Annotated in this window: 56 protein-coding genes and 1 pseudogene (2 of these 57 running past the window's edge); 35 read left to right on the top strand and 22 right to left on the bottom strand. The window is 69.9% G+C overall.

What is annotated here, in order from left to right; all coding sequences use genetic code 11:
- The 4 genes in view from AB0C30_RS35525 to AB0C30_RS35510 are tightly spaced (at most 40 nt apart) and all read right to left on the bottom strand, a layout consistent with a single transcriptional unit that may run on beyond the window.
- Positions 1–281, bottom strand: the 5' end (the start) of a protein-coding gene (locus AB0C30_RS35525; RefSeq protein ID WP_357952527.1) for a glycoside hydrolase family 43 protein. 1,198 nt of this gene lie to the left of the window's left edge; only the first 281 of its 1,479 coding nucleotides appear in the window; the start codon lies at positions 279–281; its stop codon lies off the left edge, out of view.
- A gap of 40 nt (positions 282–321) precedes the next feature.
- A complete protein-coding gene (locus AB0C30_RS35520) occupies positions 322–1,881 on the bottom strand; it encodes a DUF3502 domain-containing protein (protein WP_357952526.1) in 1,560 nt (519 codons plus the stop codon).
- Positions 1,882–1,904: 23 nt separating this feature from the next.
- Positions 1,905–2,768, bottom strand: a complete 864-nt coding sequence (locus AB0C30_RS35515; RefSeq protein ID WP_357952525.1) for a carbohydrate ABC transporter permease — start codon at positions 2,766–2,768, stop codon at positions 1,905–1,907.
- Positions 2,765–3,673 (bottom strand): ABC transporter permease subunit, encoded by a 909-nt coding sequence (locus AB0C30_RS35510; protein ID WP_357952524.1) that lies wholly within the window; start codon positions 3,671–3,673, stop codon positions 2,765–2,767. The genes AB0C30_RS35515 and AB0C30_RS35510 overlap by 4 nt, the downstream gene beginning before the upstream one ends.
- Before the next feature lie 298 nt (positions 3,674–3,971).
- On the opposite strand from AB0C30_RS35510, the gene AB0C30_RS35505 reads away from it, so the two are divergent.
- Positions 3,972–4,958, top strand: coding sequence for a hydroxyacid dehydrogenase (locus AB0C30_RS35505; RefSeq protein ID WP_357952523.1), 987 nt, complete (start codon positions 3,972–3,974; stop codon positions 4,956–4,958).
- Positions 4,958–6,001 carry a LacI family DNA-binding transcriptional regulator gene (locus AB0C30_RS35500; RefSeq protein ID WP_357952522.1) on the top strand — a complete coding sequence of 348 codons (1,044 nt, stop codon included), beginning with the start codon at positions 4,958–4,960 and terminating at the stop codon, positions 5,999–6,001. Before AB0C30_RS35505 ends, AB0C30_RS35500 begins: the two co-directional genes overlap by 1 nt.
- 17 nt (positions 6,002–6,018) lie before the next feature.
- On the opposite strand, the gene AB0C30_RS35495 is transcribed toward AB0C30_RS35500, so the two are convergent.
- On the bottom strand, positions 6,019–6,588 hold the full coding sequence (locus AB0C30_RS35495) for a helix-turn-helix domain-containing protein (RefSeq protein ID WP_357952521.1): 570 nt from the start codon (positions 6,586–6,588) through the stop codon (positions 6,019–6,021).
- A 117-nt stretch (positions 6,589–6,705) separates the two neighbouring features.
- Here AB0C30_RS35495 and AB0C30_RS35490 point away from each other — a divergent pair, with 117 nt between their 5' ends.
- On the top strand, positions 6,706–9,018 hold the full coding sequence (locus AB0C30_RS35490; RefSeq protein ID WP_357952520.1) for a M20/M25/M40 family metallo-hydrolase: 2,313 nt from the start codon (positions 6,706–6,708) through the stop codon (positions 9,016–9,018).
- Here AB0C30_RS35490 and AB0C30_RS35485 read toward each other — a convergent pair.
- On the bottom strand, positions 9,006–9,413 hold the full coding sequence (locus AB0C30_RS35485; protein ID WP_357952519.1) for a VOC family protein: 408 nt from the start codon (positions 9,411–9,413) through the stop codon (positions 9,006–9,008). The genes AB0C30_RS35490 and AB0C30_RS35485 overlap by 13 nt on opposite strands.
- 94 nt (positions 9,414–9,507) lie before the next feature.
- Between AB0C30_RS35485 and AB0C30_RS35480 the strand changes: the two genes are divergently transcribed.
- Positions 9,508–10,533, top strand: a complete 1,026-nt coding sequence (locus AB0C30_RS35480) for a YafY family protein (protein ID WP_357952518.1) — start codon at positions 9,508–9,510, stop codon at positions 10,531–10,533.
- Positions 10,534–10,571: 38 nt separating this feature from the next.
- On the opposite strand, the gene AB0C30_RS35475 is transcribed toward AB0C30_RS35480, so the two are convergent.
- Entirely contained in the window at positions 10,572–11,201 is a 630-nt protein-coding gene (locus AB0C30_RS35475; RefSeq protein ID WP_357952517.1) for a methyltransferase domain-containing protein, read from the bottom strand.
- Positions 11,198–11,923, bottom strand: a complete 726-nt coding sequence (locus AB0C30_RS35470; protein ID WP_357952516.1) for a TIGR04282 family arsenosugar biosynthesis glycosyltransferase — start codon at positions 11,921–11,923, stop codon at positions 11,198–11,200. The genes AB0C30_RS35475 and AB0C30_RS35470 overlap by 4 nt, the downstream gene beginning before the upstream one ends.
- A 141-nt stretch (positions 11,924–12,064) precedes the next feature.
- Here AB0C30_RS35470 and AB0C30_RS35465 point away from each other — a divergent pair, with 141 nt between their 5' ends.
- Genes AB0C30_RS35465 through AB0C30_RS35455 form a run of 3 tightly spaced genes read left to right on the top strand, consistent with a single transcriptional unit; the run spans position 12,065 to position 14,888 of the window.
- Positions 12,065–13,372, top strand: coding sequence for a hypothetical protein (locus tag AB0C30_RS35465; RefSeq protein ID WP_357952515.1), 1,308 nt, complete (start codon positions 12,065–12,067; stop codon positions 13,370–13,372).
- Positions 13,369–14,484 (top strand): molybdopterin-dependent oxidoreductase, encoded by a 1,116-nt coding sequence (locus tag AB0C30_RS35460; protein ID WP_357952514.1) that lies wholly within the window; start codon positions 13,369–13,371, stop codon positions 14,482–14,484. Before AB0C30_RS35465 ends, AB0C30_RS35460 begins: the two co-directional genes overlap by 4 nt.
- Positions 14,481–14,888, top strand: a complete 408-nt coding sequence (locus AB0C30_RS35455; protein WP_357952513.1) for a hypothetical protein — start codon at positions 14,481–14,483, stop codon at positions 14,886–14,888. The genes AB0C30_RS35460 and AB0C30_RS35455 overlap by 4 nt, the downstream gene beginning before the upstream one ends.
- Here AB0C30_RS35455 and AB0C30_RS35450 read toward each other — a convergent pair.
- Together AB0C30_RS35450 and AB0C30_RS35445 are read right to left on the bottom strand one after the other, a co-directional pair.
- Positions 14,821–15,480, bottom strand: a complete 660-nt coding sequence (locus AB0C30_RS35450) for a glycosyltransferase family 2 protein (protein ID WP_357952512.1) — start codon at positions 15,478–15,480, stop codon at positions 14,821–14,823. The two genes, AB0C30_RS35455 and AB0C30_RS35450, sit on opposite strands and share 68 nt — an antisense overlap.
- 17 nt (positions 15,481–15,497) lie before the next feature.
- Positions 15,498–16,484: an NAD-dependent epimerase/dehydratase family protein gene (locus tag AB0C30_RS35445; protein ID WP_357952535.1), complete on the bottom strand. Its 987-nt coding sequence runs from the start codon at positions 16,482–16,484 to the stop codon at positions 15,498–15,500.
- Positions 16,485–16,725: 241 nt separating this feature from the next.
- On the opposite strand from AB0C30_RS35445, the pseudogene AB0C30_RS35440 reads away from it, so the two are divergent.
- The 6 genes and pseudogenes from AB0C30_RS35440 to AB0C30_RS35415 all read left to right on the top strand — a co-directional run.
- Positions 16,726–16,938 (top strand): annotated as a pseudogene (locus AB0C30_RS35440) (alcohol dehydrogenase catalytic domain-containing protein); the annotation flags it as partial.
- A gap of 260 nt (positions 16,939–17,198) precedes the next feature.
- On the top strand, positions 17,199–17,339 hold the full coding sequence (locus AB0C30_RS35435; RefSeq protein ID WP_357952536.1) for a hypothetical protein: 141 nt from the start codon (positions 17,199–17,201) through the stop codon (positions 17,337–17,339).
- Positions 17,340–17,465: 126 nt separating this feature from the next.
- A complete protein-coding gene (locus AB0C30_RS35430; protein ID WP_357952511.1) occupies positions 17,466–18,425 on the top strand; it encodes an AraC family transcriptional regulator in 960 nt (319 codons plus the stop codon).
- A gap of 243 nt (positions 18,426–18,668) precedes the next feature.
- Complete coding sequence (locus AB0C30_RS35425) at positions 18,669–21,815, top strand: BTAD domain-containing putative transcriptional regulator (RefSeq protein ID WP_357952510.1); 3,147 nt, start codon at positions 18,669–18,671, stop codon at positions 21,813–21,815.
- Positions 21,816–21,946: 131 nt separating this feature from the next.
- Positions 21,947–22,636 (top strand): type 1 glutamine amidotransferase domain-containing protein, encoded by a 690-nt coding sequence (locus tag AB0C30_RS35420; RefSeq protein WP_357952509.1) that lies wholly within the window; start codon positions 21,947–21,949, stop codon positions 22,634–22,636.
- Positions 22,637–22,674: 38 nt separating this feature from the next.
- Entirely contained in the window at positions 22,675–23,109 is a 435-nt protein-coding gene (locus AB0C30_RS35415) for a VOC family protein (RefSeq protein ID WP_357952508.1), read from the top strand.
- A 119-nt stretch (positions 23,110–23,228) separates the two neighbouring features.
- Here the strand turns inward: AB0C30_RS35415 and AB0C30_RS35410 are convergent, their stop codons facing one another.
- A complete protein-coding gene (locus tag AB0C30_RS35410) occupies positions 23,229–24,170 on the bottom strand; it encodes a LacI family DNA-binding transcriptional regulator (protein ID WP_357952507.1) in 942 nt (313 codons plus the stop codon).
- A 165-nt stretch (positions 24,171–24,335) separates the two neighbouring features.
- Between AB0C30_RS35410 and AB0C30_RS35405 the strand changes: the two genes are divergently transcribed.
- The 5 genes from AB0C30_RS35405 to AB0C30_RS35385 are packed head-to-tail and all read left to right on the top strand — an operon-like array spanning position 24,336 to position 29,022.
- The gene (locus AB0C30_RS35405) at positions 24,336–25,127 is read left to right on the top strand and encodes an ABC transporter permease (RefSeq protein WP_357640695.1); all 792 of its coding nucleotides are present in this window, start codon (positions 24,336–24,338) and stop codon (positions 25,125–25,127) included.
- Entirely contained in the window at positions 25,124–25,915 is a 792-nt protein-coding gene (locus AB0C30_RS35400) for an ABC transporter permease (protein WP_357952506.1), read from the top strand. Before AB0C30_RS35405 ends, AB0C30_RS35400 begins: the two co-directional genes overlap by 4 nt.
- Entirely contained in the window at positions 25,912–26,889 is a 978-nt protein-coding gene (locus AB0C30_RS35395) for an ABC transporter ATP-binding protein (RefSeq protein ID WP_357952505.1), read from the top strand. Before AB0C30_RS35400 ends, AB0C30_RS35395 begins: the two co-directional genes overlap by 4 nt.
- 13 nt (positions 26,890–26,902) lie before the next feature.
- On the top strand, positions 26,903–27,952 hold the full coding sequence (locus AB0C30_RS35390; RefSeq protein WP_357952504.1) for a polyamine ABC transporter substrate-binding protein: 1,050 nt from the start codon (positions 26,903–26,905) through the stop codon (positions 27,950–27,952).
- Positions 27,949–29,022, top strand: a complete 1,074-nt coding sequence (locus AB0C30_RS35385; protein ID WP_357952503.1) for a hypothetical protein — start codon at positions 27,949–27,951, stop codon at positions 29,020–29,022. Before AB0C30_RS35390 ends, AB0C30_RS35385 begins: the two co-directional genes overlap by 4 nt.
- A gap of 97 nt (positions 29,023–29,119) precedes the next feature.
- Here the strand turns inward: AB0C30_RS35385 and AB0C30_RS35380 are convergent, their stop codons facing one another.
- Complete coding sequence (locus tag AB0C30_RS35380) at positions 29,120–29,572, bottom strand: serine hydrolase (RefSeq protein ID WP_357952502.1); 453 nt, start codon at positions 29,570–29,572, stop codon at positions 29,120–29,122.
- 339 nt (positions 29,573–29,911) lie between these two features.
- Here AB0C30_RS35380 and AB0C30_RS35375 point away from each other — a divergent pair, with 339 nt between their 5' ends.
- Positions 29,912–31,825: a PIG-L family deacetylase gene (locus tag AB0C30_RS35375; protein WP_357952501.1), complete on the top strand. Its 1,914-nt coding sequence runs from the start codon at positions 29,912–29,914 to the stop codon at positions 31,823–31,825.
- Positions 31,826–31,914: 89 nt separating this feature from the next.
- On the opposite strand, the gene AB0C30_RS35370 is transcribed toward AB0C30_RS35375, so the two are convergent.
- Positions 31,915–33,465: a carbohydrate-binding protein gene (locus AB0C30_RS35370; protein ID WP_357952500.1), complete on the bottom strand. Its 1,551-nt coding sequence runs from the start codon at positions 33,463–33,465 to the stop codon at positions 31,915–31,917.
- A gap of 318 nt (positions 33,466–33,783) precedes the next feature.
- Here AB0C30_RS35370 and AB0C30_RS35365 point away from each other — a divergent pair, with 318 nt between their 5' ends.
- The 4 genes from AB0C30_RS35365 (at position 33,784) to AB0C30_RS35350 (ending at position 37,318) form a co-directional block, all read left to right on the top strand.
- Positions 33,784–34,263, top strand: coding sequence for a hypothetical protein (locus AB0C30_RS35365; RefSeq protein ID WP_357952499.1), 480 nt, complete (start codon positions 33,784–33,786; stop codon positions 34,261–34,263).
- Positions 34,264–34,397: 134 nt separating this feature from the next.
- Positions 34,398–35,234 (top strand): hypothetical protein, encoded by an 837-nt coding sequence (locus AB0C30_RS35360; RefSeq protein ID WP_357952498.1) that lies wholly within the window; start codon positions 34,398–34,400, stop codon positions 35,232–35,234.
- The gene (locus AB0C30_RS35355; RefSeq protein WP_357952497.1) at positions 35,231–36,469 is read left to right on the top strand and encodes a hypothetical protein; all 1,239 of its coding nucleotides are present in this window, start codon (positions 35,231–35,233) and stop codon (positions 36,467–36,469) included. Before AB0C30_RS35360 ends, AB0C30_RS35355 begins: the two co-directional genes overlap by 4 nt.
- Before the next feature lie 402 nt (positions 36,470–36,871).
- Positions 36,872–37,318, top strand: a complete 447-nt coding sequence (locus AB0C30_RS35350; RefSeq protein WP_357952496.1) for a hypothetical protein — start codon at positions 36,872–36,874, stop codon at positions 37,316–37,318.
- Positions 37,319–37,418: 100 nt separating this feature from the next.
- Here the strand turns inward: AB0C30_RS35350 and AB0C30_RS35345 are convergent, their stop codons facing one another.
- Entirely contained in the window at positions 37,419–38,105 is a 687-nt protein-coding gene (locus AB0C30_RS35345; protein ID WP_357952495.1) for an SDR family oxidoreductase, read from the bottom strand.
- A gap of 98 nt (positions 38,106–38,203) precedes the next feature.
- Between AB0C30_RS35345 and AB0C30_RS35340 the strand changes: the two genes are divergently transcribed.
- A complete protein-coding gene (locus AB0C30_RS35340) occupies positions 38,204–38,767 on the top strand; it encodes a TetR/AcrR family transcriptional regulator (protein WP_357952494.1) in 564 nt (187 codons plus the stop codon).
- A gap of 15 nt (positions 38,768–38,782) precedes the next feature.
- On the opposite strand, the gene AB0C30_RS35335 is transcribed toward AB0C30_RS35340, so the two are convergent.
- Genes AB0C30_RS35335 through AB0C30_RS35325 form a run of 3 tightly spaced genes read right to left on the bottom strand, consistent with a single transcriptional unit; the run spans position 38,783 to position 42,815 of the window.
- Complete coding sequence (locus AB0C30_RS35335; protein WP_357952493.1) at positions 38,783–40,021, bottom strand: FAD-dependent oxidoreductase; 1,239 nt, start codon at positions 40,019–40,021, stop codon at positions 38,783–38,785.
- Positions 40,018–41,397, bottom strand: a complete 1,380-nt coding sequence (locus AB0C30_RS35330) for an NAD(P)/FAD-dependent oxidoreductase (RefSeq protein ID WP_357952492.1) — start codon at positions 41,395–41,397, stop codon at positions 40,018–40,020. The genes AB0C30_RS35335 and AB0C30_RS35330 overlap by 4 nt, the downstream gene beginning before the upstream one ends.
- Positions 41,394–42,815 carry an FGGY family carbohydrate kinase gene (locus AB0C30_RS35325; protein ID WP_357952491.1) on the bottom strand — a complete coding sequence of 474 codons (1,422 nt, stop codon included), beginning with the start codon at positions 42,813–42,815 and terminating at the stop codon, positions 41,394–41,396. Before AB0C30_RS35325 ends, AB0C30_RS35330 begins: the two co-directional genes overlap by 4 nt.
- A 96-nt stretch (positions 42,816–42,911) precedes the next feature.
- Here AB0C30_RS35325 and AB0C30_RS35320 point away from each other — a divergent pair, with 96 nt between their 5' ends.
- Positions 42,912–43,655 (top strand): GntR family transcriptional regulator, encoded by a 744-nt coding sequence (locus AB0C30_RS35320; protein ID WP_357952490.1) that lies wholly within the window; start codon positions 42,912–42,914, stop codon positions 43,653–43,655.
- Positions 43,656–43,684: 29 nt separating this feature from the next.
- Here the strand turns inward: AB0C30_RS35320 and AB0C30_RS35315 are convergent, their stop codons facing one another.
- Positions 43,685–44,320, bottom strand: coding sequence for a TetR/AcrR family transcriptional regulator (locus AB0C30_RS35315; protein ID WP_357952489.1), 636 nt, complete (start codon positions 44,318–44,320; stop codon positions 43,685–43,687).
- 102 nt (positions 44,321–44,422) lie between these two features.
- Between AB0C30_RS35315 and AB0C30_RS35310 the strand changes: the two genes are divergently transcribed.
- Both AB0C30_RS35310 and AB0C30_RS35305 read left to right on the top strand, forming a co-directional pair.
- Entirely contained in the window at positions 44,423–44,818 is a 396-nt protein-coding gene (locus AB0C30_RS35310; RefSeq protein ID WP_357952488.1) for a hypothetical protein, read from the top strand.
- Between the two features lie 21 nt (positions 44,819–44,839).
- A complete protein-coding gene (locus tag AB0C30_RS35305) occupies positions 44,840–45,373 on the top strand; it encodes an SRPBCC family protein (protein ID WP_357952487.1) in 534 nt (177 codons plus the stop codon).
- 12 nt (positions 45,374–45,385) lie between these two features.
- Here AB0C30_RS35305 and AB0C30_RS35300 read toward each other — a convergent pair whose 3' ends face one another.
- The gene (locus tag AB0C30_RS35300) at positions 45,386–46,018 is read right to left on the bottom strand and encodes a TetR family transcriptional regulator (RefSeq protein ID WP_357952486.1); all 633 of its coding nucleotides are present in this window, start codon (positions 46,016–46,018) and stop codon (positions 45,386–45,388) included.
- Positions 46,019–46,085: 67 nt separating this feature from the next.
- Here AB0C30_RS35300 and AB0C30_RS35295 point away from each other — a divergent pair, with 67 nt between their 5' ends.
- The 8 genes from AB0C30_RS35295 to AB0C30_RS35260 all read left to right on the top strand — a co-directional run bounded on the left by AB0C30_RS35295 (position 46,086) and on the right by AB0C30_RS35260 (position 51,382).
- Complete coding sequence (locus AB0C30_RS35295) at positions 46,086–46,589, top strand: MFS transporter (RefSeq protein ID WP_357952485.1); 504 nt, start codon at positions 46,086–46,088, stop codon at positions 46,587–46,589.
- Positions 46,535–47,356 carry an MFS transporter gene (locus AB0C30_RS35290; protein WP_357952484.1) on the top strand — a complete coding sequence of 274 codons (822 nt, stop codon included), beginning with the start codon at positions 46,535–46,537 and terminating at the stop codon, positions 47,354–47,356. Before AB0C30_RS35295 ends, AB0C30_RS35290 begins: the two co-directional genes overlap by 55 nt.
- Positions 47,353–48,252: an NADP-dependent oxidoreductase gene (locus AB0C30_RS35285; RefSeq protein WP_357952483.1), complete on the top strand. Its 900-nt coding sequence runs from the start codon at positions 47,353–47,355 to the stop codon at positions 48,250–48,252. The genes AB0C30_RS35290 and AB0C30_RS35285 overlap by 4 nt, the downstream gene beginning before the upstream one ends.
- A 157-nt stretch (positions 48,253–48,409) precedes the next feature.
- On the top strand, positions 48,410–48,553 hold the full coding sequence (locus AB0C30_RS35280; RefSeq protein WP_357952482.1) for a hypothetical protein: 144 nt from the start codon (positions 48,410–48,412) through the stop codon (positions 48,551–48,553).
- Positions 48,550–48,771: a hypothetical protein gene (locus AB0C30_RS35275; protein WP_357952481.1), complete on the top strand. Its 222-nt coding sequence runs from the start codon at positions 48,550–48,552 to the stop codon at positions 48,769–48,771. Before AB0C30_RS35280 ends, AB0C30_RS35275 begins: the two co-directional genes overlap by 4 nt.
- 63 nt (positions 48,772–48,834) lie before the next feature.
- On the top strand, positions 48,835–49,440 hold the full coding sequence (locus AB0C30_RS35270; RefSeq protein WP_357952480.1) for a flavin reductase family protein: 606 nt from the start codon (positions 48,835–48,837) through the stop codon (positions 49,438–49,440).
- A 68-nt stretch (positions 49,441–49,508) separates the two neighbouring features.
- Entirely contained in the window at positions 49,509–49,829 is a 321-nt protein-coding gene (locus AB0C30_RS35265) for a plasmid stabilization protein (RefSeq protein ID WP_357952479.1), read from the top strand.
- An 86-nt stretch (positions 49,830–49,915) separates the two neighbouring features.
- Entirely contained in the window at positions 49,916–51,382 is a 1,467-nt protein-coding gene (locus AB0C30_RS35260; RefSeq protein WP_357952478.1) for a protein kinase, read from the top strand.
- Between the two features lies 1 nt (position 51,383).
- On the opposite strand, the gene AB0C30_RS35255 is transcribed toward AB0C30_RS35260, so the two are convergent.
- The 3 genes from AB0C30_RS35255 to AB0C30_RS35245 form a co-directional block, all read right to left on the bottom strand.
- Positions 51,384–52,175 (bottom strand): SAM-dependent methyltransferase, encoded by a 792-nt coding sequence (locus AB0C30_RS35255; RefSeq protein ID WP_357952534.1) that lies wholly within the window; start codon positions 52,173–52,175, stop codon positions 51,384–51,386.
- Between the two features lie 120 nt (positions 52,176–52,295).
- Positions 52,296–53,048, bottom strand: a complete 753-nt coding sequence (locus tag AB0C30_RS35250; RefSeq protein ID WP_357952477.1) for a peptidylprolyl isomerase — start codon at positions 53,046–53,048, stop codon at positions 52,296–52,298.
- A gap of 98 nt (positions 53,049–53,146) precedes the next feature.
- On the bottom strand, positions 53,147–55,366 hold the 3' portion of the coding sequence (locus tag AB0C30_RS35245; RefSeq protein ID WP_357952476.1) for a LuxR family transcriptional regulator. Its footprint extends 615 nt past the window's final position; only the last 2,220 of its 2,835 coding nucleotides appear in the window; its start codon lies off the right edge, out of view; it ends in the stop codon at positions 53,147–53,149.

Genomic DNA, 55,366 nt, shown 5'->3' with positions numbered 1-55,366 from the left:
GCGTAGTTGTCCATCACGCCGTAGACCAGGTGGAACAGCCCGTCGTGGTAGGTCAGGTCGGGCGCCCAGACGCCGCCGGAGTCCGGCACGCCGGACAGGTCGAGCCGCCCGCGCTCGGTCAGGATGCCGCCGAGCGGGCGCCAGTTCACCAGGTCGCGGGAGTGGTGGACGCGTACGCCGGGATACCACTCGAAGGTCGAGGTGGCCAGGTAGTAGTCCTCCCCCACCCGCACGATCGACGGGTCGGGGTGGAAGCCGGGTAGGACGGGATTGCGGATCAAGCTCATTCCTCCGAGAAAAGCACGAGTGCTACCTCGCTGTTCACTGACCCTTGAGATACGCTTCGGCCTGCTTGGCCATCTCCGCCTGGAGTTTGGCCAGGCCCACCCGGTCCAGCGCCTTCTTCAGCTTGTCCAGGCCCTGGTCGACGTCCACCGCGCCGATGAACAGCGGGTTGGCGAACTGCGTCATGGCGGCGGTGACCTGGGCGTTCTCCCGCTTCACCGGCTCAGGGTCGGGGACGAAGCTGGCGTACGGGTCGATGGTGAAATTGTCGATGTCCTGCGCCCAATCGAACCACTTCGCCTCGGACTCGGTCATCTCCTTGATCCGGCGCTCCAACTTGGCCCGCCAGGCGAGGGCGAAGCCGGGGAAGGTGTAGGTGGACACCTTCTCGTACTTGTCGTCGCCGACGGGCTTCCAGTCCTTGCCGGGGATGCCGTAGTTGAGCAGGTCGTGGTTCTCCTTGATCGACGCCCAGTCCTGCAGCTGCATGGCCTTCTCATTGCTCTGGCCCTTGGCGTTGAGCACGACGAAGTTGTCACTCTGGAAGGTCTGGTACGGCTTGGCGTTCGCACCGCCCTTGAGCGGCATCACGTTCGCGATCATCGCGCCGGGGACGTTCTTGGTCAGCTCGGGCAGGGCCGCGGAGGACAGGCCGTCGGTCATGGCCCAGGCGGTGGCGACGCGGCCGGCCTTGAACTGGGAGTCCAGCGCCTTCGAGTCGAGGGTGAGCGCGTTCTTGTTGAACAGCCCGTCCTGGTAGTACTTCCGGACCAGGCGCAGCGCGTCCATCATCCCCGGAGCCTCCCAGAACGGGATCGGGTGGGACGAGCCGGTCTGCTTGCCGTCGGCGGCCAGCACGAAGTTGAGCGACTCGCCGGTGAAGGAGGCGAGGCTCATGTTGGGGTTCTCCCACATGTACGGGTTGAGCCAGCCGACCGGGTTCCACGCCACCAGCAGCTTGGGCAGCCGGGAGTTCAGCCCGATCGGGGTGATGTCCTTGTTCTTCTGCTTGACGTCGTACCAGAACTTCTCCAGCCCCGCGAAATCCGTGATGTCGCTCATGCCGTACTTGTCGGCCAGGTCCTGGCGGATGCTGAAGTGGTGGAAACGAGCGACCGAGTTGATCTGCGGCAGGCCGTAGAGTTTGCCGCTCCACCGGTTCAACTCGATGATCTTCGGGTCGATCGTGGCGGTCAGGTTGGGGTACTTGCCGCCGGCCAGCAGGCTGCTCAGCTCGACGATCGAGCCGCTCGCCGCCAGCTGGGTCATGTTGAGCCAGCGCGCCTGCAGCGCGGTGTCGAACTTCTCCCCCGCGGTGAACTTCAGCAGCGCCTGCTGGCCGTAGCTGGTCCACGGGATGAACTGCGGTTTGATGGTGAAGCCCAGGTCGGCCTGGAGCTTCTTGTTGACCTCGGCCAGTACGGCGTCCCAGCCGGCCGGCACGTCGCCGGGCAGCAGGAGGCTCAACGCGAGCGCGCCGGCGGCCTGATTGTCGGCGGCCTTCGGCTGGGAGGAGCAGGCGGCGAGGAAGGCGGCTACGGACAGGCCGCCGCCGGCGGCCAGCAGGCCGCGCCGGGACATGGTGGGGTTGGACACGGTAACTCCAGAAGGTGGGGGGATCAGCCTTTGGTGGCGCCGAGGGTGATGCCCTTGACGAAGTAGCGCTGGGCGAAGGGGTAGGCGAGCAGGATCGGCCCGATGGCGACGGTGGTCAGGGCCAGCCGGAGCTGGTAGACGGGAGTGGCCGTCTCGGCCAGCTGCGGCAGCATCTGCGTGAAGGAGATGTTGGAGATGAGGTTCTGCAGCACCAGCGGGAGCGGGAACTTGTGCACGTCGTCGATGAACAGCAGCGCCATGAACCAGTCGTTCCAGTAGTGCACGGCGTAGAACAGGCCCACGACGGCCAGGATCGGCTTGGACAGCGGCAACGCGATCGTGAAGAACATGCGCAGCTCGCCCGCGCCGTCGATCTTGGCCGATTCGAAGATCGACTCCGGCAGCTGGCGGAAGGCGCTGACCTGGACGAAGACCAGGAAGGGCATGACCAGCAGCGGCAGGATGACCGAGAAGTAGCTGTTCTGCAGGTGCAGATACTGCGTGACCAGCAGGTACAAGGGGACGAGGCCGCCGGAGAACAGCATCGGCAGGTAGGAGAAGACGGTCAGCGGCCGGCTGATGCCGGGCACCCGGCGGGCGATCACCCAGCTCAGGCCCGAGGTCACCGCCAGAGACAACGCCGTGCCCACCACGGTGATGAAGACACTGGCGAGGTAGGCGTCCAGCACCGCGGGACCCGTGAAGATCATTTTGTAGGCGGTGAGATCGAAATCCGGGAAAAGGCTGTATCCGGTCGTGGCCAGCACGGACTCGCTGGTGAACGAGCCCGAGATGATCATCCAGAAGGGGATGGCGCAGGCCAGCACGGCCAGGCCGACGCCGACGATGCTGAAGACGGTGAACGGTTCCAGCTTTCTGCCGCTCATAGGATGCTGGTCTCCTTGGAGTACTTGCGCTGGATCAGCACCGCGATCACCACGAGGATGAAGCCGACGACCGACTGGAACAGGCCGATCGCGCCGGTGGTGCCGAAGTCGCCGAGCTGACGCAGGGCGCGGAAGACGTAGGTGTCGATGACGTCGGTGTTCTCGAACAGGGTGCCGTTGTCGCCGATGATCGCGTAGATGGTGCCGAAGTCGCCGTAGAAGATCCGGCCGACCCCCAGGACCAGCAGCACCGCGGCGGTGGGCTTGAGCAGCGGCAGGGTGATGCGCCAGGCCATCTGGGCCCGCGAGGCTCCATCGATCATCCCGGCCTCGTAGACCTCCTCGGGGATGCCGGTGATCGCGGCCAGGAAGATGACGCTGAGGTAGCCGCCGAGCTGCCAGACCTTCACCACGGTGAGGATCCACGGCCACGGTCCCGGCTCGTTGTACCAGTCCACCGTGGGCAGTCCGAGGCCGGTCATGGCGTCGTTGACCGCTCCTCCCCCGCCGGAGGCTCCAGCGAGCAGGACCTGCAGGATGATGCTGATCACGACCGGGGAGACGAAGTAGGGGAAGAAGACCACGGACTGGGAGGCCCGCTTGAAGAAGGTGCCGCGGATCTCGTTCAGCATGATCGCCAGGAGGATCCCGGCGGCGAGCGTCGCGCCCAGGAACAGCACGTTGAGGAAGAGCGTGTTGAACAGGATCCGTGCCGCGTCCCCGGATTCCAGGAAGTAGGCGAAGTTCGCCAGCCCGTTCCACGGGCTGCCGAAGATCCCCAGGTTGACGTCGAACTCCTTGAACGCCACCACCAGCCCGGCCATCGGCAGGTAGTTGAAGACCAGGAAGAAGACGACCGCCGGTAGCGCGAGCAGCCCGACCGACCAACCCGTCCGTCCCGTCACCTTGCCACGTGTACGGCGTTTGCGGGCGGCCGGCCCGGAAGGCGGACTCGTCTGAGACTCGTGCCTCGTCTGTAGCGTGCTCATCACCTAGGTCCCGTCTGAGGGGCAGCAGCTGACTCTCGAAGTTCGATAGAAACCGGTCGCTGCGAACGCTACGACTGAGGGACGTCTGCCTACAAGGTCGCGTTACGAATACGTTACATACGGGTGTATGTACTGCTGCGACGCCATCCGTTGACCGGAAGTGGCCGCGCCTCTAGCGTAGAAACCGATGTCTATCGAATGGAGGGCTTCCCCCGTGTCCCCACGCCCGAAGGCGCTGTTCGCCATGCGCGAGGAACACCTCGCACTGCTCTTCCCCGCGCCCTTGCTGCGGCGGCTGGACACGCTGGCCGACATCGACGTGACAATGGTCGCCGAGCGTTTCGACGATCCGCGGCTGGACCTGGCCGACACCGAGATCCTCATCACCGGCTGGGGCTGCCCGCCGGTGGACGAGGCGGTGCTGGCCGCCGCCCCCCACCTGCGGGCCGTGCTGCACGCCGCCGGCTCGGTGAAGGGCCTGGTCACCCCCGCGTGCTGGGAACGCGGCCTGCTGGTCTCCTCGGCGGCCGCGGCCAACGCCGTCCCGGTGGCGGAGTACACCGTCGGCACCATCCTGCTGGCCGGCAAGGGGGTCTTCGCCCTGAGCGAGCGCTACCGGCGCGAACGCGGCTTCACCCTGGCCAAGATCGAGCCCCTGGTCGGCAACAACGGCCGCAGGGTCGGCATCGTGGGCGCCTCGCAAATCGGACGCCGGGTGATCGAGCTGCTGGCGCCGTACGATCTAGACATGTGCCTGTACGACCCGTACACGCGGGTTCCCGGAGTGCGGCGAGCCTCCCTCGAGGAGCTGCTGCGCAGCAGCGACATCGTCAGCCTGCACGCGCCCGCCATCCCGGAGACCCGGCACATGCTGGATCGCACCCGGCTGGCGCTGATGCCGGACGGCGCGGTGCTGATCAACACCGCCCGTGGATCGCTGGTCGACACCGACGCGCTGGTCGCCGAGCTGAAGTCCGGGCGGCTGTCGGCGATCCTCGACGTCACCGAGCCCGAGCCGCTGCCGCCCGGCTCGCCGCTGTTCGACCTGCCCAACGCCTTTCTCACTCCACACATCGCCGGCTCGCACGGCAACGAGGTGGCCCGGATGGGGACCCTGGTCCTGGACGAGTTGGAACGCCTGACCGCGGGGCAGCCTCTGGCGCACCGAGTGACCGGTGACGACCTGGACCGGGTGGCTTGATGAATGTCGATCGTGCCACCGTCCGCGACGTGGCCGCCCGGGCCGGAGTCTCCCCCTCCACGGTGTCCCGGGTGATCAAGGGGGACTACCCGGTCGCCCAGTCCACCAAGACACGGGTGCTGCGGGCCATGCGAGAGCTGGACTACGTGCTCAACGTGCACGCCCGCGCCCTGTCCGGGGCCAGCACCAAGACGGTGGCGTTCGTGCTGGACGACGTCACCGGCCCGTCCTTCGCCTACGTCGCCAAGGGCGTGGAGCAGCAGGCCACCGCTGAGGGACGCCTGTGCATGGTGTGCGCCACGAACGGTGACCCCGCCCGGGAGCTGGCCGTGGTCGAGGCCATGCGCGAGCAGCGCGCCGACGCGGTCATCCTGGTCGGCGGCGGCGCGCTGGACGACGCCTACCGCGAACGCATGTCCCACTTCGCCCACGCCCTGGACAAGGCCGGCTCCCGGCTCGTGCTGTGCGGGCGGCCGCCGCTGGGCGACGACGTGCCCACCACCGTGGTCGAGTACGACAACGAGGGCGGCGCCTACGCCATGACCAGCCACCTGCTCTCCCAGGGACACCGGCACATCGCCCTGATCGGCGCCGACCACCCCGGCCAGGCGAGCACGACCAAGCTCGACCGGGTGCGCGGTTTCGTCCGGGCCCACGAGTCGTTCGGGGTGCCCTACGACCCGGACCTGATCGTCCCGGCAGGCTTCGACCGCGCCGACGGACAGGCCGCCGCCCGCCGGCTGATCACCCTCGGCGCCCGGTTCACCGCCGTCTTCGCCGCCACCGACATGGTCGCCATCGGCGTGCTCGCCGCACTGCGCGAGGCCGGACTACGCGTGCCCGAAGACGTGTCGCTGGCCGGTTACGACGACATTCCGTTCGCCGCCGACCTCTCCCCCGGCCTCACCACCGTACGCATCCCCACCGAAGAGCTGGGCAGGACCGCGGTCAGGCTCGCGCTCGACCGCCGGCAACCCCAGCACGTCGTCCTGGGCACCCACATCGTGGTCCGAGGCTCGGTCGGTCCCGCCACCCCGCGCTGACCGTACGAGGCCGGTCGTCAGGACGGCGGGTCCTCGGAGGCGGGCATCGTGAAGAATCTCAGGAACACCGGCCGCGCTCCCGGCGAGGCGTCCTCCTGCGCGCGGCCGAATCTGGACAGCAGTTCCATGTACGCCTCGAAGAACTCGTCGAGTTCTTCCCGGGTCAGGTGAGTGAGCCCGCGGGACGCCCTCGCCCATTCCCCGTACCGCTGGTGGTCTCGGAAGAAGCGCCGGGCGAGTTCCAGCTCCTGCTCGACCTTGAACTCGGTGATCTCGTCGAGGAGCTTCTGCGACTCCTCGTCCATCTCACCCGGCGGGGGCCACCTCAGGTCGGCGCTGATCTGGCGCCACCAGCGCTCCTTTCCGTTCGACCGCTCGGGGATCTCCTCGATGAACCCGTTGCGCTCAAGCTGGCGCAGGTGATAGCTGAGCGTCCCGGTGTTCTCACCGAGCGCCCGGCCGAGCGTGGTGGACGTGGCCGGGCCGTGGATGCCGAGATGCCGCAGGATCCGCTGTCGTAGCGGATGGCCGAGCGCCTTGTGCGCACCTGGATCACTGAGCTGCCGGATCGACGGTCTGTTCGCCACGCTGTGAGCCTACCGCCCCTCGCCTTCACATTGCAGAATTTTCGCTGCAGCATTTCTTCTGCAATACTCCGTCGCGGTGACCCCCGTTGCCATGACCGACGCGACAAGGAGTGACCGATGACATCAGTGGCCGCGGACGAGCAGGCGGACGAGCACGTATCGAGACGGCGTTCACTCGCTGCCGGACTTCTGGCCCTGGGCGTGCTCCTGCTGATCGCCGTCGGCGCGATCTGGGACACCACCCCCACCGCCGTGAGCCCGGCCACCGCGCCCGACCGGGAGTTCAGCGCGCAGCGGGCCTTCACCCAGGTCGAGCGCTTCGCCGTCAAACCCCACCCCGTCGGCACGGCCGAGCACACCCGGGTCCGCGACTACCTGGTCGGCGAGTTGCGGCGATTGGGCCTGCGGCCCGAAGTGCAGGAGGCGGTGGGCGTCTCACCCATCGACGAGCGGGGCGACCCCATCACCGCCGGGCGCGTCTTCAACATCGTCACCGTGATACCCGGGACGGCTCCCACGGGCCGGGTCTTCGTCACCGCTCACTACGACTCGGTCCCCGAGGGTCCGGGTGCCAACGACGACGGGGCCGGTACGGCGAGCGCGATCGAGACGGCCAGAGCGCTGGTCGCGGACGGTAAACGGCTGCGCAACGACGTCGTGTTCCTCATCACCGACGCCGAGGAGGCCGGGCTCCTGGGTTCGGAGGCGTTCGTCAAAGCACACCCGCTCGCACGGGGGCGGAGCGTGGTGCTCAACAACGAGGCGCGCGGGGCCAAAGGGCCGGTGCTGATGTTCCGGAGCACGGAGTCGAACTCCGGCCTGATCTCCATGTTCGGATCGGCGGCGCCCATGCCCGTGGCCGACTCCGTGTACGCCGAGCTCATGAAACTGCTCAACAACGACACCGACTTCACCGCCTTCAAACCCGGCGGGATGGCCGTGCTGGACTCCGCCTACGCCAACGCGGGGACCCTGTACCACAGCGTTCTCGACGACCCCGCGCACGTCGATCTGGCGGCACTGCAGCAGATGGGCGACAACACGCTGGCGCTCGTGCGCGCGTTCGGCGGCACCGACCTGGCCCGGCTGACCACCGGGAACGACCTGGTCTACTTCAACCTTCCGCCCGGCCTGCTGGTTCGCTATCCGACCTGGGCGGCCACGCTGCTGGGCGCTGTCGCCCCGCTGGCGGCACTGGCGCTGATTCTCCTGGCCCGCCGCCGGGGCGTGGTCACGTTGCGGCGCACGCTCCTCGGCACCGCGCTCGCGCTGATCCCGATCGTGCTCGGGGTGGGCGCCGGTGTCTTCTTCTGGGACCTGCTCAAGGCGATCCGGCCCGAACTCAGCGGAACCGCCACCACGACGCCGTACCGGCCGGAGCTGTTGTGGCTCGCCGTACTGATGCTCGCGAGCACGATCCTCATCGCCTGGTACGCGCTGCTGCGCCGTCGCGTCGGCCCCGCCGAGCTGGCGCTGGGCATGCTGACCTGGGCGGCCCTGATCGGTCTCGGACTCGGCATCGTGTCGCCCGGCGCCTCGCACCTCGCCGCGTGGCCCGCCTTGGGGGCGGCGCTGGGCGGGCTGGCCGCACTCCGCTGCCCGCCGCGGTGGCGCGTCCTCATCCTCGCCGCCGCTCTCGTACCGGGCGCCCTGATCCTGCTGCCCAGCGCGTGGAACACCCTGCCGACCGGCCTGCAGTACGCGGGCTACGCCCCCATGCCGCTGATGATCCTGTTCGGCGGCCTCCTGCTACCGCTGATCGAGGTGATCTGGCCGCGCAGGCGTACCCCGCTGATCCCGCTGACGGCGCTGGTCGTCTCCCTCGCCCTGGTGGCGGCGGGCCTGCTGGTCGAGCCGATCGACAAGGAGCACCCACGGCGAACCAGCCTGGCGTACGGCCTCGACACGGACACCGGCAAGGCCGTCTGGCTGACCTCGAAGGCGCCCGACCAGTGGGCCCGCCGCTATGGCGGCGCCAACGCGACCGGCCAGCTCGCGGAGCTGTGGGGCGGCGGGTCCAAGCTCCTCAGCCCGGCGAAGGCCGCCGCGCTACCGGCGCCCTCGCTGCGGGTGCTCGCGGACACGACCCAGCAGGGCGTGCGAACCCTGCGCGTCCGGATCCGCTCCGAGCGCGGAGCGGACACGGTCGGCTTGCGGGTGTACGGGGACACCGCGACGGTAGGTTCGCTGACCGTCGAGGGCCGCTCCATCACGCCCGATCCGGCGGGCTTCGTCTTCCACGCCCCGGGGCCGGCGGGGGTCGAGGCGTCGCTGACCATCAAGACTCCCGGCGACAAGATGCGGCTGCGGGTCACCGATACGAGCCGGAATCCCAGTGAGATGTCCGCGCTTCCCGGCTTCATCGCCCCACCGGACTGGCTGTTCCTCGGCGACACCAGGATCTCCGTCATCAAGGCCTACACCATGTGACGACCCGACCTGGCGATGGCGGCGGCGGTGACCGGGGTGAAGAAGTTGACGAGGTTGCCGTCCGGGTCGCGGAACAGCAGCGACCGATTGCCCCAGGGCATCGTGGTGGGCTCGGTGACGACGTCGGTGACGAACCCGGTCAGGTTCTGGTGCACGCGGTCCACGTCGTCGACGAGGAACTCGATGATCACGCTGTGGTTGTCGGCCGGGCGGGCGGACCCGGGAGCGAACAGCGGCACCGTGCGGGTGCCGGCGATCGCCAGCGTGGCCCTGGAGGTCTTGAGCTCCGCGAAGTCCTCGGTGGACCAGACCGCCCCCACCCCGGTGACCTTCTCGTAGAACGAGACGAGGCGAGCGACATCACCGGTGATGATGCGGATCGAAACGAAGTCCATGGCGTTCCTCCTGAAGTCCTTGAGCCTTGGCGCTTCGCACGCTAAGGGCAATACTGGACAGAATCGGTCCACTATCGGCCGTAGGCTCGCAGATATGTCCCGTCCTACCGGCCGCGTGCTCACCCTCCTGGAACTACTGCAGTCGGGCGGCACCCGGACGATGGCCGAGCTCGCCGACCGGCTCGGCGTCGACGGCCGCACCGTGCGGCGGTACGTCGACCAGCTCGTCGACCTCGGCATACCCATCGAGGCGGTGCGTGGCCGTTACGGCGGGTACCGTCTCGGCCGCGGCTACCGTCTGCCGCCGCTCATGCTCAACGACGACGAGGCGCTGGCCGTGCTGCTCGGCCTGATCGCCGGTCGGCGTACGGGGTTGGCGACGGCCGCCGGGACCGCGAGCGAGACGGCGGCGGCCAAGATCCGGCGGGTGCTTCCCGAACGTCTCACCCGCGGGCTCGACACAGTCCTGGAATCCCTCGCCTTCACCAAGCCGTCCGGCGAGCCGGTCACGCCGGACGCCGAGATCCTGCTCACCATCGCCGACGCGGTACGCCACCACCGTCCCGTCTCGATCAGGTACACCGATCGGGACGGCCGGCGCAGCGACCGCACGCTGCACCCGTACGGGATCGTCAACCACTCGGGCCGCTGGTACGTCACCGGCGCGGATCCCTCGATCGGCGAGAACCGGACCTTCCGCCTCGACCGCGTCACGGACGCCAGAACGCTGCCCGGCTCCTTCGAGGTACCCGCCGGACCGGACCCGGCGCAGCGTGTCCTGTCGGGGTTCGCCACCGCCTCCTACCGGTACGAGGTGACCTTGCGGATACACGGGACGGTCGAGCAGATCCGCGCTCGCCTTCCCGCGAGCCTCGCGAGCGTGGCGGAGATCGCCGCCACCACAGGCCAGGCCGTGGTGGCGGAAACCTCCCCCACCGCGGGCCAGGATCCGGCGGCCGAGCGGTGGCTGCGCGTCGAGCTACGGGCCGAACGGCTCGACTGGTTGCCCGCGTTGCTCGCCGCGCTCGACCGGCCGTTCGTCATCGAGCGTCCCGGCGAACTACGCGACCTCGTCGTCGCGCTCGCCGACCGGCTCGCGTCCCATGCTCGCCGAACCTGACCGCCCTCCACGACCCCGGCGTGGATCGGTTCAGCTGGTCACCCCAGCGGGCGTGCTGGGCGCAGGGCGGCGAACCAGCGGCCCTGCTCCTGCCAGCTCTCGGCGAGGTCGAAGCCGCTGGATTCGGCGAGCCGGCCGATGTCGTCGGCCGACACCACGGCCCAGGCGAACCAGTCGCCCGCGATGTCGGCACGGCGCAGGCGGACGCGGTCGACCCGGCTGGTCACGCCCGGGGGTTCGACCTCGGCGACGACCTCGCCGCCTGGCCGTACGAGCTCGCGTACCCGGCGCAGCAGGACACGTGGATGTCCGCCGATGCCGATGTTGCCGTCGGCGAGCAACGCGGTCTGCCAGCTTCCCGTCCGGGGGATCACGTCGAAGACGCTCCGGAGCAGCGCGTAGCCGCCCGCTCGCCGGGTCAGGTGTACGGCGCGCGGCGCGATGTCGATGCCGAGAGCGTGCACGCCCCGATGGTTCAACGCGACGGTCAGCCGGCCGGGACCCGATCCGATGTCGAGTGTGGGGCCCGCGCACCGGCTCAGCATCGCCTCGTCGCCGTCTATCGGCTCGAACCAGCCGGCCACGTTCAGCGGCCGACGGGTCCCATCGGCGTGCTCGATCTCGACGGTGGCGCCGGACAGGGCCTCGGCGTAGATCTCACCTATCATCGGCGCGCGCCCGTCTCGGCCGGCTGTGTCAGCTGGGCCAATGGCGCCACCTCAGCCAGCGGTGTCACCTGCGCCGAAGGCGGCGTCATCTCGGCCAGTGCCGCCGCGAAGCGGGAGCCGGGAGCTTCGGCGGCGACGTGGAAGGCGTCGGCGGCCGTGTCGATGTCGGTCAGCTCGGGCAGGTGCCGAACGCTCAGGCCGGCCTCCGCGAGCCGGTCGAGCTGGGCGCGGCCGGTGTACGGCTGGGACATGGGCACCCCGAGGAGCAGGCGCGGATCGGGCCGCCGCAGGCCGAGCAGCCAGAAGCCGCCGTCGGCCGACGGACCGTAGACCGCGTCGTGCTCGACCAGGGCGCTGGTGGCCGCGTCCAGCAGGGCGGGGCTGACCTGCGGGGTGTCCATGCCGATGAGCACGACCGGCTCGGGGCGCAGCCGGTAGGTGTCGGCGAAGGCGGCGGCCAAGCGCTCGTCCAGGCCGTTCCCGCGCTGCGGGATGACCACGAAGCCGTCGGGCAGCCAGGTGCCGGGCAGTCCGTCCAGGGCCAGGACGCGTTGGGTGGCGGGCGCCCGTGCCACGGTGGTCAGGCTGTCTTCCAGCGACGCCTCGGCCAGGCGGGCCGCCTGGCTCGGCGTGAACGGTGGCGTCAGGCGGGTCTTGACGCGGCCCGCGACCGGTTCCTTGGCGATGACCACGAGCTGCGCCGCCCCTGGAGTGATCTTCATGGTCCGACAGTAGGGCCGGTGACCTGGGGCGACCCTTACGGGATTGTTACGGGTGGCCGTCTCTTACGCTGTCTCTTACGGGGTTGTTACGGGTCGCCGTGGCGACGGCCCCAAGCGGGCAGAGGGTGACACGCTCGGTTCGTGAGCAGACACACGGTGTTCGCCGGCGCGACGCTGGTCGCCCTGGTGCTCGTCCTGATCAGGATGGCGTTGGGCGGGCCCGGCCTGCTCAACTGGTACCTGCTGGCATGGGGGTTGTTCGCGGCCGCCTTCTGGTGGGCGCGCAAGGTGCCGAAGCGGGAGCTGACCCTGCTGGTCGTGGCGGGCGGGATCGTGGTGACCGCCACCGGCCTGGTCGCGCCGCCGAGCACGAGCACCGACTCCTTCCGGTACGCGTGGGACGGCCGGGTACAGGCAGCCGGGCACTCGCCGTACGACTACGTGCCCGCCGATCCGGCGCTCGGCCCGCTGCGCGATGGCTGGCTCTTCCCCGATGACTGCGCCGCGCCCGGCCTCGCCCACTTGGCGGAGGGAGTCTGCACGCGCATCAACAGACCGCTCGTGCACACCATCTACCCGCCGCTGGCCGAGGGCTATTTCCGGCTGGTGCACTGGTTGTCGCCGGATGGGGCGCGGCACAAGCCGTACCAGGTGGGTGGCGCGCTGATGGCGATCGCGGTGCTGCTGGCACTGCTGCGATGGATCGGTGTCAGACAGGCGGCGTGCTGGGCGTGGTGCCCGGCCGTGCCCGCGGAAGCGGTCAACAACGCGCACGTCGACATGCTGGGCGTACTGCTGGTGGTGCTCGCCTTCTGCGTGGTCCGGGGCAGAGGAGCGCTGCTCGGCGCCGGGATCGCGGCCAAGCTGCTGCCGGCCGTCACGCTTCCCGGCGCGCTGTCCGGGGTGCTGCGCGACGGGGTCGCCTGGCGGCGTGTCCTGGCCGTCGTGCTGCCCGCCGGGGCCGTCGTCGTGCTGGCCTATCTGCCGTATGTGCTCGCCTCGCGGGCTTCCGTGCTGGGCTACCTGTTCGGCTACTTCCAGGAGGAGGGCTACGAGGCGCCGTCGGCGAGAGCGCGGTACGGGGTGTTGCGGCTGGTCATGCCGGATTCTTGGACGCCGTTCGCCGCCGTCGCCGTCCTGGGTCTGGTGATCTGGCTCGTGCTACGCCACGGTGACCCGGACCGCCCGTGGGAGGGAGCGCTGCTGGTCAGCGGATCGCTCCTGCTCCTGCTCACCCCGGCCTACTCCTGGTACGCGCTCCTGGTCGTCGCGCTGGCCGCCATGGACGGGCGATGGGAGTGGCTGGGGGTGGCGCTGGCCGGTGCGGCCGCCTACCTGTTCGGCCCGTCCACCTTGGCCTATGCCCTGGCCACGGTGGGGGTCGTCGCGGGCTGGGCCATACGACAGAGGCGTGCGGCCGGCACCCTCGAGGAGGCAGGAGCACGATGATGTTCATCCAGACGCTCTCGGCCAGGTTCACCAGCCGCCTGAGGTCGGAGCAGGTGTCGGCCCGGCTCGGCATGTGGCTGGGGATCAGCTTCACGCTCGCCTTCGCGACGGGGCTGTTCAGCCACTTCACCCAGCATCCGCCCACCTGGCTGCTGTGGCCGTCGCGGCCGGTCAACCTGTACCGCGTCACGCAGGGCCTGCACGTCATCGGCGGCATCGCCACGGTGCCGCTGCTCCTGGCGAAACTGTGGGCCGTCTACCCGAAGTTGTGGCAGTGGCCGCCGCTGCGCTCGGCGGGCCACGCGGCCGAGCGGCTGTTCGTCCTGCTCCTCGTGGCGGGGGCGCTGTTCCAGCTCGTCACCGGGCTGATGAACATCGCCTACGACTACGCCTGGCCGTTCGGATTCATCCAGGCGCACTACTGGACGGCTTTCATCGTCTACGGCGCGCTCGTCGTCCACGTCGTCAACGAGTGGGCCAAGCTCCGGCGACACTTGTGGACCAGGGTTCAGGACCCTGACCGCCGTCGCTTCCTGTACACGATCGCCGCCGCCTGCGGCGTGGCCGCCCTGGTCACCGTGGGCGACACCGTCGCCCCGCTGGACCGGCTGGCCGTACTGGCGCCGCGCAACCCGCGCATCGGCTCCCAGGGTGTGCCCGTGAACAGGTCCGCGCTCGCCGCCGGCATCACCGAGGCGATCAGCGATCCGGGCAGCTACAGACTGGTCGTGATGGGCGCCGTCCGCACGCCGCTCTCCCTCACCTACGCCGATCTGGTACGACTGCCGCAGCACACGGTCAGCCTGCCCATCTCGTGCGTGGAGGGCTGGAGCGTGGAGTGCGAATGGACCGGAATCCGGCTGCGCGACCTGATCGCCCAGGCAGGCGGCTCCCCGGAGGCGTTCCTGACGGTCGAGTCACTCGAACAGAGCGGCTACTACCGCAGCAGCGAGGTCCGGCCACCGCACTGGAACGATCCGCTGACCCTGCTCGCACTGAAGATCAACGGCCGGACCCTGGACGCCGACCACGGCTACCCGGTCCGGCTGATCGCACCGAACCGGCCCGGGGTCATGCAGACCAAATGGGTCACGAGGGTGAGGGTGTCATGAGGTGGCTCGGATACGCTTTCGGCGGCGCCCTGGTGGCGCTCGGCTTCGCCGGGCTGCTCATGGACAGCGACCCGCCCGGCTGGGCGTTGTGGTTCGGCGGCGTCCTGATCGCGCACGACGCCGTGCTGGCGCCCGCGGTGCTGCTCGCCGGCGTACTCGTGGCCAGGGCAGGCGCGGCGCTGAGGGCATGGTTGATCGTGGCGGGGATGGTGACGCTCGCGACTCTGCCGACGGTCTTGGCGCTGGGCAGGCGGGCGGACAACCCGTCGATCCTGCCGCACGACTACGCGCTCAACCTGCTGATCGTCCTGGCCGGGACCGGGCTCGTCGCCGCCGTCATCCGTCTCGCAGGACGGCTCGCATATCGGAGATCGCCCGAACGGTCCCGCGAACGGTCCCAGTGACCTTCGACCGCCCGCGACGGGCCAGGTAGCCGATGTCGACCTCGGCGATCCGCCACCCGGCGCCCGCCGCCCGCAGCACCATCTCCAGCGGGTAGCCGAATCTGCGGTCCCGCAGCCCGAGCGCCAGGAGTTCGGCCCGGCGGCAGGCCCGCATCGGCCCCAGGTCGTGCAGGGCCGCACCGGTACGGCGGCGCAGCTTCGCAGCCAGCACCGCGTTGCCCAGCCTGGCGTGCAAGGGCCACGACGCGCCAGGCCGGCGCACCCTCCTGCCGAGCACCAGATCGCTCTCCCCGCCCAGGACCGGGGCGACGACCTCGGGCAGTTGCCGCGGATCGAGGGAAGCGTCGGCGTCCATGAAGCACACCAGCTCGGACGTGGCGGCCAGCAGCCCCGCGTGGCAGGCCGCCCCGAACCCGCGCCGCGGCTCGCTCACCACCAGCGCGCCCAGCTCCGCGGCGATCTTCGCCGAGGAGTCGGTGGAGCCGTTGTCGGCCACGATCGGGCGGTAGCCCGGCGGCATCCGCTCGAGCACCCAGGCGAGGGCGGCTTCCTCGTTCAGGCAGGGCAGCACTACATCGATGGTCGTTGTCATGGCGTCCCCAGAGCGGGTCATGGTGTCCCCAGAGCGGCGGTGGCGAACTCCTTCATGCCGGTCTCGAAGCCGATCTCGGCCTCGAACCCGAGCTCGGCGCGGGCCCGGCCGGGCGCGGCGACGATGTGCCGGACGTCGCCCAGCCGGTATTCGCCGGTGACGGCGGGCTCGGGCCCACCGCGCTCCGCCGCCAGGGCGGCGGCCATCTGCCCGACGGAGTGCGGGACGCCGCTGGCGATGTTGTACGCGACCAGGCCGCCCGCGACCGGCTCGGCCTCGGCGGACGCCAGGTTCGCCCGCGCCACGTCGCGTACGTGCACGAAGTCGCGCATCTGACAGCCGTCCTCGAACACCCGGGGCGCCCGTCCGGCTTCCAGAGCCGACCTGAAGATGGCGGCGACACCCGCGTAGGGAGTGTCGCGCGGCATCCGCGGCCCGTACACGTTGTGGTATCTCAGCGCCACCGCGCTCCCGCCGGTCTCTCTCGCCCAGTTCGCGGCCAGGTGTTCCTGGGCCAGCTTGGTCGTGGCGTAGGCGTTGCGCGGGTCCATCGGCGCGTCCTCCCCGATCACGGCCGAGCGCACCGCCTCGCCGCAGACAGGGCAGGACGGGTCGAACCGCCCCCGCTCCAGGTCGGCCGCCGAGCGTGGGCCGGGCCGGACCCGGCCGTGTTCGGCGCAGTCGTAGGCGCCCTCGCCGTAGACCACCATCGAGGAGGCCAGCACCAGCCGCCCGACGTGATGTGTGGCCATCGCGGCCAGCAGCACGGCGGTGCCGTACACGTTGACCGAGGCGTAGTCCGGCAGGTCGGCCACGTTCACGCCGAGCCCGACCTTCGCCGCCTGATGCACCACCAGATCCACCTCGGGCAGCAGCCGATCCAGGGTGTCCCGATCGCGAAGATCGGCCCCGTCGCGCAGATCGAGTCCCGACACCTCATGCCCGGCCGCCTCGAACGACTCGACGACATGACTTCCAATGAAACCGGCCGAGCCGGTGACCATTACCCTCACCTCACCGACAGTAATGATCGGAACCGGTCGGCCGAAGGAGGCGGGGACTGACGTTCGCAACCTGTAAGAACCTCGAAGCAAAGCGCCCGCACCCACCACCCGAATGCCCTCTGGCACCGAGCATCCAGACAAGGCGATTCACTCATCGTAAATATGTCATCCACTGGCCGAAATTACCGTTGCTGATGATGGGAGAAAAAGAGCGGACAAGGAGTAAGGAGACGTCTTGAAGATGCGCGCAGCGCGAATGTACGGCTACAAGCAGCCGTTGCGAGTCGAAGAGGCTCCGATTCCCGAACCGAACCCGGACGAGGTTCTCATCAGGGTCCAGGCCACGGGAATGTGCCGCAGCGACTACCAACTCCTCGACGGCTACTTCCCGGTGGAGCTCACGTTCCCCTACATTCCCGGCCACGAAATCGCGGGCCGGGTCGCTCAGCTGGGCACCGGCATCCCGGCTTCCGCCGGCTTGTCGGAAGGCGTCATCCCCGCAGGGGCTACGGCAAGCTCCTCGCGGGCTCCGCGCAGGCGCCGCGATCTGGGCGACGTCCTCGAACGAGGGCCCGAAATGACTATCCGAGATTCCCCCTGGCTGTTACGGCACGCTGCTCCAGCACCCGCCGAGCCCGACGGAAGGGGAAAAACCCGAAAGGCGAACGTAGGTGCACGAGTCTTGCCAAGGGCTGCCAGGCACGGGGTGTCGTGGTGGATGACCAGCGGGAAGAACAGCCCACAGGAGGCGACGCGGACGCCTGTCGGCGTGCCGTCATCATGGGCGGTCCGGCCACCAAACCGCTGCCGGAGGTACAGATCAGGGTCGACGGGGACACGATCTCACTTGCCTGAAGCTCACTCGCCAGGGCCGCGTCTCCCGCTTTCGCCAGGCGTTGCGCTGATCTGACAGCACGTGCTGGAGTCGGGATCGGGACGCAAGATGCGCTTGACATATTCGTGGCCGCAGGAAGGCTCACCATGACGACCTCGGAGATCGAGCACCGCGAGAGTTCGGCGGACCTCATCTCGGTGCTGGACGCGCGCACGCCCAAGACCGGCGGCAACGACGGCGGCTGGCCCGGTCTGACTCTTTACCGCTTCACCGAGCCGGTGGCTCCCGCATGGGAGGAGATTCAGTCACTGTCGCTCGGGATCGTTTCGCAGGGCAGCAAGGCAGTGATCGTGGATGGCAGCCGCTATGTCTATGACCCGTTCCATTACCTTGTGCTCGGCGGCAACCTGCATTTCCAGGCCGAGATCCTGCAGGCCAGCCCCCGCGAGCCGTTCCTGTCCTTTGTCCTGGAGATCGATCCGGCGCTGGTGCGAAAGGTCTCCACCGACATGCTCGGGCGGCGCTCCAGCGCGTTCGACGTGGTTTCGGAGCCGGGCGAGGCCGACCGGTGCGTCGTCTCCCCCCTCGATCCGGAACTCATGGCGGCGGTCCTGCGATTTCTGCGCTCGCTCGACAGCGGCGCCGATCGACGGGTGCTGGCGCCGATGTGCGTGGAGGAGATGGTCTATCGCGTGTTACGCCGCGAGCAGTTCTCCCGGATGCTGCACCTCGCGGCAAGGCAGGCCTCGCGGACCCCGATCTCCGCCGCGCTCACGTTCGCCCGAGCGCATTACGCGGAGCCGTTGACGGTCAATGACCTGGCCAGACAGGTGGCCTTGAGCCCGTCCGCGTTCTCGGCCTTGTTCCGCGAGACCACCGGCCGCACGCCGTATCAGTTTCTCAAGGACTACCGGCTCGACCGGGCGCGCGAACTGCTTGTCGACCGCCGGATGGCGGTCTCCGAAGTATCCCGTCACGTGGGCTACGCAAGCGTTTCGCATTTCATCAAGGAATTCCGCAACCGCTTCGGCGATACACCGGCGGCCTACGTCGACGCGCACAACCTGGAGGCAGAGCTGCGCAGGATGCGCTCAGACGTTGAGTAGGGCCGGATCCCGCCCGCGGCAGCGCGAACCGGCCGCACTGACCGCCAATAGTCATGGATTTCCTATACGGGTTCAGCGTCGTAAACTCATCCCGCGCAGGAGTGGGTACGTGCGACCGTGGCCCGCACAGTCGGCGATCCGTCATATCAATCCAGGGGGTTGGCAGGCGTGGCTGTGCCAGTTCGTCCGGGGGGCGGCGAGGCCGGGCCGGCCTCCGGCGTACGTCTGCAGATTCTCGGTCCGTTGCGACTTTGGCGTGATGGTGTCGAGCTGGATACCGGCCCCCGGCAGCAGGCGTACCTGCTCGCACTGCTCCTGGCCCGTGAGGGCCGGCTGGTCAGCACGAGCGAGCTGATCGAGCTGATCTGGGACGGCGGCGATCCCGCCAGTGCCGTCAACGTCATCCACAAGTATGTCGGCGCGCTGCGGCGATTACTCGAGCCCGCGCTCCCGATCCGCGGGACCGGCTCGTACCTGCGGCGGAAGGGTAACGGGTATCTGTTCGCCGCTGGGACCGGCATGCTGGATCTGGTCGTCTTCCGGCAGCGTGTCCAGGCCGCCGGCGCGGCACTCGCGGAGCAGCGGCGCGAGGCGGCGCTGGACTCATACGTGGCGGCGTTGGAGCTCTGGCAGGGCTCCGCGGGCGAGGGGCTGGCCTACGGACCGGCCGCGATGTCGATCTTCGCGGGGCTGGATGACGAGTTCTTCGCCGCCTGCGCGGCGGCCGCCGAACTCGCGATGTCGCTGGGCCGCCCGGAGCGCGTGCTGCCCCACGTGCAACTGGCCGCCTCGATGGCGCCGCTCCACGAGCCCGTGCAGGCGAGCCTCATCTCCATCCTGGGCGCCGCCGGACAACAGGCGCAGGCGCTGGCGGTATACCGGACGGTCCGTACGCGCCTGGTCGAGGAGCTCGGCATCGATCCCGGCCCGGCGTTGCGGGCCGCGCACAAGCGGGTGCTGAGCGAGACTTCGACGATGGCCGATGGGCAGCCGTTGGCGACGGGGCAGACGGCCGCGGCAGCCGAGACGCAGCCTGCCGGTGGCCTGGTCGGCCGGGCCGAGGAACTCGCGGTGCTCCGGCAGGCGGCGGAGTCGGCGATGGCCGGAGGCAGGGGGCTCGTCGTCGTCGATGGCGAGCCGGGGGTGGGCAAGACCCGCCTGCTGGAGGAGATCGCCGCCGAGGCGGATCGGCGTGGTGCGCTCGTCGTCTGGGGCCGGTGCCTGGAGGGCGAGGGAACGCCGTCGATGTGGCCGTGGGTGCAGGTGGTCGGCACGGTCCTGGAGGCGCTGCCCACGGCGGCGCGGGCGAAGTGGCTCTCCGGCGCGCTCGGCCGGCTCGTCGACCCGCGCGAGCACGGCGTCGACGCGCCGACGTTGTCGGAAGGCGGCGCCCAGTTCCGCCTGTTCGAACGGGTCGTGGCCGCCATCGGCGAGCTCTCGGCGCGGCGGCCGGTGCTGCTCGTCATCGACGACCTGCAGTGGGCCGACGTCGCCTCGCTGCATCTGTTCAGCCATCTGGCCGCCCGGCTGCCGGGTGGCGCCGTGATCATCGGGGCCCTCCGCGACCGCGCGCCCGTGCCCGGCACGGAGCTGTCGCGGATGCTCGCCGCGGCGAGCCGGGTGTCCGGCCAGCGCCGCGTCCACCTCGGCCCGCTCAACCTGGCCGAGGTGACCGAGATCGTCCGTGGCGAGATCGGCCAGGTTCCCGGCCCGGACGCCGCCAGTGGCATCCACGCCCGTACCGCCGGCAACCCGTTCTTCGTCCGGGAACTGTCCCGGCTGCTCGCCGACGGCGGCGTGCTGACCGCGGACGCCGTGGCCCGGGCAGGAGTGCCGTCCACCGTGCGTGACGTCGTACGCGACCGGATGGCCGGTCTCGACGACGGCGCCCGGGGCCTGCTCCAGGTCGCCGCGCTCATCGGCCGGGACGTCGATCTCCGCCTGCTCACCCGCACCGCCGGCCTCGACGTCCCGACCTGCCTGGACCGCCTCGAACCGTTGGAGGCGCTCGGCCTGCTCGGGCCGGCCCTCGATGACCCGTACTCGTTGCGTTTCGCGCACGACCTGGTCCGCGAGTCGGTCGCCGGGACCACCCCGCGGCGGCGTACGCCGCGGCTGCACCTGAGCGTCGCGGACGCGCTGGAGGGCATCGGCTCCGAGGGCGAGTCCGTCGCCGAGCGCCTGGCCTACCACCTTTGGGCGGCCGGCCCGCTGGCGGACCCGGCCCGGACCGCGGGGGCCCTGGTGCGCGCGGGCCGCCGCGCGGCGGCCAAGTCCGCGTTCGAGGCCGCCGAGCGGCAGCTGCGGATGGCCGCGCAGGTAGCGCGGACGGCGGGCCTGGCCGAACTGGAGTTGTCGGCGCTGTCGCAGCTCACCGCGGTCGTCGGGATGCGTTCGATGTACGGGGCCGCGGCACTCGAGCTGCTGGAACGCGCCGAGCACCTGGCCCGTGACCTCGGCCGTGAGCTGGAGGCCACCGACTTCCTCTTCTCCCGCTGGGTCGTGCACGCTCAGGGCATTCAGCTCGACCGCAGTGGCACGCTGGCGCGCCAGTTGCTCGATCACGGCCAGGCGTCCAGCGACCCGATCGTGTACGCGTACGGCCTGGAAGCCTGGGGCCTTCATCAGTGGGATGTGGGCAACATCGGGGAGGCTTTCCACTTCCTCAACAAATCCCATCAGATCATGCTGAACGGCCTCGCCAGGCGCGAGGAGAACCCGGTCCGGCACGACCTGCAGCTCCTCATGGCCGGAATGCTCGCGGAGATAACCACGCTCCACGGCGACGTCGAAACAGGGCGGGCACTGCTCGACACGCTGGAGACCGAGACGGGCGACGCCCCTTACGCGGTCACGATCTGGTCCGCCATCGCCGTGCGGATGGCGGCGATCATCGGTGACCCGGCCGAGGCGTCGCGCGCGGCGGAGCGGGGGATCGCCGTGGACCCCGAGTTCTCCTTCGTCTTCCTCGGCACCTACCAGCGGCTGGCCCGGTGCTGGGCGCAGGCCATGACCGGCGAGGACCCGGCCGGCGCCGCGGCGGAGGCCGAGCGGATCATCGTCGCGCACCTCGTCGACCCGCCGCTCTCGTGCGTCGCCACTTGGTACGGGCTGCTCGGCGAGATGCGGCTCGCCGCCGGAATGCCGGCCGAGGCCGCCGCGGCGCTGGACCGGGCCGACTACTACCTCGACGCCTACGGCCAGCGCTACTCGGAAGGGCTGATCCTGCTGCTGCGAGCGCGGCTGCTGCAGGCTCTCGGCGAGCCCGTCGCGGTCGTCCGGGCCGCCGCCGAGAAGGCCCGGGCGTTGTCCGCCGAACGTGCGGCCCACCTGTTCACCCGCCGCGCCGAAGAGTTCCTGGCGGAACTCGGCGCTGATCGCGCCCAGTGATGAGTCCAGTGCGTCTTCACATCTCATCAACAAGGGTGCGCGCGCGGGTTTCACTTGCCGTCCAGTAGCTGTCAAGCACGTACCTCGTATGTTTCGGGCGTAGACGACGAACGACACGAGGAGCGGGAACCGTGAAGGTTTTGATCGTGCTGACCTCGCATGACCAGCTGGGTGACACCGGGCGTAAGACCGGGTTCTGGCTGGAGGAGCTTGCCGCGCCGTACTACCACTTCAAGGACGCCGGGTGGGAGATCACGCTGGCCTCACCGAAGGGCGGGCGGGCGCCTTTGGACCCGAAGAGCAACGAGGAACAGTCCAAGACCGACCAGACCCGCCGGTTCGAGGCCGACGCCGCCGCCGAGGCTCAGCTGGCCCAGACGGTGCGGCTGGATTCGATGTCGGCCGACGACTTCGACACGGTCTTCTACCCGGGCGGTCACGGTCCGCTATGGGACCTGGCCGAGGACGAGGCGTCGATCGGGCTGATCGAACGGATCGTCGACACGGGCAAGCCTCTCGCGATGGTGTGCCACGCGCCGGGCGCGCTGCGTCACGCCAAGAAGCCGGACGGCACCCCGCTGGTGGCCGGCCGCAGGCTGACCGGCTTCACCGACAGCGAGGAAGAGGCCATGGGCCTGACCAAGGTCGTGCCCTTCCTGGTGGAGGACGAGCTCATCGCCAAGGGCGCCGACTTCTCCAAGGTCGGCGACTTCGAGTCGTACGTGGTGACCGACGGACTGCTCATCACCGGACAGAACCCCGCTTCCTCCGGACCCGCCGCACTCGAGCTGATCGCACTGGTCGGCAAGAGCGCGGCCTAGCCCTCCCTTCAACTCGACTCACGGATGAGGAACCACAGATGAGCGATGCCACCGCACCCTCCTTCGCCGGCCTGGCCCATTTCGCCTTCACCGTCAGGGACCTCGAGGCCAGCGTGGCGTGGTACCAGAAGGTCTTCCAGGCCGAACTCGTGAACGGCAAGCTGCCGCACTACGGCCGCGAGTGGACCGGATACGCGGAGCTCGTCATCGAGCCCCGCACCGGCCTGGCCATCGGCCTGCACCACAACGCGGCCAACCAGGGCGAGGAGTTCGACGAGGTGCGGACCGGCCTCGACCACATCTCCCTGAAGGTGGACGGCCGCGAGGGACTGCTCGCCTGGTCGGACTGGCTCGACAGGCTCGGCGTCGCGCACTCCGGCATCCAGAGCGTGAAGGAACCCTTCGTCTACTCGGTAGTCATCTTCCGGGACATCGACAACATTCAACTCGAGGTCATGGCCGTCGGCGTCTGACGCGGTCCTCCCCAGGCGGCTCGACTGAGACCCGGTCAGCCGCCTGCGGGCGGAGCGGTGCTCTGCCGGATCGCGATCCTGCGGTGTCCCTTGCGGCGGACTGGATATCGGGCAACGCCCTAGCTGATCGGGACCGTGAGGCGGCGTCTGGTGGGCGGTGGCTCCTTGCGCTCGCCGAGGAGGGTCATGAGCTGGTCCATGGCCACCTCACCGAGCTTCTCGCCGTCCACGTCGATCGCGGGGACGTCGTCCAGGCCGAGGCTCTCGACGATCATGCGCTCCGAGCTGACCACGACATCACGGATTCCCCGGCTGAGCAGGGCGAACATGAGGCCGAGGCCGATCGAGGTCGCGTAGGGGACCACGGCGGTGGCGCGGGCGGCCACCACGGCCTCCGCCGTCCCCACTCCGGCGGCGAACGTCGAGGGGTACGGGCCGAGCATGGTCAGCGTCGCGCCGCTCGACTCGGTCGCGGCGCGGACGGCGGCCTGGCGCTGGCGATCCTGCCACGAGCCCGCCGGGCCGCCGATGTAGACGATGCGCTCGTGACCCTTCTCGACGAACCAGGAGACGAGCGCGCCGAAGGCGCTGGCCGTGTCGGCGACCGCCGAGGTCATGCCCTCGATCTCACGGTCGATGAGCACGGTCGGCTTGAACGACGCGGCGGCGCGGACGATCTCGTCCGAACCTCGGGGCGCGGTGAGCAGGAAGCCGTCCACCTGGTGCGCGAGCTGCTCGATCGCGGCGATCTGGGCCTTGTGCTCCAGAGAGTGCACCGAGATGGTCAGCTGCATCCCCGAGTCGGCCGCGCGCGCCTGGGCCCCGCCGATGATCGGGGTGAAGAAGGTATTGTCGAGCGTGGGCACCACGACGGCGACCACCCCGGTCCGCCCGCGGGCCAGCTGGGTGGCCGCCCGGTTGGGGACGAAGCCGAGCTGCTCAGCGGCCGCGCGGACGCGGGCCACCGTCTCCGGGGCGGCCTGGTCCGGCCGGCCCAGCGCGCGGGAGGCCGTCGCCTTCGAAACCCCGGCCAGCGCGGCGACGTCCGCGAGTGTCGGCACTCATCCTCCTAGATTCGTAACACGGATTTCACACGGGGGTTTGTGCGCGAGGCGGCTCATAACTTATGGTCAGGGCTCGTGGAACCGGTTCCGCAACCGGTTCCAGGCAAGCGTACGCCACTGAGAAAGGACGCCGACATCTCCCGCACATCGGCCTTTCTACTGGTGCCTGGTCTCGTCCTTCTCGTCGCAGGCTTCCTCATCCCCTCCGCCGCGATGCTCTTCGCGCCGCCGGACGTGGCGACCAGCGAGATCTTCGCGCGCCTGGGCGAGATGCTCACGGACCCCTACGACCTTGAGGTGATCGGGCGCACGGTCGGGTTGGCACTGGCTGTCACGATCATCTGCGTCGTCCTCGGCTTCCCCATCGCTTACTGGCTCGCCCGCTCGCCGTCCCGGTGGAGCGGAGTCTTCCTGGCTGTGGCGATCTTCCCACTGATGCTGAGCAACGTGGTGCGAACCTTCGGCTGGCTGGTGATCCTCGGCTCCAAGGGGGCGCTCGGCCAGCTGCTCGTCCAGCTCGGCATCGTCGAGGTGGCGCCGCAGCTGCTCTACACCAAGCTGGCGATCATCCTCGGTCTCACCCAGCTGTTCCTGCCGCTGGCGATCATCTCGTGCTACTCGGCCGTCGCCCAGGTCGATCCCGGCCTGGACGACGCCTCACGCGGGCTCGGCGGGAGCAGGATCCGTACGATGTGGAGCGTCGTCATCCCGCTGACCATGCCGGGCATCGTGGTGGCCGCCACCCTGGTCTTCGCGGGGTCCGTCACCGCCTACACCACGCCCTATCTGCTCGGCGGGTCCAGCCAGCGGATGCTGTCCACGCAGCTGTTCAACTACGCGAGCACCACGGTCGACTGGGCCTCCGCCTCGGCGACGGCGCTCATCATGACGGTGCTGGTCTTCCTCGTCTCCGGGCTGTCCTCGCTGATCGGGCGGAAGGGGGCCACCTCATGAAGCGGCCCATCACCGCGGCGCTCGCGGTCATCGGCTACGTCATCATGATCGTGCCGATCATCTTCGTGGTCGCCACCGCCTTCACGGCGGGCAGCACCCTGAGGTTCCCGCCCGACGGGATCTCGCTGCGCTGGTTCGACGAGGCGCTCGGCTACGAGCCGTTCATCGGGGCCGCGCTCTCCAGCCTGGAGCTCGCCGTGCTCGCCACCGCGCTCGCGCTGCTGGTCGGCGTGCCTGTCACGCTCGCCGTCCACCGGGGGAAGCTCCCTGGCAAGGGGCTGGTCGAGGGGTTGTTCCTGTCGCCGCTCATCGTCCCCGAGCTGGTCGTCGGGCTCGCGCTGTTCCAGCAGCTGATGGTCGGCCTGGACCTGGACAACTTCAGCACCCTGCTGGTCGGGCACACGGCACTGATGCTGCCTTATGCCGTACGCGTGACCGGCGCCTCACTCGCGCTGGCCGACCCCGGGCTGGAGGAGGCCGCCCGCGGGCTCGGCGCCTCGCCGCTGCGCGCGTTCTTCAACGTGACGCTGCCCATCCTGCGGCCGGGCATCTTCTCCGCCGGGTTGCTCAGCGTGGTCACGTCCTTCAACAACGTGCCGCTGTCGCTCCTGCTGCAGGGACGCGACTTCCGTACGTTGCCGGTGACGATGCTCGACTACGTCCAGCAGTCCTACGACCCGATGGTCGCCGCCGCTTCCACCCTCGTCCTGGCCGCCACCGTGGTCATCGCGGTGATCGCCGAGCGCACGGTCGGATTCGCCAAGATCTTCGGAGGGATCAACCAATGACCGCCGCCGCCGAATTGATCGGAGTCACCCAGAGGTTCGGCTCCTTCACCGCCGTCGATGAGATCGACCTCACCGTGCCGTCAGGGCAGCTGACGACGCTGCTGGGCCCGAGCGGCTGCGGCAAGACCACCACGCTGAGGATGATCGCGGGTTACTCGGCGCCGACGTCGGGGACGATCCGCATCGACGGGGTCGACAGCACGCGGACGCCGCCGGAGAAGCGGAATCTGGGGATGGTCTTCCAGTCGTACGCGCTGTTCCCGCACATGACGGTGGCCGACAACGTCGGTTACGGGCTCAAGCTGCGCAAGGTGCCCTCCGCCGAAAGACGGTCGCGGGTCATGGAGACGCTCGAGCTCGTCGGGCTCGCGCACCTGGCCGACCGCAAGCCGAAGAAGCTCTCCGGCGGTCAGCAACAGCGCGTGGCACTGGCCAGGGCCATCGCGATCAGGCCCAAGCTCCTGCTGCTCGACGAGCCGCTGTCCAATCTCGACGCCCGCCTGCGCGTCCAGATGCGGGCCGAGATCCGGCGCATCCAGGCGGAGACCAAGCTGACCGTCATCCTCGTCACCCATGACCAGGACGAGGCGCTGGAGATGTCCGACGAGATGGTCATCATGAACGAGGGCCGGATCGTGCAGCAGGGCTCTCCGCAGCAGATCTTCCCCCGTCCGGCCGACCGCTTCGTGGCCGAGTTCCTCGGCTACGAGAACTTCCTCACCGCCGCCGACGGCACTCCGCTGACCATCCGGCCCGAGCATCTGCGCCTCGCCGAGCAGGGTCAGGGCCTTGACGCGAAGGTGGTCGACGTGGCCTTCCGCGGCGTCGACCTGCTCGTCTCGCTCGACGTGGTCGACCCGTCGGGCGCGACCGTCAGGCTGCTCGCCGACGTACGCAGCGGCACGCCCCTGACTCCCGGATCGAGCGTCTCGGTCATCGCGCCGGACGACCATCTGGTCTCCCTCCCCCGCTGAAAGAAGGAACTCCATGCCAACGCGCCGTGCCGTACTGGCCGCTGCCCTGACGCTGCTCGCCGCGGCCGGATGCTCCGGCTCCGGCTCCAGCTCCGCCGAGAAGCAGAACACCATCGTCGTCAGCACCTTCCCCTTCGGGGTGAAGGAGTTCGAGCAGGCGGTCGTCGCTCCGTTCACCAAGCAGACGGGGATCAAGGTCGAGCTGGACACCGGGTCCAACTCCGACCGGCTGTCGAAGCTGCGGCTCGCCAAGGGCAAGCCGGAGGCGGACGTGGTGCTGATCTCCGACTACTTCGCCGCGCTCGGGCAGAAGGACGGCCTCTTCCAGAAGGTGGACGTGCCCAACATCAAGGAGCTCGCGCCGTTCGCGACCGAGGGCGCCTTCGAGGGACCGGCCTACACGCACCAGCTCAACGGGATCATCTACAACACCGGCAAGCTGAGTCAGAAGCAGGCCGCCGACTGGGCGCTGTTCGCGGACGCGGCCAACAAGGGCAAGGTCGCTCTTCCCGATATTTCGGTGACCGCCGGACAACTCATGATTTCGGGGGTGGGTGAGTCGTACGGCAAGGGCCCCTACGACATCGACACCTCGTTGAAGACCCTGGCCGGCTGGGCGCCGAACGTCCTGCAGTTCTACACCTCCTCGACCGAGGTCACGAACCTGCTGACCCAAGGCGAGATCGTCGCCGCCGACGCGCTGAGCGGCTTCGCCACCAAGCTGGTCACCTCGGGCGAGCCGATCGCCTGGACCGCTCCCGCCAAGGGCCGCTACATGGCCACTAACCGGGCGATGATCCCCAAGGGCGCGCAGAACCAGCAGGGCGCGGCGAAGTTCATCGACTACATGCTGTCGGCCGAGGCGCAGAGCGCCATGGCGAAGGCCGCCGGTGACCTGCCCACGAACCCGAAGGCCGAGATCCCGGCCGACGTCGCCAAGGTGACGGGCGAGGCGGCGAAGGACCCCGTAGCCGCCGGCTTCAAGACCCTCGACCCCGCCCAGCTCGTCGACACCCGCACCACCTGGGTCGACCGCTTCACCCGCGAGGTGGCCGGCAAGTGAACCTCGACCTGATGCCCAAGGTCGATCTGCACTGCCACCTCATCGGCACCGTGCGCGCCTCGACCTTCGCCGAACTGGCCAGGCGGGAGGGGCTCGACCTGCCCGACACGCCCGAGCGGATCTACGCGGACGTGAACTCGCTCCCGCCGGACCCGGCGCTCTACCTGAACACCCGGATCCCGGTTCCGCAGGGCAGGAGCGCGGACGAGCCCGCGGTCCCCTACTCGCTGTTCCAGGTGTCCTCGTGGGTTCTCCAGGTCCTGCGCGACGCCGACGATCTCACCAGGATCACCTATGAGGCGTTCGAGGACGCCCATCGGACCAGCGCGACCAGGCATCTCGAGGTCTCCTTCGACGCGCTGACCGAACATCAGGAGAAGCTCGGCTACGCCACGGTGGTCGAGGCGTACGCCGAGGGCATCAGGATGGCCGAACGCGACTTCGGCATGTCGGGCCGGCTCATCGCGGCCGTCGACCGGAGCACATCGGGCGAGGAGGCGCTCTCCTGGATCCGTACGGTGGTGGACAACCCCCACGACTACGTGGCCGGGATCGGGCTGGACAACCTGGAGACCGCCGGGCCGCCCGAGCGGTTCGAGGCCGCCTTCCGGCTCGCCGGTGAGGCCGGGCTCCGCCGTACCGCTCACTCCTCCGAGCACGCGCCGGTCGCCGTCAACACGGTCACCTGCCTCGACGTGCTCGGGTGCGACCGGATCGACCACGGCTATTTCGTCCTCGAGGACGACGAGGTCGTCGCCAGGGTTAGGGACGAGCAGGTCCCGTTCACGGTCATCTCGACCACCTCGCGGCGCTCGTGGCGGCCGTGGCGGCGGGCGTCGATCGCGGCGATGCTGGAGGCCGGGCTCAACGTCATTCCGGCTTCCGACGACCCTGGGATGTTCCCGACGTCGCTGGCTCAGGAGTATCGGATCCTGTCCGATCAGCTCGCCGTACCGGATGAGCGGTTGCGGGCGATGGCGCTGGCCGGGGTGGAGGCGTGCTGGCTGCCGGAGCCGGAGAAGGACGCGCTGCGCAGGCGTTTTGAGAGCGAACTCGCGAACCTGGAGTGATCGGCGCGGCGGGCGCACGTGCGGGATCGGTCATCGCGACTTCGCGGCCCCACCAGGCAGTTTGTACGGTTCGCCGCAGAAGTAGCGGTTGAGCGCGTCAACGGCGGCCAGCAGGTAGTAGCCGGTGTTGGAGTAGGCGAAGCGGCCCCGCTCGGGCTGGGGCAGTCGCTTGGCCTCTGCCCTCCTGGACCAGCTGCGAGACGGTGGCGGCGACCATGCTCTTGGTCACGCTGGCGACCCGGAAGCGCGCCTCGCGCGGCACCGGCTTCCGGGCGCCCAGATCGGCGGTCCCGCTACGCGATGCGCTTACCGCTCCTTGGCGACATATGCCTTTCCTTTGGCGGAGGTCGTGGGAACGATCTCCACTCTGGTCGCCCTCGTCCACACTCGTGATGATCTCCGCCTGCGACCGTAGTGGCACCGGGTAATACTGCAAGCTGACTGAGATCGGCGCCGAAGGCGGAATCCGGGAACTCGACCTGAGGACCGGCACGACCTCGCACGACACCGCGGCACCGGTCCGGCTCCCCCATCGGGCCCGGCCGGGCATTTCATCGAATTCTGACCGGCCGTCAAATTTAAATGAACAGCGGCAAGGCTTCGAATCCTTCGCCCATTCCTTTCCCCGTAGATTTTATAACGAATTTATATTGGCGACCAAGTCGATCGCAAAAGCGCGCCCATTCGTTCACATAGAAGGCGGTCGGAGCACTGGATCCGCAACCACCCCAGTGCGTCTTCCCAGGCCAGAGCCACCTTCTCGAGAAATTCTGGGCGCGTTACGCAGTTGTTATCAAGTTTCCCCTTGCTCTCGGCCCAAGAACTATTCACTATTCGACCCTGGACCCTAGAACCTTTTGTCCGGTACGGCCTGCGTGGGGGGAACAACATGCGCGGAGGCAGAACTACCTCGTTCTGGGTGCGGCTGTTAGCCGTGCTCGCGACGCTCGTCGTGTTGGTGCCGATGGGCGGGGTGGCCGTCGCCACGCCCACCATCGCACCCGGCGCGTTCATGCAGATCGTGGCGCATGAGGACGACGACATCCTGTTCATGAACCCCGACATCGACGACTCGATCCAGTCAGGGGCGGCGAACGTGACGGTCTTCATCACCGCGGGGCAGGTCACCGGTGACGGTGATACCGACGAGCAGCGGGCCCGTAATCGGCAGCGCGGCATGCTGGACGCCTACGCCCGGATGGCGGGAGCGCCGGATGTGGATCCGGCCGCCCAGGAGGAGTGGACCGGGGTGGCCTGGACGATCGCGGATCGACAGGTCGAGCGATACACGCTCACGAGTCATCCGCAGATCCAGCTGGTGTTCATGAACATGCGGGACAACGAGATCGGCTGGTTCAACGTCGTGGACGACTTCGTCGATCACACGATCATCCCTGAGAACGGCCTGGTGAGCGAGTCGTACACGTACGAGCGCGCTGACGTGATCGCCGTACTCGCGGGATTGATGAACCACTACCAGCCCAACGTGCTCCGCGCCCAGGACCCCATCGTCGACAGCCGCTACGACCCGGGCCACGGCGACCACGTGGCCGCGGGACGGCTGGCCGGGGACGCCGCCACGGCGTCGGGCTTACCGATTCTGCTGGTGAACTACCGCGACTACAACATCGCCGACGCGCCCATGAACCTGACCACCGCGATCAGCGCCCGCAAGAGCGCGATCATCGATCACTACATCCAGTACGACCACGCGTTCGACCCGAACGTGTGGCCGACGCGGATGTACTACCGCTGGGCCAGGGGAACCCATTGGGCAGGCCGGAACGCTGACGGCAGACCCCAGATCTTCGTGGTCCGAAACGGTGTGGTGACCACCTACGGGCAGACCCCGGCCGGCGCGTGGGACGGCCCGTACACGCTGGCCGGCGCGGGCGGCGCCTTGGCACCCGCGATCAGCGTGGGCAAACAGGCCGACGGCCGCTTGGCGATCTTCGCCAGGCGAATGACCGACCACCACATCGTCACCATGTCCCAGACCGCGGCCAATGGCGCCTGGACCGGCAGCTGGACCGACCTTGGCAATCCCCACACGAACTGGGAGGTCCAGGAACAGATCGGTCTGCCCGTTGTCGCCTCCAACGCCAACGGCCGCATGCAGATGTTCGTCAAGAACGGCAATGGCGGGGTCAGCAGCCGCGTCCAGACCGCGGCCAACGGCGGTTGGGGCGCATGGCAGAACCAGGGCGGCACTGACGTGCAGGACGGCCTCAGCGCCATCACCACGCCACTGGGCCGCATCGAGCTGTTCGCCAGTTCCAGGACTCGGCTGCTGCGCTGGTATCAGTCCACCCCCAACGGCGGTTTCACCCGCGACACCACCGTCCCGTCGATGACCCCGGCCAGCCCGCCCTCGGTCGCTCTGTCCCAGGACGGGCGCCTCCACGTGGCCTACCGCCGCGCCGGCACCGCCGCGATGGTCGTCAGCTACCAGCTCGTGGCCGGCCTCGCCTGGAGCACCACGCCTGCCGTGATCGGGGGACACGCGGGGGTCGGTGAGCCCGCACTCGTCACCACGCCGGCTGGTCTGGACTCGCGGATCCTGATGTTCGAGCGCAACGCCGCGACCGGGGTCAGCATGACCAAGCAGTTGATCGCGAACGGCAGCGGTTATGACGCGTGGGCCGACCTCAGCGGGACCATTGTCGATTACCCGGCGGCCACCCTTGATGCGAACGGGGCCGCCGTCATGTTCGCCGTGGGGACCGATGGCGTTGTCCATGCCCGCAGGCAATCGGCTCCGGGAGCCGACAGTCCGTTCGGGGCCTGGGAAGCCCTGCCCTGAGCGGTCACCCGCCGCACGATCCGCTGACGTCGCGTGGGTCGCAGCCCATGAATCATGGGCTGCGACCAGGCGGGGCATGGCGTCGCCGGCTAGCCGAAGGTGACCACGAGGCGGCCGTCCGCGGCGAAGGACCAGTGCAGGGCACCCGAGTACGAGGAGCATCGGGACCCGTTCGAACCGGACCAGAACTGATTGGAGCTGTCTGCGTTACCCACGATCCTGTCGTTGGTCCCGCTGCCGCTGCGGCACGAGACGTTGTTGCGGAACACCGAGGTGCCGGCGTCGAAGGAGTAGTTGCGCTCCGTGTTGTCGATGCTGACGTTGTCCGAGATCGACATCGAGCCGGGGTTGCGGTTGTAGGTGAACCCGTGCTTGCCGTTGCGGTAGGCGATGCTGCGCCGGATCACGTGATTGACCGCGATGTCCTCGCCACCGAGCTTGTAGCCGTTGCGGTCACCGTTGCCGTTCTGGGTGCCGTTGCTAAGAGTGCCGTTGTTGTAGGAGAGGGAGTCCTCGATGGTGACCGGGCCGATGGCTCCGGTGTCCGTCTTGGTGTAGAGGTCCCAGCCGTCGTCGATGTTGTTGTGAGACACCGCGTAGCGGAAGACGTTGCCGGGGCCGGAGGTGAGCTTCGCGGCGAAGCCGTCCGCGTCCTCACCGTCGGAGTCGGCGTTGTCGTGCGACTCCGAGCTCAGGACGAGGTTGTTGGCCGGCCACTGACTCTGGGGGGTGTCAGAGGCGATCCGCGAGATCTGCAGCCCCGAGTCACGGTTGAAGCGCGTCACCGTACGCTCGATGATGTTGTTGCTACCGCCGACGAAGATCCCGTTGTCACCGGCCCGCTCGACGACGATGCCGTAGAGGTGCCAGTACGACCCGTTCAGGGCAAGACCGCGGTTGGCCGAGTCCTCGCTCATGGCCGAGAAGTTCAGCACCGGAGTCTCCCCCGGGTAGGCGGACAGTTTCTTGCGGGCGCTCGAGGTGCCGTTGTTGCCCGCCGCTATGGTCAGCGTCTGCGAGAGGTTGTACGTCCCGCCGCGCGCGTAGATCACCCCGCCCGCGGTGACGCGGGTGATCGCCGAGGCGAGCGTCGTCGGGGCCGACTCCGTTCCGGGCGCGCTCGCACTGCCGTTCGGCGAGGCGTACAGCGTGCCGGTGGGTGGCGGCGTGCTTCCCGTCGTGACCTCGAGGTAGTCGATGTTCGCCAGGCCGGTGCTGCCCGTGGGGTCGAGCCGGATGGTGTTGCTGCCCGAGGCCAGGTTGACGGTCAACGTCTTGGTGGTCCAGGCGTCCCATGTACCCGTGCCTTCGAACGACACCGACTGCACGGTCGTACCGTTGACCAGCAGGCTGGTGGGACGGGCGCTGGTGGTGCCGTTGGCGAACCGCACCCCGAGCGTCGCCGTACCGGCCGCCGAGGCGGTCACCGTGTACTGGACGTAGGCGCCCGCGGCGTTGGTGCCGTTGCAGAAGCCGCTGCCGGAGTAGCCCGCCCAGTTGGAGTCGATCGTCCCGGTGCAGACCGCCGGCGAGGTTTCGGCCTCGTACCGGGTGGTCGCGGCATTCGCGATGGATGGTGACAGTGCGACGAGCACGCCGGCCAGCAGGCCGGCGCACGCCATGACGGCTTTTAGGCGCATCCTTCGTCTCCGTGAGCTCGGTAAGCGCTTTCCGATGGATGAGCGAAGCTAAGCACGCACCGCTGAGCCTGGAAAGGTCTCACGTACGCGGACGACCCGGCGGCCTCAACCCGGAGGCGGCACATCAGCCGAGGTCACGGGCGGTGGACAGCATGGGGAGAGCCTCATCCTCATGCGGTGCGGCGGTGAAAGTTTCAGCGACGACGACAGATCGTCGGCACGGCGGAGCGACGCGCTGGGCGTGAGAGACTACGCCGACCTTGACGTCGAGTTGTGGAGTTCTGTTTCGTGCGGTCGCGAGTCATTGCCTGCGTTCCGGTGCTGTTGCTCTTCCTGAGCGCCTGCGGGGAGAAATCCGAGCCGGAGGCGGCACCGTCCACCACCCTGGCACTGTCCTCTACCCCGGCACCGTCCTCCGCCCTGGCGACGCCCACCACATCGGCACCGGAATCCCCCGAGACGAAAGCACCGGAGACGGCGCCGCCGACGGCTCGCCCCTCGCCCTCGCCCTCGCGGAAGCTCGCCGGGCCCGGGACCGTGTGCGGTGAGCTTCAGCCGCCCGGCGGCGGGCCCATGGCCGCGGTCGCGGTGTCCGCGGGGCGGGCCGATTGCCGTACGGCACTGAAGGTCTTCCGGACCTACTACCGGCCCGACACCCCCAAACAGGGCAGTGCCGGGGTGGCGACCGTCGGTGGGTGGCGGTGCGCCAGCAACTCGGCCGCGCAGGCGAGCATGAGCGGGCGGCTCTCCTCGTGCCAGAAGGCCGCCGCCAGGATCGTAACGGACATCATCCCGTAAGTCATTGGGCGCGCGCCAGGGCAGCAAGAGGACGACCGCAATCTGATCGCAATCGGTCGTTCCTAGTATTCGATCTCGTGTCGGGCACCTGGTCTCAATTAGCCAGGCGGTCCCGGGTGCGCTATCGCATTCGGGTGGCCGCCGTTCTTCTCGCGACAGCCGGAGGCGTCCTCCTCCTGTTGGTCCTCTGGCCGCGCAGCACCGGCCAGCCCATCGTGTACGGCGACGCGTCCCACTGCGGCGACGCGACGTGTCACGGATGGAGCCTGCATCTCGCCTCCGGCGAGGTCTACCCGCTTCCGTACGCCGCCCAGGAGCCCGGGATCGCGATCAGCGACGACGGGCACCGGGTGGTCTACCTGGATCTGGCCGATCGCCGGGTGATGGCCCGCGACCTGCGAGACGGCACGGTCCGCTCCCTCTCGCCCGAGCTCACCGCGGATCAGGCCGTGAACATCGGTGGTTTCGTCTTCTCCCACGACGGCGGCCTCGTCGCCTACTCGGCTCAGCCCGACAGCCGGATCATGGACTTCGGGACCGGGAAGGTCCGGACGATCGCCGGGATCTGCCAGGTGTTCGGGCTCAGCAAGGACCTCATCTGGGGAGTCCCACGGTGCAGGCCCGGCAGCGGGGAGAACCGCCGGGTTGTCGCGATCCGCGCCGACGGCAGCGGCTTCCTCGTGCCGGGGTTGGATGACGAGGAAGCCTTCCCCTCTCCCGACGGCCGGCGGCTGCTGTTGGTCGACATCGGCTACTACGAGGCCGTCGACGCCGTCACCGGAAAGAGGCTGGCCCGGGTGAAGAGGTCCGGTTGCGAGCGGGTCGAGAGATGGCTCAACGACCGCGAGGTGCTGTGCGAGCGATCGAATGGCTACCAGGCGATCGACATCGCGCGGGCGACCAGCCGGACCGTCACGGGGGTGCCCGCCAGCTGGGGCACCGGTTTCGTACTCGGGAGGGTGGAGTGGTGAGCGAATGGGAGACGCCGTTGCTGCGCACGGCGACGCTGCTGGTGTGCGACCCGGCCAAGGCGGAGAAGCTCACGGCGATCGCGCTGCTCAAGCACGGGGACAACAAGAGCGCATATTTCACGCTCTATCGGAAGGCGCGGGCCGAGCGGGCGGTCCAGGTGGCGCTGCACTATGACGGGTGGAGCGAGGAAGACACCGCCGACCTGACCGGGCTGAGCATCGCGAAGGTCCGGGCGCTGGCAGGGGAGGCCCCGCTGGAAGCCGCCCCCGAAGTCGACCCGTCGGGCCTGCCGCGACGCAAACGGCTGATCCGCCTGCACCGCAAGCTTGTGGCGAGCGCCTGCCTCCTCGTCGCCGGAGCGGTGGTGTTCACGGTGCTGTGGCCGAAGTACGACCTGCTCGAACCGGAACGGGCCACTCCGCCGCTCTCGCCCGTCCTGGCCGCGACCACCAAGACGCCCATCCGGTACGGCCTGCGGGTCGAGGACTCCTTCCCCGAGGCGCCCGCCCCGTGGAACGCTTTCCCGGACAGGAGCGGCTGCGCGGTGATCGACGTGACCGGCGCCCGATGGCGGATCCCCGACGCCGACGGGCTGTCCGGTGTCGAGGTGAGCCCGGACGGGCACAAGCTCGCCTACTACAGCCTCTCCCGCCATCAGGTGATCGTCCGCGATCTCACCACCGGCTCGGTCGTACCGGTCCCCACCGGCTTCACCGCGAACACGCTCCGCTTCTCCGCCGAAGGCCGCTACCTGGCGGCCCAGGGATCCCCAGCGCTGACCGTCGTGATCGCCGACACCTCGACGGGAGAGCTCCGGCGCGTGACCGGCCCGGAGCAATACCTGCAGGGCTGGGCGGGTCACCAACTCGTCCTCTACGACGGCGCCACCTTCCGGATCGGCGAACACGCCATCCGCGACCCCTTCGACGGAGGAGGCGATGTGACGGCCTCTCCCGACGGGAGGTCCATGGTGGCCTTCTCCCAGGCGAAGAACCAGATCCGCCTGTTCGATCCGGCCACCGGCAAGACGATCCGCGAGATCCGCCCGCAGCTGCCACCGACCGCCGTACTGAGCCACCTCTACCGGTGGGCGGGGGCGAACGAGGTGGTGGTCTTCGCGCCGGGATACCACTCGGCGGCCGTCTACGTGGTGAATCTGGCCACCGGCGCGGCTCGCGGCGTGCCGTACGTGCCGGACATGTCATCAAACGACCTGACTATCGGAGCGGTATGAAGCGCGCCGTGATCCTCCTAGTGCTCGCCGTGGCAGCCTGCACGCCCCAACCGAGCGCGCCTCCGGAGAAGGGCGTCGTCGCCTTCCATCCGACGGCGGCGCCCATCCGCTGGACCGACTTCGCGGAGGGCGGTCGGAGCGTCCACCTCGCGACGGGCGAGGACATGCTGATCAAGAATGCCGACCGGGAGATCGTGGTCAGCCTCGACGGGCATCGCCTCGCCTACCTGGACTCCGCCACGAACCAGTACGTCGCCCTGGACCTGCGCGATGGCCGGTCGCGTCCCCTCACCCGCCGGCTCACCGCCTGGGAGTTGGACAGGCAGAGTCCTGGCCCCACTCCCCTGGCGGTCTCCGCGGACGGCAGGCTGTTTCGCGGCCGCCGTCGTGGCGGAGAAACGCATGATCATCACGGACTTCGAGACGGGCGGCGCCCGGACCATCCCGAAGCTGTGCGTGGTGTTCGGAGTGACCAGAGACAAGGTCGTCGGCTCCCGGGAGTGCCACTACGACGGTGCGATCATCTCCGTCGACAACCGGGGCAAGGCCAGGACGGTTGCCGAGTACATCGACGCCGACGATGTGAAGAGCCTCTCCCCTGACGGGAAGCTTCTGATGGGCTGCCACGGCTTGATCACCTTCTGGGACGCCACGACCGGCGCCCGGATCAGGGATTTCCCCGCCCCGTGCGGCGATGAGGTCGCCCAGTGGCTCGACGACCGGCGCGTCATCGTGGACTCCACCCGCGGCTTCCTCATCATCGACGTACGGACCGGAGCGCTCACCAAAGCCCCTGATCTGCCGGACCACCTCGATCACCGCATGGTCATCGGCGTCGTGCCGGAGTAAGGGACGAGGGAGTGAGGGCGCCGCCCTCAGTCTCCGTCGCCGTCCTTGACCGCTCCGTCGCCGTCCTTGACCGCCGCTTCAGGCGTGATTCCGGCTGGGTTCAGGCCGGGTTCAGCGTGGTGGACAGGCTCTGCTTGATGTTCCGGGTGACCTCGTCGGCGAGGATTTCGGGCCGGCCGTTCTCGATGCCGTACAGGACCTGGGCGGCGACGTCGGCGGGGTCGGCCTTCTGGTCGGCGGGGATACTGGCCGCCATGTCGGTGTCCATGTAGCCGACGTGCAGCGCCGAGACGGTGATGCCGCGCGGCGCCAGTTCCTCGCGGACCGCGTTGGTCTGCGCCCAGGCGGCGGCCTTGGCCGCGGCGTAGGCCCCGGTGACGGCCGGGTGCCACCAGGACAGCACGGACAGGACGTTGACCACGGCGCCGCCGCCGTTGCCCTCGATGACCGGGGCGAAGGTGCGCGTCACGGCTAGCGGGCCGAAGTAGTTCGTCTCCATCTCCAGGCGCACCGCCTCGAGGTCGCTGGCGATCAGCGGGGTGCCGGTGGAGATCCCGGCGTTGTTCACCAGCAGGGTCGCGTCCGAGGCGAGGCGGGCCGCGGCCCGGATGGACTCCTCATCGGTCACGTCCAGGCGCAGCGGGATGGCGCCGGCCACGTCCACGCTCTCCGGGCGGCGCGCCGCCGCGTACACCTTCGCTCCGTGCTCCAGAAGCTGGACGGCCAGGTGGCGGCCCAGTCCTCGGTTGGCGCCCGTGACCACGGCGACCGCGTTCTTCAGTTCCATGTCTGCTCCCAGCGTTGCAGATCCATTTAGATTACGTTTGTAATCTAAGTTGGAGCATAGGATAGATGACAGCCGACATCCAAATGAGGGGGTGGCCGATGGGCCGCGTGTCACAGGCGCAAGCGCAGGAGAACCGCAGGCGGATCGTGGAAACCGCCTCCCGGCTGTTCCGCAAGCAGGGCACACACGTCAGCGTCGCCGACCTCATGAAGGCGGCCGGACTGACCCACGGCGGCTTCTACAAGCAGTTCGCCTCCAAAGAGGCGCTCATCGACGAGGCCACCAGCCATGCTTTCGCCGAACTCGCCCAGCACCACACCGCCGCGCTCGAACAGCACACCGGACAACCCGACACCGCCGCCCAGCAGGCGCTGATCGACGCCTATCTCTCCGTCGAGCACCGTGACAACCCCTCGGACGGTTGCCCCGTCGCCGCGCTGGCCGGCGACATGGCACGCGAACCCGGTAACCACGAGGCCCGCCGCGTCTACACCCAGGGAGTCAGCGACTTCGCCGACGCGCTCGCCACCCCCGACCAGGACGGCATCACCCGGCTGTGCACCATGCTCGGCGCACTCGTCCTGGCCCGCGCCACCAAGGACTCCCCCTTGTCCGAGGAGATCCTCGCCACCGCGCGCACCGCCCTGACAGCTACTCCGTGATCAGGTGCTAGGCAGTCATTCCAGTGCGAGTCGTACGGGCCCGCCCGCCGGGTCGGCGCCCGTCACGAGGGTGAAAGGTACGCGGAAGACCCGGCCCGGGGCGGCGGGCCAGGGGAGGCGGGCACGGCCGAGGAAGCGCCCGTCCTGGGTCGCGGCGATCCGCGGGAACCTCCGGAAGGCGTCCGACCACAGCAGGAGCCTGCCCCGCGAGGGCGGCGGCCCGCCGGGACGTACGATCTGCGGCGCGACCCAGCGCAGCGGCGCCTCGGCCACCAGCGGCACCCCGCCGGCCGGGACGGGGTGGCCGGCCAGATGCCACAGGACGGCGGCGGCGACATGGCGGCCGTCGAGCGCGGCGATGTCGGCGGTGTCGACCGGGTGCAGGAGGTTCCCCGCCGCGAACACGCCGGGCAGGCTCGTCGCCAGGGAGGTGTCCACGCGCGGCCCGAGTGTGGACTCGTCCATGTCCAGGCCGCCCGTACGGGCCAGCTCGTGGTCGGGGATCCAGTCGCCGGTGGTGATCACGGTGTCGCACGGGACGCGGTGGCGTGCACCGGTGTCGAGGTTCTCGATGTCGACCGAGGTCACCCGGCCCTTGCCGTTGACGGCGACCAGCCGGGTGCGGCTCCGGACGAGCACGCCGAAGGCCAGCCGTCCCGGGACGTGGAAGGCGGTGTAGGCCTCGGGTTTGGCGTACTCGCTCGTCATCAGCACGGTACGGCAGCCCGCCTCGTGCAGGGTGAGCACCGCTGACCAGCTGACCAGCTCCGCGCCGACGACCACAGCGCGCCGCCCGACCTCGCGATGGTGCAGGTGTACGAGGTTCTGCAGTTGCCCGGTGGTGTAGACGCCGTCGGGCCGGTCGCCGGCGATGAGCCGGGCCGAACGAGGCCGCTCCCGCGCCCCGGTCGCCAGGACCACCGCGTCGGCCTGGACGAGGCGGCGGCCGCGCGGCGAGGTCACCTCCAGGGTCCGCGCTCCGGCCCATCCGGTGACCATGGCCTCCGTCTCCAGACGGGCCCCGGCCTCGCGGGCGGCGCGGGTCATTCGGCGCGCGTACTCGGGGCCGGAGACGAATCGGCGCAGGTCACGGATGCCGTAGCCGGGATGGTCGCTGTGCCGGGGGATGCCGCCGGTCTCCGGCTCGCGCTCCAGGACCAGGACCTCGCCGTCCACCGCCGGGGCGAGCGCGGCGGCGGCCGTCAGTCCCGCCGGTCCACCGCCGATGACGGCCACGCGTACCCGCTCGGTCATTCCGTCTCCCCCTCGAAGATCTCGCGTACCCGGGCTCCGCAGAAGAAGCCCTGGCAGCGTCCGTTCATGGCTCTGGTGCGGCGGCGCAGGCCGTCCAGCCCGGCGGGCGGGATCACCGACGTCAGCGCGTCGCGGATCTCGCCCCGCGTCACCCGCTCGCAGAAACAGACGATGCGGCCGTACTCGGGGTCGGCGGCGATGGCGGCGGCGTCCTGGTACGGGCGCGCGAACGCCTCGCCCAGATTGGGCATGTGCGGCGGCGCGGGCAGACCGGCGCGCGCGGTGAGGTCGAGATGGCCGGCGAGCAGGTCCCCGGCGTGTTCGGCGATCGCCATGCCGGCGGTCAGGCCGGTGGAGCGGATGCCGCCGATCAGGAGGTAGCGCTGTGAGGCGTCGAGGTCGATGAGGTAGTCGTCGCGCCCGATCGAGGCCCGCAGGCCCGCGTACGTCGCGGTGACCTCCTCCTTCATCAGCCGGGGCATGAGCGCCGCGCCCTTCTCGCGCAGGAACGCCAGCCCCGCTTCGGAGGTGCCGGTGGCGCCGCGGTCGGTCAGGTCCTCGGCGGTCGGGCCGACCATGACGTTGCCGTAGATCGTGGGGCTGACGAGCACGCCCTTGCCCGCCGACGAGGGCACCGGCAGCACGATGCAGGGCGCCAGCGGCCGGGCGAGCTTGTCGAGGACCAGCAGTTCGCCGCGGCGCGGCGTGACCGTGAAGCGGTCGTGGCCGAAGAGGGCGTCGAGCGTGTCGGCGCCGAGTCCGGCGGCGTTGACCACCCAGCGGGCGGTGATCTCGCCCGCGGTGGTCGCCAGCCGGGTGGTGTCCGCGCCGACGTGGACCTCGGTGACGCGGTGGCCGCGCAGCAGCGTCACGCCGCGGTTGACGGCGTCGGTGGCCAGGGCGAGGTTGGTGGTCCAGGTGCAGATGATGGACTCGCCGGGAACGGTCAGGCCGCCGAGCGCGCCGGGGCCGAGGGCGGGGACCCGGCGGTAGACCTCGGCCGCGTCGACGGTCTCGCAGGCGGTGTAGCCGTTGCGCTCGGCCTTGGCGCGCAGCTCGGGCAGGGCGTCGAGCTGTTCGGGGGTCCAGGCGACGAGCAGCGCTCCGGTACGTTCGACCGGGATCCCGGTGGCCTCCGCGTAGTCGCCGAGCAGGTCGTAGCCGCGGGCGACCAGGCGGGATTCCAGGGTGCCGGGTTTGGCGTCGAAGCCGGTGTGCAGGATGGCGGTGTTGGCCTTGCTGGTGCCGTCGCCCACGTCGTCGCGCGCCTCCAGGAGCGCCACTGACAGGGCGGTGCCGCCCAGCAGCCGCGCTATGGCCGAGCCGACGATGCCGCCGCCGATCACGGCCACATCGTAGGTACGGGGAGCGTTCACGAAATCTCCTTCGACAGCAATATGGCGGCCTGCCATCTCTCCAGGTACGAGGCGGCGCGAGCGGCGGGCCAGGCGGGCTCGTAGACGGCCGACGGCCGCCAGCCGCCGACCACCGTGGCCGCGTCCAGCGCGGGGTCGAGGGCCATCAGGGCGCAGGCGCCGGCGCCGAGCGGCGTCGCGTGCGGTGACGGGTAGACCTCCACGGGGAGCTGGGCGAGGTCGGCCTGCGCCTGCATGAGGACGCGCGAGCGGGTCAGTCCGCCGTCGACGCGCAGCCGGGACAGCGGCGCGCCGAGGTCCGCGCCGACCAGCGCGGTCAGCGCGGCGACCTGGGCGGCGACGCCCTCCAGGAGCGCCCGTACGAGATGCCCGCGGCCGGTGCTGAGCGTCATGCCGGTGAACGAGGCGGTGGCGGCGGCGTCCCACCACGGCGCGGCCAGGCCGGCGAGCGCGGGCACGCACAGCACGCCGTCGCTGGAGGGTGCCGCGACGGCGTCGAGTTGTTCGGCGCCGGAGATGAGGCCGAGGTCGGCGAGCCAGCGTACGGCCGAGGCCGCGGTGTAGACCTGGCCGTCCACGCAGTAGCGGGTCTCCCCGCGCAGCCGCCAGGCGATCGACGTCGCCAGGCCCGACGTCGATCGAGAGGGGGACGTGCCGAGCTGGGCGAGCAGGAAGGCCCCGGTGCCGTAGGTGCACTTGGCGGTGCCCGCCTCCAGGCACGCCTCGGCCAGGAGCGCGGCCTGCTGGTCGACGATCAGGCCGGTCACCGGGATCTCCGGCCCGAAGGCGGTGGTCGTACCGACGACGGCGTCGCTGGCGACGATCTCGGGGAGCCGTTCGGCGCCGAGCCCGAAGACGTCGAGCAGCTCACCGCTCCACTGCCCGTCCGCCAGGCCGAGCAGCAGCGACCGGCTGGCGGTGGCGGCGTCGGTGACGAACGCCCCGCACAGCCGGTGTACCAGCCAGGTGTCGGTGGTCGTCACGACGCCTTCGGTGGTGAGCTCTTCACGGATCCAGCGCATCTTCGGCGCGGAGAAGTAGGGGTCGAGCACGAGGCCGGTGAGTGCGGCGACCCGGTCGGCGTACGGAGCCCGGGCCGCGCACAGCCGCTCGGCCCGGCGGTCCTGCCAGACGATGGCCGGAGTGAGCGGCTCGCCGGTGGCCGGGTCCCAGGCCAGGACGGTCTCGCCCTGGTTGGCCAGGGCGACGGCGTCCAGCGGCACGCCCGCCGCCGCGCCGGCCCGCCGTCCGGCGGTCAGGACGGAGTCGAGCAGGGCGTGCGGGTCCTGTTCGACGCCGCCGCCTTCCAGATAGCGCGGGCGCAGGGCCTCCTCGGCGATCGCCAGGACGGCCCCGCCCCCGTCCACGACGATGGCCTTGGTCCCGGACGTCCCCTGGTCGATCGCGAGGATGTACATCGTCAGATCTGCTCCTTCTGCACGAAAGTCCCCCTTTGGTATATACCATGTGGCTTAGCCCACAAGGTATCGACCAAACGGGCTAGGGTGTCACCCATGGGGACGAAAGTTCACAAGGCCGCAGCCTCGCCGCGTTACGTGACGATCGCCGCGGAGCTCCGCGACCGCATCACCGGGGAGAAGCTCGGCCCGCACACGCTCATGCCGTCAGAGCGGGAGCTCAGCGAGACTTACGGCGTCAGCCGGATGACGGCCCGGCAGGCCCTGGCGCTGCTGGAGAAGGAGGGGTACGTCTACCGGCGTCCGCCGCGCGGGACGTTCGTGGCCGAAGCGCGGGTGCCCTTCCACATCGGCAGCTTCTCCGACGAGATCATCCTGGCCGGACGGCGCCCATCGGCCCAGCTCATCTGGGCCGAGGAACGCCCGCCCACCCCCTCGGCCCGTGAGGCGCTCGACCTGGCCGGCGACGAGACCGTGCACGCCCTGCACCGGCTGCGGTTCGCCGACGACGAGCCGATCGCGCTGGAGACCACCTACTTCCCCAGCGCCCTCACGCCCGGACTGCTGGAGCAGCCCCTCACCGGGTCGCTCTGGCACATCCTGCGCACCCACTACCGCGTCGTACCGGCCGACGCCTCCGCCGTCATCGAGTCCATCGTCATCGACGACGCCTCCTGCGCCCGGCTGAAGATCCGCAGCGCCTCCAACGGGATCCTGCTGACCCGCCGCACCTACACTGCCGATGGGCGCTGCATCGAGTTCGCCCGCGACGTGTACCGCGCGGACCGGGCGTCGTTCAAGGTCGAGGCCCGGATTCCCGTACCGGTCGAAGACGCCTGAGCGCCGGCGAGGCCTCGTACGAGACGCCTTCAGCCCTGGGCCGAGAGCCAGGGCGGCGACGCCGCATCGGTGGCGGACGCGTGCAGGCGTCTCTGGATGGCGTTCCTGGCCCGCCGGTAGGCGACGGGATCGTCGTGCAACAGTGAGACGGCGTTGGCGGTCTCCATGAACGCGATCAGTTCGAAGGCGAGCTGATCGGGTTCGGTGTCCTCGGTGAGCTCTCCGAGCCCGCGCGCGTCGCCGACGGCGCTCGCGACCAGGAGGTTCCACTCGCGACCCGCGGCGGCGACGGTGTCCCGTACACGACCAGGGCGGGCGTCGAACTCGGCGGTGACCGTGAAGAAGAAGCACCCTCCGGGGAAGACCCGCCGTTCCGAGTAGCTCAGCCAGCGCTCGCACAACTGCCACACCCGCCCCAGGCCCGGCGGCACCGTCAGGGCGGGGTGGACGACCTCGCCGAGGTAGACACCCGTCGCGGCCCGGATCGTGGCGAGCTGGAGCTCTTCCTTGGAGCCGAAGTAGCCGAAGAGCCCGCTCTTGCTCACGCCGAGGTCGGCGGCCAGCCGCCCGATCGACAGGCCCTCCAGCCCGTCCTTGGAGGCGATGTCCGCCGCTCGGCGCAGGATCGCGTTCCGTGTCCCCTCGTCTCGTGGCCGGCCCGCCATTGCCGCTCCTTTCGCGCACGAACGTTCGGTCAATTATGCCGCACCGTGATACCGTCCCATCCAAGCACGAACGTTCGTGCTGAAAAAGGAGGTGTCATCAGCATGCTGAGAAGCCGTTGGACCTCGGGGCCGGCCGTGGACTTCGCCGGGCCCGTGCTGGTCGCGGTGACCGCGTACCAGGCCGACAGTGCACGCGACCTGCCCGGTATCTACCGGGCCGGGATCGCGCTGCGCCGAGTTTGGCCCCAGCTGGAGGGTGCGGTCGGGATGTGGCTGTGGACGCGACCGCTGGAGCTCAGGTGCGGCTCGGTGTCGATCTGGCAGGACGAGCAGGCCCTACGACGGTTCGTGGGGTGGCCGGAGCACGTCACGATCGTGCGGCGCTACCGCGGGCGGGGGCGGCTGACGTCCACCACCTGGAACGCCGCCGGCTTCGAGCCCGCGGCGATCTGGGCCGAGGCGCGGCCGCACCTGCGGCACAGAGCACCTGCCCAATAACCGTTCCTTCCGGGAGTCCCAGTGCTGAGATCTTTGTTCTATTCCGGTCCTCCGCTGGAGGTCCTGCATGAGCAGTACGCCAAGAATGACCGCATCGATGCCACCGCCCCCGTCCGGGCGGTCACCCGGGTCATCGTCGACACGGGCCCAGAGGTCGTGTGGAGCGTGCTGGCCGACCCGGAGGGCTGGTCGCGGATCGATCCGGCCATCGGCGACGTACGCCTGACGGCCGGGGTCGCCGTGGACGCGGCCTTCGCCTGGCGCAACGGCAAGGCGGCCATCGCCTCCAGGTTCGCGGTGGTCGTCCCCGGCCGGCAGCTGACCTGGACCGGGCTGTCCTTCGGCGCCAAGGCCGTGCACCGGCACGTGTTGACCCCGCTCGAGGACGGCTCCACCGAACTGATGGTCGCCGAATCCATGGCCGGGCCGCTGCTGGGGCTGTTCATGAACGGCCGCAAGCTCCAGGCCGCGCTGGACGGGTGGGCCGCCGGTATCAAACGGGTCGCCGAGGCCCGTAGCCGCGGCCCTCGGCTCGCCCCGGCCGACCCACAGTGAAATCCAGCTCGGCTACCGGCAGGGATCATCCGGCGCGGGGCCGCGCAACAGGGTCATGAGCTGGTCGTGCGCGATGCGGCGGTAGTCCTCCGACAGCGGGTCCACGCCGAGGATCGCCTTGACGTGGTCGGGCAGCGCGAGGGGTGCGAAGGTCAGCGCGTAAGCGAGCAGCATCACGAACTCCGGTGACGGCGCGTCGCTGATCTCCCCGTCGCGCTGCCGCCGGCGCAGCCGCTCGATGCCGTCGCGCAGCTGCTCGCGCTGGGCATTGGACATGCCGCCGCCCTCGCCGGGATCGTCGCCGAGTGCCTGCCAGAGCACCATGCGCGCCCATTGGGGCCGTTCGAGCGTGGCGCCGAGGACGGCGGCGAAGGAGTCGGCGAAGGAGGACTCCGGCGGCGGCAGCCCGGCCCCGGTCTCGGTCCACCGTCTGCGCAGCTCCGTCAGCAGGCCCTGCTTGCCGCCGAAGTGGTAGCTGATGAGCTGCTGATTGACCCCGGCCCTGGCCGCGATGGCCGCCGTGCGGGCTCCGGAGTAGCCCTTGGCCCCGAACTCCTCCAGCGCCGCCCGCAGGATCCGCTCCCGGGTCCGCTCCGCGGCGGTCCCCCGCTCGTCCTCGGTCACCGCACGTCGCCGCGTTGTCATGGCCGCCATCCTAGCGATTCAATCATTCAGTTGACAAAATTCATCTGAATGAGTGAGTCTTTGGCTCATGACACGACGCCCGATCTCGGCGGTCGTCGGCGGGCTCATGGCGGGTATGTTCCTGTCCGCGCTCGACCAGACGATTGTCTCGACGTCCATGCGGACGATCGCCGACGACCTGCACGGCCTCAGCCATCAGGCGTGGGTCACGACCGCGTACCTGATCGCCTCCACGGTCACGATGCCGCTGTACGGGAAGCTGTCCGACCTGTACGGACGCAAGCCCCTCTACCTCACCGCCGTGGCCGTCTTCGTCGCCGGTTCGCTCCTGTGCGCGACGGCCACGTCGATGGGCGCGCTCGCCGCCTTCCGCGCGGTGCAGGGGCTGGGCGCGGGCGGGCTGATGTCACTGGCCTTCGCGATCTTGGCCGACCTGCTGCCGCCCCGCGAGCGGGCCCGCTACCAGGGCTGGTTCGTCGCCGTCTTCGGCCTGTCGAGCGTGCTTGCGGCCCGCTGTTGCTGGCGGCCGAGCAGGGCAGGACCTGGGGGTACGGCTCGCCGGCCGCGCTGACCTGTTACGCGCTGGGCCTGACGGGATTGGGGGCCTGGCTGCTGATCGAGCGGCGGATGGGAGAGGAAGCCCTGATCCCGCTGCGGCTGTTCCGAGCCGCCCCGTTCAGCCTCTCCGCTCTGGCCGGTGCGGCGCTCGGCGCCGCGATGCTGGGCACCATGATGACCCTGCCGCTGTACTACCAGATCGTCCGCGGCGCCTCCCCGACGCGCTCGGGCCTGATGATGCTGCCGCTGATGGCCGGGCTGGTGCTGGCCTCGGCGCTGTCCGGCCGGGTGATCGCGCGCAGCGGTCGCTACAAGGCCTTCTTCGTGACCGGTCTGGCGCTGGTCGCCGTGGCGGCCCTGGCTCTGTCACCGCTGCTCGACACCGACGTGCCGCTGATCGCGGTGATGGGCCTGGCCGCCGTGCTCGGTCTCGGACTCGGCTCGTCCATGCAGCCGCTGACGCTCTCCGTACAGGCCGCGGCCCCGGTGCGGGACATGGGCGTGGCCACCTCCGCGGCCACCTTCACCCGCCAGCTCGGCGGCACCGCCGGGATCGCGGGCTGCGTCGCGGTGGTGTTCGGCCGTACCGGCGAGATCGGCGACTCCTCCGCCATGACCGCCTCCTTCGCCGGCTCCTTCGCGGCAGCTGTACGCCCTGTCTTCCTGCTGGTCGCGATCCTCGCGGCGGCGGGCTTCCTGATGGCGCTCCTGATCAAGGAGCTGCCCTTGCACCCCACGACGGGCCCGCGGGCCCGCGCGACCGAAGGGATCACCCGATGAGCAAGGCCATCGTCTTCAACACCTACGGCGGCACCGACGTCCTGGAACTCGTGAACACCGAACCGCCCGTCCCGGGACCGGGCCAGGTGCGGCTGCGCGTACGGGCGGCCGGCGTCCAGCCGTTCGACAATCTCTTCCGCGACGGCTCCGCGGCGCGGTACGCGCCCGCCACCTTCCCCCAGCGCCTGGGCAACGAGGCGGCCGGGATCGTGGACGCGGTCGGACCCGGCGTCACGGACTTCGCCGTGGGCGACGAACTGCTCGGGCCCGTCACGCTCGCGGCGTTCGCCGAACACGCCGTGGCCGACACCGAGCAGCTCGTCCGCAGGCCCGAGTGGCTGCCGTGGGAGGAGGCGGGCGCTCTGTCGGCCTCCGGGCAGACCGCCCACACCGCGCTGCGCGAGCTGGGCGTGGGCGCGGGTGACACGGTCCTCATCCACGCCGCCGCCGGGGGCGTCGGCCACCTGGCGGCGCAGATCGCCATCGCGTGGGGCGCCAGGGTCATCGGTACGGCCGGCGCCGGCAACCACGACTTCCTGCGCACGCTCGGGGCCGAGCCGGTGACCTACGGGCCGGGGCTGGCCGAGCGGGTGCGCGAGCTGGGCGGCCGGGTGGACGCCGCGCTGGACTGCGTGGCCACGCCCGACTCGCTGGACGCCTCCGCCGAGCTGGTCAAGGACCCCGACCGGGTGGGCACGATCGCCTTCTCCCCGCTCGCCAACGAGCGCGGCGTCCGCCGGTTGGGCACCTCCCGTTCGGCCGAGCGCCTGGCCGAGTTGCTTGAGCTGGGTATCAGGGTGTCGGTGCAGGCGACGTACCCGCTGGAGCGGACGGCGGCGGCCTGCGAGGCGGTCGAGTCGGGACACGTGCGCGGCAAGGTGGTCGTCACGCCGTAGGACCTCTAGGGGCGCGGCTTTCGCGCGAGCTTCAGGCGCGCCCCCGTGTCCTGCGATCAACGCCCCCGGCGACCTCGGCGACCCCGGCGCGCTCGAGCGGGCCTGCACGGGGACGGACGCCGTCTTCGGCCTGTCGGTGCCGTTCGGCGAGGGCGGCATGGACGCGGAAGTGGCCCAGGTGACCGTCCTCGACATCGCGGGCATGGCCGTGTACGCCATCGAGCACCCCGCCGAACTCGTCGGCGAGCGCGTCGACCTCGCGTCCGACCGCGTGACCGGGGAGGAGGCCGCCCGATCTTGAGCGAGGTCCTCGGCCGGGACATCCCCTACCAGCAGCTGCCTCTGGACATGGTGCGCCAATGGGCCGGGGACGAGGTGGCCACCATGTTCGAGAGCTTCGAGAACAACACCGACTTCATCGACATCGAGGCGCTACGCGTCAGGTTCCCGGCCGTGCGCTGGCACAGTTACGCCGACTGGGCCAAAACGGTGGACTGGGAACGGGTTTTGGCGGGGTAACTTCAAGTCCGCCGCCCGCGTGGCGATTGGCGAACAGGGCGCATACGACGAATATTGATCGTCATGCGCGTCGACTTCGATCCTGCGGAAATGGGCGGGCCGGCTTTCTACAGGTTCCTGACCTCGGTCGTCGTCCCGCGCCCGATCGCGTGGGTCTCCACCGTCACGCCGGACGGAACCGTCGAGAACCTCGCCCCGCACTCGTTCTTCAGCATCGCCAGCACCGATCCGCCGATCGTGCAGTTCACCTCGATCGGCCGCAAGGATTCCCTGCGCAACGTGGAGGACACCGGCGAGTTCGTCATCAATTTCTCCGCCGAACCGCTGCTACAGCTCATCAACGCCACCGCGACCGACTTCCCTCGGACCTTCAGCGAATTCGACTACGCGGGAATCGAACGCGAACCCAGCCGTCATGTGCGGCCGCCCAGGGTGGCGGTCTCGCCCGTGGTCATGGAGTGCCGTTCGCACACGACTCTGCACATGGGCAACTCCACCCTGGTCTTCGGACGGGTGTTCCTCGCGGCGGTGCACGAGGACTACATCGTCGACGGCCGGCCCGACGCCGAGCGGCTGCGCCCGCTGACCAAGCTCGGCGGCGACGAGTGGGGGACGCTGGGCTCGATCCTGCACCTGAGCCGCATCCCTTACGAAGAGCCGGCGATGTGACACGGCTGTTTCGTGGTTCTCGTCTGGGTAGGGGCCGTAGGGTCTGACGGTTCTCATGAGGAGGAGAAATGCCTCGCGGATCGAGCCCGAAGCGGGAACGGCAATACGAGCACATCAAGGACAGCGCCAAGAAGCGGGGGGAAAGCAACAAGCGAGCGACCGAAATCGCCGCCCGTACCGTGAACAAGGAGCGGGCCAGGGCCGGTGAGTCCCGGACCGCGAGCCGTACATCCACCAAGGACATCTCGTCGAGCCGCCGGGGCGGGCTGCGCTCCCATTCCGGCGCGGGCGGTCGTACCAGGGATCAGCTGTACGCCGAAGCCAAGAGCCGCAACATCAAGGGCCGCTCGAAGATGAGCAAGGCACAGCTGGAGAAGGCCCTCAGCTGACCGGGTCGCACGGACGGCCGGGACCCTAGGGGTCCCGGCGACACAAGAGGCGAACATTGTAGAATATACGTCCGTATAATTGCGTGATGACCATCGTCGCGAGCCGCTACCGACTCCTGGCACCGCTCGGCCAGGGTGGCATGGGCACGGTCTGGCGGGCCGTGGACGAGCTGCTCCGGCAGGAGGTCGCGGTCAAGGAGGTGCGCCTGCCGCCGGAGCTCGACCACGCGGCCCGAGCCGAGCTCACCGAGCGCACGCTGAGAGAGGCCAGGGCGGCAGCGCGGCTGCGCTCACACCCCTCGATCGTCACCGTGCACGACGTGGTCATGGACGGCGGGCGGCCATGGATCGTGATGGAGCTGATCCACGGCCGCTCCCTCGATCAGATCGTGCGTACGGACGGCCCGCTGTCGCCGCGCCAGGCCGCCTGGGTGGGCCGGCATGTGCTCGACGCGCTCGGTGCCGCGCACGCGATGGGCGTGCTGCACCGCGACGTCAAGCCCGGCAACGTGCTGCTGACCGACGACGGCCGCGTACTGCTGACCGACTTCGGCATCGCCACGGTCGCCGGGGACGCCGCGCTGACCCAGACCGGCCTGCTCAACGGCTCGCCCGGCTACATCGCCCCAGAACGGTTACGTGGCGAGGACGACGGCCCCGCCGCCGACTTATGGTCACTCGGCGCCACGCTCTACACGGCGGTGGAGGGCAGCCCTGGGTTCTCCGGCCCCAACGCGGCCGCGGTCATGGCCGCCGTGCTGATGCGCGATCCCGCCCCCGCCAGGTTGGCGGGTCCGCTCGCGCCCCTGCTCGCGGCCTTGCTGGAGAAGGATCCCCAGCGGCGGTGTACAGCCGAGCAGATGGCCCGCTGGCTCCACGACATCGCCCAAGGCGACACCCCGTCCACGATCCCCACACCCCGCGAAGCCCCTGTGAAGCGCCGCCGTACCCTTGTCATGGCGGGCGCGCTGGCGCTGGCGGTGTGCGGCACGGCCGCCACGGCGATCTGGCTCAATCTGCCGCCCGCGACTCCGGACGCGCTCGCCGAGCCGTCATCGAAGTCCCCTGCGTCCGCGAAGCCGTCCCCGACGAAGAGCGCCGTGAAGCTGTTTCGCCAGTTGCCCGACGCCTGCAAGCTCCTGACCAACGTGCAGGCGCGCACGCTGCTCGGAGGCACGGCGCGACGCGACGTCCTGGGCACCACACGGTGCCAGTGGCACGGCACCGGCTACACCAGTGTGATGGTGACGACGTACCGTAACCCGACCGTCAAGAGCTGCGGGCTCAACCTCGATGGCATGGTCACCCTGGGGAAGGACGAACGTGCGCGCCACCCCGGCACCAAGCTGCGCTCGGCGCGGGTCGTCGGCGACAGGACGGCCGCCTACACCCGCCGCGACCCCGATGTGGCCGCGGGCTTCCACAACACGCAGGTGTCGTTCTGCCTGGCCAACGTGCTGGCATACGTCAACTACCTGGGTCCACGGCCCGGCTACGGGACCGCCGACCAGGCGGCCAAGCACGTCGCCGCGGCGCTGAAGGCCCTCCGCTAGGTCAGGGGACCCGGCCGACGCCGCCCAGGATGCCGCCCTTCTCCAGCCCGGGGACGATGAACGGGTCGTCGTTGCGCCAGTCCTGTACCGGCACGACGCCGGGTTCGAGCAGCTCCAGCCCGTCGAAATAGGCGCGCACCATGTCGCGATCCCGCCAGTGCAGCGCGCCGGAGGTCGTCCGCCGGTAGACGTCCTCGGTCTCGATCCGCCGGTCGAGGGTGCTCTGGCCCTGCTCCACGTACGCGTGGGAGATGATCAGATGGCTCCCCGGCACCAGCGGCTCGCGCAGGGTCTGGACGATGCCGGCCACCTCGTCGTCACCGCTGAAGAAGTGGAACAGCGCGACGGCCAGGACCGCCACTGGCTGGCTGAAGTCGAGGTGCTGGGCGGCGGCGGCCAGCAGCCCCTTGGGGTCGTGCGCGTCGCCGTCGATGATCACCGTGTCGGGGTTGTCGGCCAGCAGCGCGCGGGCGTGGACCAGCACGATCGGGTCGTTGTCCGAGTAGACGACCTTGGCGTCGGGGATGATCCGGTGCGCGACCTGGTGCACGTTGTCCTGCGTGGGCAGGCCGGTGCCGATGTCGAGGAACTGCCGAACACCGGCCCTGGCGACCGTCTCCACGGCGCGGATCAGGAAACCGCGGTTCGCCCTGGCCATCTCCCGCACGTCCGCGCCGCCCGAGCGGCTCAGTTCGAGGACCCGCTCGGCCGCCTCGCGGTCAGCCGGGAAGTTGTCCTTCCCGCCGAGGAAATAGTCATACATTCGGGCGACCGTGGGGACGGTCGGATCCATCTTCCCCGGAGGCCGCTCAGGCTCGGTCACGCTTCACCCTTCGTCATCTATGACGGCATCTTAGGGGGAAAATGCGGATATGTGATCAGGACGGGTCAGGTGCCCGGAATTCGCGACCGCCTACCGGCGGCACACCCGGGCGTCTCGGATGTCGGCCGGGAGTACGGGCTTGCCGTCCACCGGAGGTGTGGGACCGTCCGGCTCCGGCTGGATGCCGCCGGCGGCGATGCGGTCGAGGACGGCGAGCCCGGCGGCGTCCACCGTACCGAAGATCGTGTAGTTGGGCGCCAGCCCGGAATCACCGTAGACCAGGAAGAACTGGCTGCCGTTCGTGTTCGGGCCGGCGTTGGCCATGGCCAGCACCCCGCGCGCGTACGTCTTGCGCACCCCGGTCGAATCGCCCGGCCACGGCGGCAGGTCCGTGGGCAGCTCGTCCTTGTACTTGTAGCCCGGCCCGCCCTCACCGGTGAAACTGGGGTCGCCGCACTGCAACACCTTCAGCCGGTCATACGCGGTGAGCCGGTGGCACGACGTGGCGTCATAGAACCGGTGCTGGATCAGATGCACGAAGCTCTGCACCGTGCACGGCGCCTTGGCCGGATCGAGCGCGAGCCCGATGTCGCCGTGGTTGGTCCGGAGCACCGCGGAGACCGGACGCGTGGGCGTGCGGCGCGGGTCCGGCGGCAGCGGCACGTCACGCACGGCCGGGTCGTCGGGGGTCTCGGTGTACTGGCACGGCCCCTTGGTCGTTCGGGGCGGCTTGTCCAAGGCCGCCGCCGAGGCCGGCAGCGCACCGATCGCGATCAGCGAGCCTGTCGTGACCGCGGATAACGCGGCGCGGGCCGCGAGTCGTACCAATGCTCTGCCGGACATCTGTCCTCCACTGCGTGATGATCGCTGGGTTTCCTGAGGTCTAATCGATCTGACCAGCGCAGTCAAGGGTTCGGTACGAGCCTGTCCACCCTGGGGCGTCACTCGGCGACCGGCGTGATCGTCCCGATGCCGGTGGCGGCTTGCCGTACCAGATCCGCCAGCTCGGTCCTGGAGGTGATGCCCAGCTTGGGAAAGGCGCGATAGAGGTGGAAGCCGACGGTCCGCGGGCTGAGGAAGAGCTGGGCGGCGATCTCCCGGTTGGACGACCCCTGCGCGGCGAGGAACACCACGTGCCGCTCCTGCGGCGTCAGCCCGCGCAGCGCTTCCGGCAGCGGCTCCGCGGGGCTCGACTCCCCCGAGGCGCTCAGCTCGGCCGCGGCGCGCTCCGCCCAGGGGGTCGCGCCCAGCTGCTCGAACGCGGCGCGCGCGGCCCGCAGATGAGAGCGGGCTTCGGACCTGCGCCGGATCCGGCGGAGCCACTGCCCGTAGGCGAGCTCGGTCCTGGCCCGCTGGAAGGCGGTCAGGGACGGGCCGTGCAGGTCGAGCGCGCCGAGGAAGAGCGGCTCCGCCTCGCCGTCCGGCGCGGTCAGCGCCCGGCAGCGCAGCGCCACCGCGCCCACCCAGCGCTGGCGCGTGTCCCCCGCCCACCGCTCCAGCACGGCGAGCGGCTCGACGGTGGCGCCGGGCAGGTCGGCCTGTACGGCCGCGTCCACCAGATCGGCCGCGCAGTGGACCGCGATCACCGGGTGGTGCGCGGGGCCCGCGACCACGCGCTCAAGGTGCGCCACAGCGGCGCCCGCCCGGCCCAGCCCCAGCTCCAGCAGGCCGAGCGCCCAGGTGGCCAGCGCCGCGCTGGCCGGCGCGTCGTGGTCGGCGCAGTAGTCCAGGCTCGATTCGGCGTAGGCCCGGCAGCGCTTCTCATCGCCGCTCAACGCGGCGATCAGCGCGACCAGGCCGCTCAGATGCCCGACTCGGTGGGTCTGGCCGAGGTCACCGGCGAGCTTCAGCCCCTCGGTGGCCAGTCTGAGCGCTTCGGCAATGCGGCCGCTCAGCATGAGGGCCTGGGCCTGGAGTTGCAGGGCGTACGGCAAAAGGCCCATCAGGTCCTGGTGGCGGCAGTCGGCCACCAGCGTGGAGGTCAGGCGCAACGCCGAGCCGGCGTCGGCGGCCATCAGGCCCAACGAGGTGGCGGTTATGGCTTGCTGGGTCGCCAGGGCGGGCGTGTGCTCGACCAGCTCACCGATGGCGGCGAAGCCGCTGAACGGGTCACCGGCCATGATCTTCGCCAGCGTGGGCAGCGACCGGGCCAGCGGAGCGGACCAGGTGGGCTGGGCGCCTGATCGCACGACCTGCGAAGAAGCTGGTGACGAGGCTCGCGCGGAACCTCGTGAAGTCGCCGGTGCCGACCAGACGGCGGCGGCGATCTCGGCCGCGAGCCCCTCGTCGCCGCTGTAGCCGAACAGGCGGATCGCGTCGGCGATCATGACGATGGCCATGGCGTGGTCGTCGTCGCCGATCCTGGCCGCCGCGTCCAGCAGCATCCGCGTGGCCTTGGTCGGGGAGCCGATCTCGGACTCCACGGTGGCCAGCACTCGGGCGGCCGAGGCCAGCGTCGAGGGCTCGGCGCTCAGCTTGGTCGCGCACGTCGCCAGATCCGCCGCGCGGCGCAACTGACCGGCGTCGCACGCGGCGACCGCGGCGGCGGCATAGCGCCGGGCGCGGGGCTCGGGGTCGGTGGTCAGCTCGGCCGCGCGCTCCAGCGCCGACGACGTCCCGACGGCCTCCAGCTCACGCGCGATCTGCTCGTCCGGCCCCAGCACGGCGGCGGCGAGATGCCAGACCCGCCGCTCGGACGCCGTCTCAGCCAGGGCCCGGTGCGCGGCGATGCGGGCCGAGACCGGCGCGGACTGATAGGCGGCGACCAGGATCAGCAGGTGGCGAGAGGTGAGCTTGTCCGGCCGCACCTCCACCAGCCCAGCCGTCTCGGCGGGCTCCAGATCAGCCGGTGTCGCTCCGGTGGCGGCGAGCAGTTCGGGCAGGGAGGCCGCGGGGTCGGCGGCGGCCAGCAGGAGGAGGAAGCGAGTCCGGTCAGGCAGGGCCCGTAAGCACGCGCCGTACAACTGATCGGCCCGTCGCGAACGGCCGGCCCAGCCGGTGTGCAGGCCCAGCGGCGACAGCCTGCCCTCGACCTGGGCCGGGCTGATCCCCGCGGCAAGCTCGCGCAGGGCCAGCGGATTGCCGCGGGCGTCCTCGACGATCCGCTCACGCACCTGCGGGACGATGCCCGGCCGGCACTCGGCGACGATGTCCAGCGCCGC

It is taken from the genome of Nonomuraea sp. NPDC048901 (assembly GCF_040649695.1).
In the GTDB taxonomy this organism is placed as follows: Bacteria; Actinomycetota; Actinomycetes; order Streptosporangiales; family Streptosporangiaceae; genus Nonomuraea.
This window is presented reverse-complemented; position numbering and strand designations above follow the sequence as displayed.

Coding starts and splice junctions, on each gene's coding strand:
- AB0C30_RS35490 (WP_357952520.1), top strand. CDS start 6,706: ATGACATCAGTGGCCGCGGACGAGCAGGCGGACGAGCACGTATCGAGA.
- AB0C30_RS35400 (WP_357952506.1), top strand. CDS start 25,124: ATGAAGCGGCCCATCACCGCGGCGCTCGCGGTCATCGGCTACGTCATC.
- AB0C30_RS35345 (WP_357952495.1), bottom strand. CDS start 38,105: ATGGAACTGAAGAACGCGGTCGCCGTGGTCACGGGCGCCAACCGAGGA.
- AB0C30_RS35475 (WP_357952517.1), bottom strand. CDS start 11,201: ATGATAGGTGAGATCTACGCCGAGGCCCTGTCCGGCGCCACCGTCGAG.
- AB0C30_RS35375 (WP_357952501.1), top strand. CDS start 29,912: ATGCGCGGAGGCAGAACTACCTCGTTCTGGGTGCGGCTGTTAGCCGTG.
- AB0C30_RS35295 (WP_357952485.1), top strand. CDS start 46,086: ATGACACGACGCCCGATCTCGGCGGTCGTCGGCGGGCTCATGGCGGGT.
- AB0C30_RS35250 (WP_357952477.1), bottom strand. CDS start 53,048: ATGTCCGGCAGAGCATTGGTACGACTCGCGGCCCGCGCCGCGTTATCC.
- AB0C30_RS35460 (WP_357952514.1), top strand. CDS start 13,369: ATGATGTTCATCCAGACGCTCTCGGCCAGGTTCACCAGCCGCCTGAGG.
- AB0C30_RS35415 (WP_357952508.1), top strand. CDS start 22,675: ATGAGCGATGCCACCGCACCCTCCTTCGCCGGCCTGGCCCATTTCGCC.
- AB0C30_RS35480 (WP_357952518.1), top strand. CDS start 9,508: ATGTCCCGTCCTACCGGCCGCGTGCTCACCCTCCTGGAACTACTGCAG.
- AB0C30_RS35325 (WP_357952491.1), bottom strand. CDS start 42,815: ATGTACATCCTCGCGATCGACCAGGGGACGTCCGGGACCAAGGCCATC.
- AB0C30_RS35335 (WP_357952493.1), bottom strand. CDS start 40,021: ATGACCGAGCGGGTACGCGTGGCCGTCATCGGCGGTGGACCGGCGGGA.
- AB0C30_RS35380 (WP_357952502.1), bottom strand. CDS start 29,572: ATGCCCGGCCGGGCCCGATGGGGGAGCCGGACCGGTGCCGCGGTGTCG.
- AB0C30_RS35455 (WP_357952513.1), top strand. CDS start 14,481: ATGAGGTGGCTCGGATACGCTTTCGGCGGCGCCCTGGTGGCGCTCGGC.
- AB0C30_RS35395 (WP_357952505.1), top strand. CDS start 25,912: ATGACCGCCGCCGCCGAATTGATCGGAGTCACCCAGAGGTTCGGCTCC.
- AB0C30_RS35265 (WP_357952479.1), top strand. CDS start 49,509: ATGCCTCGCGGATCGAGCCCGAAGCGGGAACGGCAATACGAGCACATC.
- AB0C30_RS35450 (WP_357952512.1), bottom strand. CDS start 15,480: ATGACAACGACCATCGATGTAGTGCTGCCCTGCCTGAACGAGGAAGCC.
- AB0C30_RS35470 (WP_357952516.1), bottom strand. CDS start 11,923: ATGAAGATCACTCCAGGGGCGGCGCAGCTCGTGGTCATCGCCAAGGAA.
- AB0C30_RS35260 (WP_357952478.1), top strand. CDS start 49,916: ATGACCATCGTCGCGAGCCGCTACCGACTCCTGGCACCGCTCGGCCAG.
- AB0C30_RS35350 (WP_357952496.1), top strand. CDS start 36,872: ATGATCATCACGGACTTCGAGACGGGCGGCGCCCGGACCATCCCGAAG.
- AB0C30_RS35515 (WP_357952525.1), bottom strand. CDS start 2,768: ATGAGCGGCAGAAAGCTGGAACCGTTCACCGTCTTCAGCATCGTCGGC.
- AB0C30_RS35285 (WP_357952483.1), top strand. CDS start 47,353: ATGAGCAAGGCCATCGTCTTCAACACCTACGGCGGCACCGACGTCCTG.
- AB0C30_RS35340 (WP_357952494.1), top strand. CDS start 38,204: ATGGGCCGCGTGTCACAGGCGCAAGCGCAGGAGAACCGCAGGCGGATC.
- AB0C30_RS35445 (WP_357952535.1), bottom strand. CDS start 16,484: ATGGTCACCGGCTCGGCCGGTTTCATTGGAAGTCATGTCGTCGAGTCG.
- AB0C30_RS35280 (WP_357952482.1), top strand. CDS start 48,410: ATGGACGCGGAAGTGGCCCAGGTGACCGTCCTCGACATCGCGGGCATG.
- AB0C30_RS35370 (WP_357952500.1), bottom strand. CDS start 33,465: ATGCGCCTAAAAGCCGTCATGGCGTGCGCCGGCCTGCTGGCCGGCGTG.
- AB0C30_RS35390 (WP_357952504.1), top strand. CDS start 26,903: ATGCCAACGCGCCGTGCCGTACTGGCCGCTGCCCTGACGCTGCTCGCC.
- AB0C30_RS35320 (WP_357952490.1), top strand. CDS start 42,912: ATGGGGACGAAAGTTCACAAGGCCGCAGCCTCGCCGCGTTACGTGACG.
- AB0C30_RS35310 (WP_357952488.1), top strand. CDS start 44,423: ATGCTGAGAAGCCGTTGGACCTCGGGGCCGGCCGTGGACTTCGCCGGG.
- AB0C30_RS35485 (WP_357952519.1), bottom strand. CDS start 9,413: ATGGACTTCGTTTCGATCCGCATCATCACCGGTGATGTCGCTCGCCTC.
- AB0C30_RS35255 (WP_357952534.1), bottom strand. CDS start 52,175: ATGGATCCGACCGTCCCCACGGTCGCCCGAATGTATGACTATTTCCTC.
- AB0C30_RS35500 (WP_357952522.1), top strand. CDS start 4,958: ATGAATGTCGATCGTGCCACCGTCCGCGACGTGGCCGCCCGGGCCGGA.
- AB0C30_RS35300 (WP_357952486.1), bottom strand. CDS start 46,018: ATGACAACGCGGCGACGTGCGGTGACCGAGGACGAGCGGGGGACCGCC.
- AB0C30_RS35315 (WP_357952489.1), bottom strand. CDS start 44,320: ATGGCGGGCCGGCCACGAGACGAGGGGACACGGAACGCGATCCTGCGC.
- AB0C30_RS35270 (WP_357952480.1), top strand. CDS start 48,835: ATGCGCGTCGACTTCGATCCTGCGGAAATGGGCGGGCCGGCTTTCTAC.
- AB0C30_RS35430 (WP_357952511.1), top strand. CDS start 17,466: ATGACGACCTCGGAGATCGAGCACCGCGAGAGTTCGGCGGACCTCATC.